General features: G+C 42.1%; 34 protein-coding genes, 2 tRNA genes and 2 pseudogenes. 14 read left to right on the top strand and 24 right to left on the bottom strand.

Annotated features, from left to right (window positions below):
- Positions 1 to 226 (top strand): annotated as a pseudogene (locus F8R90_RS07340) (IS630 family transposase); the annotation flags it as partial.
- On the opposite strand, the gene F8R90_RS07345 reads toward F8R90_RS07340, so the two are convergent.
- Positions 189 to 1,457 (bottom strand): ammonium transporter, encoded by a 1,269-nt coding sequence (locus F8R90_RS07345; protein WP_230966183.1) that lies wholly within the window; start codon positions 1,455 to 1,457, stop codon positions 189 to 191. The pseudogene F8R90_RS07340 and the gene F8R90_RS07345 sit on opposite strands and share 38 nt — an antisense overlap.
- Before the next feature lie 503 nt (positions 1,458 to 1,960).
- Positions 1,961 to 2,285, bottom strand: a pseudogene (locus F8R90_RS07350) (YnfA family protein).
- Positions 2,286 to 2,494: 209 nt separating this feature from the next.
- Here F8R90_RS07350 and F8R90_RS07355 point away from each other — a divergent pair.
- Entirely contained in the window at positions 2,495 to 7,138 is a 4,644-nt protein-coding gene (locus F8R90_RS07355; RefSeq protein WP_196510208.1) for a GAF domain-containing protein, read from the top strand.
- Positions 7,139 to 7,200: 62 nt separating this feature from the next.
- On the opposite strand, the gene F8R90_RS07360 is transcribed toward F8R90_RS07355, so the two are convergent.
- Positions 7,201 to 7,638 (bottom strand): hypothetical protein, encoded by a 438-nt coding sequence (locus F8R90_RS07360; protein ID WP_196510209.1) that lies wholly within the window; start codon positions 7,636 to 7,638, stop codon positions 7,201 to 7,203.
- A gap of 387 nt (positions 7,639 to 8,025) precedes the next feature.
- Here F8R90_RS07360 and F8R90_RS07365 point away from each other — a divergent pair, with 387 nt between their 5' ends.
- Positions 8,026 to 9,717 carry a M3 family oligoendopeptidase gene (locus F8R90_RS07365; protein ID WP_196510210.1) on the top strand — a complete coding sequence of 564 codons (1,692 nt, stop codon included), beginning with the start codon at positions 8,026 to 8,028 and terminating at the stop codon, positions 9,715 to 9,717.
- 31 nt (positions 9,718 to 9,748) lie between these two features.
- Here the strand turns inward: F8R90_RS07365 and F8R90_RS07370 are convergent, their stop codons facing one another.
- The 13 genes from F8R90_RS07370 to F8R90_RS07430 form a co-directional block, all read right to left on the bottom strand.
- Positions 9,749 to 10,051, bottom strand: a complete 303-nt coding sequence (locus F8R90_RS07370) for a sigma factor-like helix-turn-helix DNA-binding protein (RefSeq protein ID WP_269141736.1) — start codon at positions 10,049 to 10,051, stop codon at positions 9,749 to 9,751.
- A 102-nt stretch (positions 10,052 to 10,153) separates the two neighbouring features.
- Positions 10,154 to 10,792 carry a HesA/MoeB/ThiF family protein gene (locus F8R90_RS07375; protein WP_196510211.1) on the bottom strand — a complete coding sequence of 213 codons (639 nt, stop codon included), beginning with the start codon at positions 10,790 to 10,792 and terminating at the stop codon, positions 10,154 to 10,156.
- A 19-nt stretch (positions 10,793 to 10,811) separates the two neighbouring features.
- Positions 10,812 to 11,645 (bottom strand): hypothetical protein, encoded by an 834-nt coding sequence (locus F8R90_RS07380; protein WP_196510212.1) that lies wholly within the window; start codon positions 11,643 to 11,645, stop codon positions 10,812 to 10,814.
- 47 nt (positions 11,646 to 11,692) lie between these two features.
- Positions 11,693 to 12,436 (bottom strand): hypothetical protein, encoded by a 744-nt coding sequence (locus F8R90_RS07385; protein WP_196510213.1) that lies wholly within the window; start codon positions 12,434 to 12,436, stop codon positions 11,693 to 11,695.
- Between the two features lie 86 nt (positions 12,437 to 12,522).
- The gene (locus F8R90_RS07390; protein WP_196510214.1) at positions 12,523 to 13,956 is read right to left on the bottom strand and encodes a vWA domain-containing protein; all 1,434 of its coding nucleotides are present in this window, start codon (positions 13,954 to 13,956) and stop codon (positions 12,523 to 12,525) included.
- A 256-nt stretch (positions 13,957 to 14,212) separates the two neighbouring features.
- The gene (locus F8R90_RS07395) at positions 14,213 to 14,392 is read right to left on the bottom strand and encodes a hypothetical protein (RefSeq protein ID WP_196510215.1); all 180 of its coding nucleotides are present in this window, start codon (positions 14,390 to 14,392) and stop codon (positions 14,213 to 14,215) included.
- A 113-nt stretch (positions 14,393 to 14,505) separates the two neighbouring features.
- Positions 14,506 to 14,574: transfer RNA gene (locus tag F8R90_RS07400), tRNA-Phe, on the bottom strand.
- A gap of 32 nt (positions 14,575 to 14,606) precedes the next feature.
- Positions 14,607 to 15,332, bottom strand: coding sequence for a hypothetical protein (locus F8R90_RS07405; RefSeq protein ID WP_196510216.1), 726 nt, complete (start codon positions 15,330 to 15,332; stop codon positions 14,607 to 14,609).
- 442 nt (positions 15,333 to 15,774) lie between these two features.
- Complete coding sequence (locus F8R90_RS07410; protein WP_012407952.1) at positions 15,775 to 15,975, bottom strand: hypothetical protein; 201 nt, start codon at positions 15,973 to 15,975, stop codon at positions 15,775 to 15,777.
- Positions 15,976 to 16,287: 312 nt separating this feature from the next.
- A tRNA-OTHER gene (locus F8R90_RS07415) sits at positions 16,288 to 16,368 on the bottom strand.
- A 255-nt stretch (positions 16,369 to 16,623) separates the two neighbouring features.
- A complete protein-coding gene (locus F8R90_RS07420; protein WP_196510217.1) occupies positions 16,624 to 18,120 on the bottom strand; it encodes an aldehyde dehydrogenase family protein in 1,497 nt (498 codons plus the stop codon).
- A 113-nt stretch (positions 18,121 to 18,233) separates the two neighbouring features.
- Positions 18,234 to 18,956 carry a cyclase family protein gene (locus F8R90_RS07425; RefSeq protein ID WP_196510218.1) on the bottom strand — a complete coding sequence of 241 codons (723 nt, stop codon included), beginning with the start codon at positions 18,954 to 18,956 and terminating at the stop codon, positions 18,234 to 18,236.
- A gap of 312 nt (positions 18,957 to 19,268) precedes the next feature.
- On the bottom strand, positions 19,269 to 22,532 hold the full coding sequence (locus F8R90_RS07430; RefSeq protein WP_196510232.1) for a PAS domain S-box protein: 3,264 nt from the start codon (positions 22,530 to 22,532) through the stop codon (positions 19,269 to 19,271).
- Positions 22,533 to 23,471: 939 nt separating this feature from the next.
- On the opposite strand from F8R90_RS07430, the gene F8R90_RS07435 reads away from it, so the two are divergent.
- The 4 genes from F8R90_RS07435 to F8R90_RS07450 all read left to right on the top strand — a co-directional run bounded on the left by F8R90_RS07435 (position 23,472) and on the right by F8R90_RS07450 (position 31,332).
- Positions 23,472 to 26,015, top strand: a complete 2,544-nt coding sequence (locus F8R90_RS07435; protein WP_196510219.1) for a proteasome protein — start codon at positions 23,472 to 23,474, stop codon at positions 26,013 to 26,015.
- A gap of 53 nt (positions 26,016 to 26,068) precedes the next feature.
- Positions 26,069 to 26,878 (top strand): Rpn family recombination-promoting nuclease/putative transposase, encoded by an 810-nt coding sequence (locus tag F8R90_RS07440; RefSeq protein ID WP_196510220.1) that lies wholly within the window; start codon positions 26,069 to 26,071, stop codon positions 26,876 to 26,878.
- A 239-nt stretch (positions 26,879 to 27,117) separates the two neighbouring features.
- Positions 27,118 to 30,093 (top strand): molecular chaperone, encoded by a 2,976-nt coding sequence (locus tag F8R90_RS07445; protein WP_230966181.1) that lies wholly within the window; start codon positions 27,118 to 27,120, stop codon positions 30,091 to 30,093.
- Positions 30,094 to 30,240: 147 nt separating this feature from the next.
- Positions 30,241 to 31,332 carry a hypothetical protein gene (locus tag F8R90_RS07450; RefSeq protein ID WP_196510221.1) on the top strand — a complete coding sequence of 364 codons (1,092 nt, stop codon included), beginning with the start codon at positions 30,241 to 30,243 and terminating at the stop codon, positions 31,330 to 31,332.
- A gap of 99 nt (positions 31,333 to 31,431) precedes the next feature.
- Here F8R90_RS07450 and F8R90_RS07455 read toward each other — a convergent pair whose 3' ends face one another.
- Positions 31,432 to 31,611, bottom strand: a complete 180-nt coding sequence (locus F8R90_RS07455) for a high light inducible protein (protein ID WP_190893926.1) — start codon at positions 31,609 to 31,611, stop codon at positions 31,432 to 31,434.
- A gap of 272 nt (positions 31,612 to 31,883) precedes the next feature.
- Between F8R90_RS07455 and F8R90_RS07460 the strand changes: the two genes are divergently transcribed.
- Both F8R90_RS07460 and F8R90_RS07465 read left to right on the top strand, forming a co-directional pair.
- Entirely contained in the window at positions 31,884 to 32,807 is a 924-nt protein-coding gene (locus F8R90_RS07460; RefSeq protein WP_196510222.1) for a DMT family transporter, read from the top strand.
- 455 nt (positions 32,808 to 33,262) lie between these two features.
- Positions 33,263 to 34,969, top strand: a complete 1,707-nt coding sequence (locus tag F8R90_RS07465) for an alpha/beta hydrolase (RefSeq protein ID WP_196510223.1) — start codon at positions 33,263 to 33,265, stop codon at positions 34,967 to 34,969.
- 242 nt (positions 34,970 to 35,211) lie between these two features.
- Here the strand turns inward: F8R90_RS07465 and F8R90_RS07470 are convergent, their stop codons facing one another.
- Positions 35,212 to 35,463 (bottom strand): DUF7219 family protein, encoded by a 252-nt coding sequence (locus F8R90_RS07470; RefSeq protein ID WP_196510224.1) that lies wholly within the window; start codon positions 35,461 to 35,463, stop codon positions 35,212 to 35,214.
- 461 nt (positions 35,464 to 35,924) lie between these two features.
- A complete protein-coding gene (locus tag F8R90_RS07475) occupies positions 35,925 to 36,521 on the bottom strand; it encodes a response regulator (protein WP_196510225.1) in 597 nt (198 codons plus the stop codon).
- Between the two features lie 509 nt (positions 36,522 to 37,030).
- On the opposite strand from F8R90_RS07475, the gene F8R90_RS07480 reads away from it, so the two are divergent.
- The 3 genes from F8R90_RS07480 to F8R90_RS07490 all read left to right on the top strand — a co-directional run bounded on the left by F8R90_RS07480 (position 37,031) and on the right by F8R90_RS07490 (position 41,969).
- Positions 37,031 to 39,433 (top strand): ATP-binding protein, encoded by a 2,403-nt coding sequence (locus tag F8R90_RS07480; RefSeq protein WP_196510226.1) that lies wholly within the window; start codon positions 37,031 to 37,033, stop codon positions 39,431 to 39,433.
- Positions 39,434 to 39,485: 52 nt separating this feature from the next.
- Positions 39,486 to 39,941 (top strand): response regulator, encoded by a 456-nt coding sequence (locus tag F8R90_RS07485; protein WP_190893920.1) that lies wholly within the window; start codon positions 39,486 to 39,488, stop codon positions 39,939 to 39,941.
- A 273-nt stretch (positions 39,942 to 40,214) separates the two neighbouring features.
- A complete protein-coding gene (locus F8R90_RS07490; protein ID WP_196510227.1) occupies positions 40,215 to 41,969 on the top strand; it encodes a hybrid sensor histidine kinase/response regulator in 1,755 nt (584 codons plus the stop codon).
- A gap of 1 nt (position 41,970) precedes the next feature.
- On the opposite strand, the gene F8R90_RS07495 is transcribed toward F8R90_RS07490, so the two are convergent.
- Positions 41,971 to 42,480 (bottom strand): hypothetical protein, encoded by a 510-nt coding sequence (locus tag F8R90_RS07495; RefSeq protein WP_196510228.1) that lies wholly within the window; start codon positions 42,478 to 42,480, stop codon positions 41,971 to 41,973.
- Positions 42,481 to 42,929: 449 nt separating this feature from the next.
- Here F8R90_RS07495 and truB point away from each other — a divergent pair, with 449 nt between their 5' ends.
- Both truB and F8R90_RS07505 read left to right on the top strand, forming a co-directional pair.
- On the top strand, positions 42,930 to 43,814 hold the full coding sequence (gene truB / locus F8R90_RS07500) for a tRNA pseudouridine(55) synthase TruB (RefSeq protein WP_196510229.1): 885 nt from the start codon (positions 42,930 to 42,932) through the stop codon (positions 43,812 to 43,814).
- Positions 43,815 to 44,005: 191 nt separating this feature from the next.
- Entirely contained in the window at positions 44,006 to 44,854 is an 849-nt protein-coding gene (locus F8R90_RS07505; protein ID WP_196510230.1) for an alpha/beta fold hydrolase, read from the top strand.
- 170 nt (positions 44,855 to 45,024) lie between these two features.
- On the opposite strand, the gene F8R90_RS07510 is transcribed toward F8R90_RS07505, so the two are convergent.
- From F8R90_RS07510 to F8R90_RS07525, 4 genes are all read right to left on the bottom strand, one after another.
- Complete coding sequence (locus F8R90_RS07510) at positions 45,025 to 45,327, bottom strand: DUF1816 domain-containing protein (RefSeq protein WP_190893915.1); 303 nt, start codon at positions 45,325 to 45,327, stop codon at positions 45,025 to 45,027.
- Between the two features lie 86 nt (positions 45,328 to 45,413).
- Positions 45,414 to 46,475 (bottom strand): 23S rRNA (guanosine(2251)-2'-O)-methyltransferase RlmB, encoded by a 1,062-nt coding sequence (gene rlmB / locus F8R90_RS07515; protein WP_190893914.1) that lies wholly within the window; start codon positions 46,473 to 46,475, stop codon positions 45,414 to 45,416.
- Between the two features lie 92 nt (positions 46,476 to 46,567).
- The gene (locus F8R90_RS07520; protein ID WP_196510231.1) at positions 46,568 to 47,047 is read right to left on the bottom strand and encodes a Mini-ribonuclease 3; all 480 of its coding nucleotides are present in this window, start codon (positions 47,045 to 47,047) and stop codon (positions 46,568 to 46,570) included.
- Positions 47,048 to 47,622: 575 nt separating this feature from the next.
- On the bottom strand, positions 47,623 to 47,988 hold the full coding sequence (locus F8R90_RS07525; RefSeq protein ID WP_190893946.1) for an STAS domain-containing protein: 366 nt from the start codon (positions 47,986 to 47,988) through the stop codon (positions 47,623 to 47,625).
- Positions 47,989 to 48,159 lie beyond the last annotated feature (171 nt).

The following is a 48,159-nucleotide window of genomic DNA, read 5'->3' on the forward strand; positions in this document are numbered from 1 at the left end:
CTATACACCTAAACATGGGAGTTGGTTAAATATGGTTGAATCAGAGCTATCTGTACTTGTCCGTCAATGTCTCCAACGAAGAATTCCGAATATTGAAACTTTAGAAAAACAGGTCTCGGCTTGGGAGTGCGATCGCAATATTAATCAAGTTCGTGTAGATTGGCGTTTTCGTACAGAAGATGCCAGAGTTAAGCTGTCAAAGATTTATCCAACCCCGCAAAATTAATGGGACAGACCACTAGTTCAACTCCCAACTCACCAAAATTACCACGCAGTAATCCGTCTTTACCTCCTCCGTTGACTTGAGTTGTGGCAAACACTGCCGTTAAAATGGCCCCGACTGTACCACCAACGCCATGCACGGGATAGGTATCTAAAGCATCGTCAATTTGCGTCTTATGCTTGAAACTCACAGCATAGAAGCAAACAAAGGCAGTGATAAAACCAATTAAAATCGCTGATAGCGGTGTGACAAATCCGGCGGCGGGAGTGATACCTACCAAACCAGCAACTGCTCCGGTAGCGGCTCCTACGGCGGTTGGTTTACCTCGTAATACCCCTTCTAAAATTAGCCACATTAATGCACCCGCCGCCGCCGCTGTATTGGTGGCGACAAAGGCTGTTGTTGCCACATTTGTGACTAAGTTACCAGAAGTTCCACTAGCAACGGATAGGGCACTGCCAGCGTTGAAACCGAACCAGCCAAACCACAACAAGCCAGCACCCAGCAAAATAAACGGAACATTGTGTGGTGGGCTAAGGCGGTCAGGGTGGGTTCTTCGAGGCCCAAGGACGATCGCTGCTACCAGGGCTGAAACGCCAGAACTAATGTGAACTACTGTACCACCTGCAAAGTCGAGGGCACCCAATCCACCAGCCAAACCTAAAAATCCGCCTTTAGCCCATACCATGTGTGCCAGGGGGGCGTAGATAAAGGTCGACCACAATAGCACAAACAGACAATAAGCGCGGAAACTCATCCGTTCTGCGATCGCTCCAGAAATTAAGGCTGGGGTAATAATGGCAAACATGGCTTGGTAGATCATGAATGTCTGGTGGGGAATTGTCGCCGCATAAGACACAACTTCTACCGGATTTGACCCTCTAAGATAATCGGTTGTTTCTAGCCCGACACCATTCAAACCGAGCCATTGCAATCCACCGATGAATGGCAACCCTGGCGCAAAGGAAAGACTATAGCCCCAGAGAATCCAGCTAACTCCCACGATTGCCATTAACACAAAGCTCATCATCAATGTGTTTAGGATATTGCGCGATCGCACAAATCCACCATAGAAGAACGCCAATCCTGGTGTCATTAACAGCACAAGTGCTGCTGAAATCAGCATAAATGCCGTATCTCCTGTATCAGCAGCAGGCACAGCAGCTGGTGTTTGGGCAAAAGCATTGCCCATCAACGGCCCTCCCAAAAACAGTAGGGTGATAGCCCCAATCATCACAACTTTCTTCAACACTTGTTTGTTCTTCCTAAGCACCAATGATTTGTATACTTAACTACATTTGATTACTTTTAGTTACACATTTTTGTCTTGAAAGTTACTTAACCTAAAATTTCTGAAAATGTTAACAAAAATATAATCCTGATTGTAGTTGCCAAGTTTGGAATAAGGGTCTGCATATGCAATCATTGCATCTTTTCTTTGAAAAAAAGCATTTTATTCAAGCGCTACAAAATTCCAAATTTTTAGTTACTTACTGTTACAAATCAAGAGAATTGTGAAAATTGACAAGTATTGGAAATTATCGCCAGTATTCTCAGAGAATTTCTACAAATATGTCAGGAGTTATCTTGATATCTTCCGCCTAAACGCGTAAACATTCATATAATTGCTTCTCAGAGCTAGTTGCCAAAAAACTTTGTGATTTTCCGTGAGGTTATTATCTGTTTAAAAGGGAATAATATAAAAGTTATTGGTCGAAAATAGTATAGAAATTTTACTCAAGTCCTGGGTGCAAACATGATAATTAAAACACTCACTAAAGCTAAACAAGCTCCGATTAAGTCGTAGCGATCTGGAGTTACCCTGTTTACCTTTCCAACCCCAAAGCATTGCCATTACGATAAACACGCCGCCGTAAGCCGCATACACTCTGCCAAAATTTGCCGATTGGAGAGTTGCAATAATCCCATAGAACGCTAAAGCGATTCCTCCCAATATTCCCCACAAAAACGGCTTACCTTCGCGCAAGCACAACCAGACTAAGTAGCCGCCCCCGATTTCAAATAAACCAGCCCACAAAAAATACAGTAGGGACTTAATCATTTGACAGATTTTTTAATAAGGTCGAACTCAGTGAAATTACGCTAACGCTTTTAACTAAACTATTGTCATTAATTAAAGTAAGTTTGTTGAACTGGGCATTGGGCATTAGGCATTAGGCATTGGGCATTGGGCATTGGTTATTTATTTTTGCTCTTTTGCCCCTCTCTCTGCTTCTTCCCCAATCCCCAAAATGTAGATAAGGCTTAAGGATGAAAGCACCATTACCTGATAACGAAGCACAGAGAATCGAGAGGCTTTTGGAGTATAAAATTCTCGATACGCCATCTGAAGCCGCCTTTGACGACCTCACCCGTTTAGCCTCGTATATTTGTCAGACTCCTATTGCCTTAATTAGCTTAATTGATACAAATCGCCAGTGGTTCAAGTCAAAAGTCGGTTTGGATGCCCTAGAAACACATCGAGATTTTGCATTCTGCGCCCATGCTATTCTCCAGCCTGATGTTCTTGTTGTGCCTGATGCAACAGATGACGAAAGGTTCGCCACAAACCCACTGGTAACATCTGACCCAAATATTCGGTTTTATGCTGGTGTACCTCTGACTAATCCTGAGGGATATGCGCTAGGAACCCTATGTGTAATTGACTACGTACCACGAGAACTTACTCCAGATCAGATAGAGGCATTACGAACCTTAGGCCGTCATGTCATCAAGCAACTAGAATTGCGCCGGAATTTAGCAAGTTTGGTACTTGTGACTAAGAAAGGCAAACAGGCGCAGAGGATACGCAAGCAATTTTTCACAAAGATTGCAGTAGGTTTTGGTTTAGCCTCGGCAATTTTAGTTTTGATTGGTGTGGTTTCTTATCAAAATACTAGAGTAACTACTAATAATCGCAGCATAGTCAAAAATACTTATAAAAAAATCACCAGTCTAGAAAAACTACTGTCTCACCTCAAAGATGCTGAGATAAAACAAAATGGTTACATCCTCACTGGAAAACAAATTTATCTCAAACCTTATCAAGCAGCGCTTGTTAACGTCGATCAAGAAATTGCCAAGCTGAAGATTTTAGCAGCAGATCGACCTAACCAACGACAGCAGATAACAACCCTTGAATCTCTGATAACGGCTAAATTTACTGAACTCAAACAGATTATCGACTTGCGCCAGAACAAGGGATTAGAGACGGCGTTGCAAGTACTACTGAGAAATGATAAACAAAATCTCATGGATGATATCCGTAAGGTGATCAATGAGATAGAAAACGAGGAAAGGGGACAACTCCAGCAGCAGTCACAAGCAAAAAAAGCCATGAGTCGCAAAACAATTTTGACACTTGCGATCGCCATCTGCCTAAGTTTTATCGTTCTTGCTGTAGTCTACTACTTCATCTATCGTGAGGTGATTGAGCGCAAGAGGACAGAAGAAACCTTAAATCAGGAACGCAACTTTATCTCAGCAGTCCTGGATACAGCCAGCGCTTTAGTAATAGTTGCTGACTCCCAAGGGCAAATTGTTCGCTTCAATCAAGCTTGTGAGCAAACAACAGGTTACTCCTTCGATGAGGTCAGGGGTAGATATTTCTGGAACTTGTTCTTACTTCCTGAAGAGGTGGAGTCAGTCAAAGCAGTTTTTGAGCAATTGCTAACTGGTAGAGGCTTTTTAGAACACGAAAACTATTGGGTAATGAAGGATGGCAGCCGCCGACTAATTGCTTGGTCGAATACCTTCTTAAAAGACTATGAGGGATCAGTAGAATACATTGTTGGTACTGGCATTGATATCACCGATCGCAAACGCGCCCAAAAGCATCTGACTGTACAATATGCTACAACCCGCGTTTTAGCGGAGTCCGCCACGACTGGCGAAGCTACTCGCAAAATGCTGCAAGGGATCTGCGAGAGTTTGGAATGGGATTTGGGTGAAATTTGGATAGTAGATCAGCAAGCAAATGTGCTGCGTTTTCTCGATATGTGGCATAAAGCATCCCTTGAGGTGGAAGAGTTTGAAGCACTGAAGCGGCAAACCACTTTTGCACCAGGAATTGGACTACCTGGTCGGGTTTGGGCTACTTCTGAACCTGTTTGGCTCGCTGATATCCTTAAAGATATTAATTTGCCTAACTTCAAAATTGCTGCTGAAGTAGGACTACACGCAGCTTTTGGTTTTCCGATCCGCAGCGGACAAAAAATCCTTGGTGTGATTACCTGCTTTAACCGTCAAATCCAACCGCCTGACCAAGATTTGATCAAAACGATGAATTCGATTGGTGAGCAAGTGGGGCAATTTATCCAGCGTAAACAGGCTGAAGAACAAATACAACGCCAAAATTTGCGATCGCAACTATTTACCGAAATCACCCTCAAGATTCGCCAGTCTTTGCAAATCGAAGAAATTCTCCAAATCACTGTCGAGGAGGTACAAAAGATTCTCCAAACTGACCGAGTTTTGATCTATCAGGTTTTGCCAGATGAATCTGCAACCACCGTGATTGAAGCAGTAGTTTCTGGCTTACCAGCAATCAAAGAGCAAAGCATCACTCCCCCCTACTTCCAAGCGGAATATCTACAACAATACTATCTACAGCAGTACCGTCAAGGACAGATTTTCGGGCTGGCTAATTTGGATTTGCGAGAAGTCGAACAAAGCAATCTGGAATTAATGCAACAGTTTGGGGTCAAAGTGAATTTGGTTGTGCCCATTCTTGTCAAAGAAGAACTTCGTGGTTTGCTCATAGTTCATCAGTGTGACGATTCCCGCCACTGGTCTAGCTTTGAAACTCATCTTTTACGGCAAATAGCCGACCAAGTAGGTATTGCCTTAGCCCAAGCCCAACTATTAGAAGCAGAAACTCGTCAGCGACAAGAACTTGAAATTGCCCGTCGCCAAGCTGAATTAGCTTCTCAGACTAAAAGTGCCTTTTTGGCAAATATAAGTCATGAAATTCGCACTCCTATGAACGCTGTATTAGGGATGACCAGTTTAGTATTAGATACTCCTTTAGACCCAGAACAGCGAGAATTTATTGAAATAATTCGTAGTAGTGGAGACGCTCTTTTAAGTTTAATCAACGAGATTTTGGATCTTTCTAAACTTGAGGCTGGAGAGATGGCTCTCGAAACTCTAGATTTTGATTTATCCACTTGTGTGGAAGAAGTGGTGGAATTATTAGCTCCCTCAGCCCATAACAAGGGATTAGAAATTGCCACACTGATTGAGCACAACGTTCCCACCTACGTCAAAGGAGATGCCGGTAGGCTGCGGCAAATTCTCATGAACTTAATCAGCAATGCTATCAAGTTCACTAGCGCTGGCGAAGTATTAGTGCAAGCCGAATTACGTTCGCTTTCTTCTACTACAGCCACTATCCATTTTGCCATCACAGATACAGGTCTTGGCATTAGCCCTGAAGACCAACGCAAACTCTTTATGCCATTTACCCAAGTAGATGCCTCGACCACTCGTAAGTATGGTGGTACCGGTTTGGGATTAGCCATCTGTAAACAACTAGTAACCTTGATGGGAGGAGTAATTGGGGTAGAAAGTCAGATGGGGAAAGGATCTAAGTTTTGGTTTGAGGTGCTTTTTACAAAGCAAGTTGAGCCTGTTTTGCCAAAATACGAACGCGGACTTTTGAACAATCGTCGCTTGTTATTGGTGGATAACAACGCTACTAATTACAAAATTATCTCCCATCAAGCTACTCATTGGGGAATGCAGGTAGATCAAGCTGACAGTGTTGCTACTGCCTTCAAAGTTATTCAGAAAGCTTATGAGCAGGGGAAATCCTATGATGTCGCCTTGATTGATATAAAAAATGGCATGACAATAGGAGAACAAATTAAAGCCAATTCTACAATTGCTGACATACCTTTGATTATGCTCACCTCTACTAATCAACGGGATGAAGTACAGCAGGCGCTCAAAATCGGATTTGCTGCTTATTTGGTCAAACCCATTAAGCCATCACGACTCCTAGATGCCATTATGACTATTTTAGAAACTCAGTCTGAATCAAAACCAGGGGCTAAAGGCCAGAAGCTAGAGGCTACTGAAGAAATCCAGAGTATAGAAGCTTCAGACATTCTTACTTCTTCCCCTAACCCCGCGAATAAATCTAAGTTAAGAATTCTGCTAGCTGAAGATAATTTGGTGAATCAGAAAGTAGCTCTGAAGCAACTCCAGAGTTTGGGCTACAAAGCCGATGTCGTTGCTAATGGAAAGGAAGTTTTGCAGCTATTAGAAAAAATTCCTTACGATTTGATTCTAATGGATTGCCAAATGCCAATTCTCGACGGTTTGGAAACTACAAAAGAAATTCATCGTTGGCAAGAGGACACTTTTGCTCTGCGTCGTCGTCCTGTGGTGATTGCGATGACGGCTAACGCGATGAAAGAAGACGAAGAAATGTGTCTCAATGCTGGAATGGACGACTATCTGAGTAAGCCAGTATTTAAAGAAAAATTGGCTGCGACTCTAGAGCATTGGACAGGCGTGATCCTCTCACAAGAAGAGGCAGTTGTGTATGAACAGACATTTTCCACCACAAAAAACGGTACAGTTGAACTTGCAATTGATTGGGAACACTTGCATCGGATATCGGGAAATGACAGAGAATTTGAATTAAATCTATTGCAAGTATGCGTTGAAGATATTAAACCCCGTTTAGAAATAATTAAAGCAGCGATCGCGGCTAATGACTTTGGGCAAATTGTGCGAGAAGCTCATCACCTTAAAGGCGCTAGTGCCAATATTGGAGCCACAGCTATGTACTTAGCATCTGACAAATTAGAACAATTAGCTTACCATCAAGAGCTTAGAGATGCTAGTAAGTTAATTTTAGAGTTAAAAGAATTTGTCAACTGCATTCAAGGCTTTTTAGCTTTGTAGTCTCGCCAATAACTACCTTCAGTAAGCTTTCTCCGTAGTTTTACTTTTCCCCATAAGCTAAGTTAGCTTCTCATCTTCTTAGCTACTTCGTTTAACCCACCTTCTTTAACACAAGTTGCACCGAGACTTTCAGTGTAAGCACCGTAATCTTTGTAATGTTGTATCTTGATTAACATTACGTTGTTGTCACTCCATTTACCTTTAATTTCGCTAATCTTTAATGTTTTAGGATTAAGAAAATGGTTCAAGTTGCCGCTTAGTTTTCCCCACCAGTAATAGACCCCAATCATTCGGGTATTAGTAAACTTAACGCCAGACATTTTAACGACTGAATTAGTCTTGGTGTTGAAAGAACATGCAGTATTAGTCTTGTTATCAAGTGCGATAATCAAATTTTTATTGCCCTCGAAGAATGACAAATCGTCATCTGGGCTGCTAGCTACAGCAGTTAAGGGCAATAAAAATACCAAAATATTAAAAGTTGCAAATAGTTTTTTCATTAGTTTTGTTTTGATGTTTTGAATAGTTTACGATCTCAGTTGGCAATAAATCCTCGGTATATTTATTTACTTAAACTCCAGTATCTGGGCTTGAATATTTCTAGCTCCAGTCAGGCAAGCTTGTACTAACACTCCTGAACTTGATGTTTGTGGCTTTGTATTAGTGCCGCTAATTTATCAAGCGTCATACCTAAAAAAGTTATAAAATAAGGTGAGCGAATAGTTTGAGTAACACTATTAAAGAAAGTCTGTTGATTAAGGCACTTAGATTTCATTGTTGATGTCTTAATAGATTTTTGAAAAAATGAAAGTTGACGATTTCCCCAAATAAAAACTTTCTAGAAGTCGCCTGATCACTGAATGTCTTATCACTGAGGGTAATAATTGATGCAAGCTCCAGTAGATTTTGCCGACATCATAGCAGAAACTCCAACGCTCTTAAGCGTGACCGCCGAATACCAAGTCATTCAGACGCAGTTTAACCAAGCTCAAACCTCTGAACAACGAAAGGTCGTCATAGAGCAGTGGGATGCCTTGCGACGTAGACTCAGTACTTGGAGGGAACTTACACAACTGCACTTTCACCAAGATACGCAAAACCCAGAGTACAAAACTGCCTTGGACTATTGCAGTGAACTTTCTCCATCTCTGATTGCCCTTGAAGTAGACCTAAAACGGCAACTGATCCATAGCCCCGATCGCGCCGAGTTAGAACAAAGTTTTGGACGACAAGCCTTTTTGCTGTGGGAAGCAGACATCACGACTTTTGAAAAAGCGATCGCGGCAAATTTAGTCGAAGAATCTAAACTCACCAATGAATACACCGAACTGATCGCCTCGGCAAAACTAGAGTTCCAGGGTGAGGAGGTGAATTTATCGGGTTTGCAACCCTATCTGCAAAGTAAAGATCGAGACATTCGCCACCAAGCAGAACAGTGTCGCTGGCAGTTTTTTGAGCAGAATCAAGACCGCTTTGATCAACTGTTTGATCGGTTGGTGAAACTGCGCGATCGCATGGCAAAAAAATTGGGCTATGAGAATTACATTGCACTAGGATATCGCCGAATGCGACGAGTGGATTATGATCAAACCGATGTCGAGCGCTATCGAGATCAAGTGGTTCAAGAGGTCGTTCCCTTAGCGATCGAGCTAATTCAGCAACAGGCTCAACGGCTCAACCTAGATACCGTTTATTTCTGGGATGAGTCCGTCTTTGATGCAAAAGGCAGTCCGGCTCCAATTGGCGATCATGACTGGATGCTGGAACGGGCACAAGAAATGTTTGATGCCATGAATCCATCACTGGGTGGTTTTTTCAGCATGATGGTTGAGCAGCATTTACTGGATTTGCAAAACCGTCCAGGAAAAGCAGGAGGCGGATTCTGTACAAGCTTTGCAACCTATGACATGCCCTACGTGTTCGCAAATTTCAATGGGACAAAAAACGATGTGCAGGTGTTCGTTCACGAGATCGGTCACGCCTTCCAAATGTGGCAAAGTCGCCATTTGCCAGTTTTCGATTACCTGTGGCCCACCCTAGAATCGTGTGAAATTCACTCCATGAGCTTAGAGTTTCTCACCAGATCGCAGATGGAAAAGTTTTTCGGCGATCAAGCCGAGCGATTTCGTCGGCAGCATCTAGCTTGGTCGATTCTGTTTTTACCTTATGGCGTGGCAGTAGATCATTTTCAGCATTTGGTCTATGCCAACCCAGAAGCAACCCCTCAAGAACGACATCAAATGTGGCAACAGATGGAAGCTCGTTATCTGCCTTGGCGGCAATATGGAGATTTGAACTACCTCAACAAAGGGGGACTCTGGCAAGACAAACAGCATATCTACTGTTCGCCGTTTTACTACATAGATTACACCTTGGCGGGGTGTTGCGCGTTGCAGTTTTGGATCAAAGCAGAAGAAGATTATTCGCAGGCGCTAGCGGACTATATTGCGTTATGCGATCGCGGTGGTTCTGCGTCCTTTCGAGAATTAGTGCGATCGGCAAATCTCATTTCTCCGTTTGAACCTGGCGCACTTACTAAAGTCGTTGAAAAAGTGCGTCAAACTTTGAAGGTTGGCTGATTGAGCAAAGCTGATGAAAGCTACCAAAAACTTAGGGTTGAACTTCGCGCCGCCGCCGCTCCAGAAAGCGGCGTTCGCTGTCATTAAAAATTAGATAGATCACTGTCAGCACTGCGTCTACCCGCACAGACAGATCGGTTGTGTCCGGCACTTTATAGGGAATACCTGCATCCCGAATCTTGCGCTTGGCACGCACCAAGCGTTGCGCCATCGTTGCCGTGGGTACGAGAAACGCCCGCGCAATTTCATCCGTCTCAAGTTCGCCTAGCATCCGCAGCGTCAAAGCAACCTGTGCCTCGATCGCCAGTGCTGGGTGGCAGCAAGTAAAGATCAGCCGGAGCCGAACGTCTTGTTATTTGCTCTTTACTTCAACCCGCAGAGTGGTAAATCCTGATAGGCGATATCTGCGACAAGCTGCTAAGAGCGTCTACGCAATCTACAAAAACAGAGATTGAACAGTCAGATCCTTCTGGGTAATGGTGAAGTTACGCTGTTCTAATGTGGCAATGAATGAAATGATCGCTTCACACGCCACAGCTACGGTTAATATTACTAAGTTTCGTGCCAGGGGATAATCACAGACATCATCATTAACCTCGGAAGGAACGCGATAAAGGTCATTCCAAATCACTTCTGCATAATCAGCCGATAGCCCAGCATGAAGACAAGGAATGCTTAATTTTTCAGCATAATCTTTCACTGCTTGACGTGCCACGCTATTGTCAAAGACATCGATAATTAGCTGGCTGTCTTTGAGTAGTTGAGTTGTATTTGCTGGTGTCAACTCTTTTGTTTTGGCATCAACTTTAGTACCAATTGCTCGATATAAATTGTTCGCCAAAATCTTCGCCTTGAACGCTCCTACATCGGAACGGTAATAAGGCTGAGTCGAAAGATTACGCTCCTCAATGCGATCGCGATCTATCACTGTAAGTTTATCAAAACCAGACCGAGCTAAGTTCTCCGCTATGTTAGCTCCTAATGCTCCAGTGCCACAAATTGTTACAGGATAATTTTTTAGCTTTGCCATCACAGCATTGCTGCGGTAAAGCTGTTCGTGAAAAAAGATACTCATAATAATTCGTAATTCGTAATTAATACTCTTGGTGTTCGATTACACCTACTAAGGATTGCAAATCAAAATCGCGATCGCGTCCACTCAGACAAATGCCAGAACTGACAACAGTCAAATCAGTTTTAGCGATCGCACTACTATGGCGAACACCATCAGCAGTTGTCCAATCGACTGTCCAGTAATCGCTGCGATCGTGGAATTGATTTAATTCACCACCACCCATTTGCAAAGCCTTTCTCAGTCGCTTTTCATCCTGTTGGGGTTGAGTAAATCCCTCAATGCGCCGAGTTGCTAATTCATATACTGTGCGGATTTCTGGAGTAATGCCTTTAAACTGTAATTCCTCAGCAGGAATGAGTTGCTTAACAGCAGATTGCAGAGTTTCAGAAATTGCCGGATCGGTACGGCGATCTACTTCCTCGAACCAGCATGACTGTCCATTCCATCGGGCAATGATTTGCTCAAAGGTAACGCCCTCGGTAACTAAGTGGACTGCGATCGGCTTAACTACCTTCAACCGTTGACACATATCTACTTCATTAACCGGGTATGCTAACCAAGTTTGTTTTTGCAGTTGGTGTGCTAACCGCAGTCGTATTAGGGGAAAGTGTTGCAGGTATTCCGCAATTTGGGGTAAGTCTGCTTCTTCTACAACCGTTGCTGTTTTCTCATCCACAGCCTGAAAGATGCCCCAACCTTCAAATTTACTAGGCTTTGGTGTGAAAGTGTAGATCATCCCGGCTACCCGTGTGCGAACTCGTCCACCTTTGACACAGGGCGCAAGGAATTGGGTGGTATGTAACTGTGCTTCTGCGATCGCAATTTGGTTAATTAGCTTAAATATATTAGTCATAACTAATACTCATTTTCAACAGAATGCTATGGATACAATTCCAGAAACTACTTCACATTCGGTAGTTGCACGAAAATTTCTGTAAACATCTTTGCCCATTCGTTATAGTGTAAAATTATCAAATTACTAAAATCTTTAAAAATTCTGAGTTCTACTTGAATATTTCCTTTTACAAAAGGATAATCAATCTGCATATAGACATGATCTTCGGCATATCTCATACCACTACCTGAATAAAATGCTAGCGAAGCTGACTGTAAGTCTTCCAAGTCACCTTGAGGAGCAGCAAATGAAGTATGTGCAAATACTTTATTCCTTAGCAACGTGTAATATTTTATTTCTTCTTTACGCTTATCCAGACTTTGTTTTTGTTGTTCTTGATTGGGAACTAGGCTGTTGTATCGAGTATTTTTAAGAGCTTGCAAAAACTCTTTATAAGTCTTTTCAAGCATTCTATCTAAACCGCATATAGTGATTGTATAAGTACTAAATCTTGATAGAAAGTTTGACCTAAATTGATTAATCCATCTTAAGGCATCAGGTACTAACATTAAATTTTTATCACTGAGAACACCTTCAGAAGAAATACCAAATTCTTTGACTGCTTCTGCATATTGGAAATCTTTATAGCTTCTATATTCCTCCTCGTGTAAGTGATAAAGAATATCTACTGATGTTTGGATAGCATCTTTAAGCTCAAGAAAAGTTAGGGGTTGTTGTATTGGTAGCAATGGAATGTTGTATATCTGAACTTGATATACCAAATCGTCTACAGTTCTAGAGATGCTCATATAGAAAATCACCTCAATTAGTTTGAATATTTTGCATTAGGTTATTGGGCGCGTCAGGTATAAATATAACGCACCCATTTTAGATTCTACTTATCCTCTCGCACAGGCAACGGCATATCCAAAATCTCCATTAGCAAATCCAGACGAGAGGGGCGTGTTAGCAGTGGGACGATGTTCGGCAAACTGTAGTAGTCACCCGCGAAAGTGAACGTATCTACAGGTGCTTGCTGCTGCTTTAGTTGAGTCTCCACCCAGTTGTAATGAGTACCTACACGGACAATCACCACATTGGGCATTATCGCTAATTCCCGACAGTAGTTCTTGTAGACTTCACCGAAGTAAGGAGCCGCATTTTCGCCCTCATCCGTCACCAAAATTATCTGGTCAACTACCTGCTTTTTCTTCCGCATTGCTTCCAATGCACAACCAATGCTAGTACCACCGCCTGCATTGATGTGCTGGAAAGCACGTTCCCAGTCAGTCAACTCCTTACCCTTTGCTGTAACAGTGTAAGGAATGGTATCAAAAGCGTAGACAAACAGTTCTGCCTTTGTGATACCAGAGATTAGGGCAGCGAGTTGCTTACCGATCGCGATCGCATTTTCCATTGAACCAGACTTATCTACCAGTAAAGCAGTTGGACGAGCGATCGCACCACGCCGCTTCACCTGCTCATTTGTCACTTTTTCCAGTCGAGCAACGGTGTCTGCGTCAAAATCTCCTGCGTCTGCCGCAATCTGTGCTTTGAATGCTGAGACACGCCCACTCTTAGACGCTGATTCCAGCTTGGAATCAATCAGCTTCTTAACTTGTGGGTGATCCATTGCACCTCTAGTCTGGAGAGACTTGAGGTTGTTTATCGTTTCTTGAGGAGTCATGCTGTTGATTAACGCCACCAACACAACTGGTGTGAGTTGCTTGATAGCACCAATTGCGATCGTGTAGGGAATGTTGAACTCCACAATTAGCCGTGCCTGTTCTGCGGCATTTTCTGCCTTAGCAAGCTGCTTCAGCACATTTGCTAGGGAACCCTCTGGAGGAGTATCGCGGAATAGAATCGCATTTGCCCGTTCATTTGGCTTGATGTGCAGTGAAGCATATAAGTGCTTCATTGCCTTACGACCTCGCAGAGCAGCGCGATCGAAAAGAGCCGGATTGCTTTCCCGTACCTTTAGATAACGCCGTACCGCAGTGCGGGCGGAACGAGGTAGCTTGTTTTGCTGCTGCTTCATGAAGTCCACCACACGAGCTACCTGATAGGGTGGAAACTCTTGCAGCATCATAAATCCAGCATCTCGGTGTTCAGTCAAATTGCTAGTTAACAAATGAGCAATAAACACCTCCTTGTGGTCGCGGACATCACCATGACGCTGATACCAAACTGCCAGGTGTCCGTAGAAGATGGGATCGAGTTCAACAATTAACTGATGAATTTCTGCGACTTGCTCAAGCTTGCGGTGAGGAGTTGTGAGCAAACTGTTGAGCATTTCCAAACGCAGGTCACGTTCTGCGGTATTCATTATGAACCTCCTCTAGTTGTGATGGATGAGGAGGCAGATGTTGCACGCGAGGTGATATCACCGCGCAAGTTGTAGAAGCATTGTATATAACTTGTGCAGAGTTATGTAAGCTTCTGCGATCGGGGCGCGGCAACAACTGCCAAGTAAAAGGGGCTGGGGATTAGGGATTGGGGACTGGGTAATCAGCGGGAAAATTATCGAATTTGCTCTTACTCCCTAAAAGTAGTAGTTGCGTAAGCTGCCATCATATCTGCCGCTATTGCGACAGCACTTTTTGAAAGCAGCGACCAGAACCACAAAGACAAAGGTCATTGTTACCAAGCCTTTCTTCTAGTTCCTTGTCGCCATGAACAAGGCGATCGCCACGTTTAACAGCTTTTTCAGATGGGTAGCCACGACGACGTTTGCTCGATGGTTCAAAAGCAGAAATCGTCAAATTCGTCGAAATCTTCAGGCTCGATGTTGAAAGAATTAATCTTCTTCATCGTTCTCACCTCCATATTGAAATGAAATAAGATCACCTCGTGCAAGTCGAAAAAGCTGTTGATTCACACACGGGATTTGAACCCGTAGTTGCTTGAGCTTCAGTCAAGTGCCTTACCATTCGGCTAGTATGTAAGCTTATCCAGTTAGGGCACGAAGTGAAAATTTTATGTTTTAGAAAGTTGGTTTAAAATAAATCGAATTTCTTTCTTGTTACACTGCTGTTTCCTAACAGCGTAAATTATTCGACCTCTATACATTGCCGCAGAACGATGAATTATACCTTTGATAATATCCGTCACATAATGGGTTGGTGGCGGTGGAAAATCTTCAAAGGTAATTAAATACCAAATCTCGTTTAGCTTCTGGTATTGATGATAATTATCAATGATGACAATATCAGTTTGTTTCTGCTTTTGCTTCTGCTTTCGAGGTATTTTCTCGGCTGCACAAAGAATTCCAGTTTCAGGATGGATATAGAAGCGATCGCGATGGCTTGCATCTAGCTGAGTTCGATACCCTTGATAAGGCTTGCTGTAAAAACCACCATCAATTATTTCTACATACCGTTCAACATAGTCCCAGACATGATCGATAACATGCCGTCCTGCCATTGTGCTGGGATCTAATCGTTGACACAGTTGGCTGTAAACGTCATTCCAAGGTTGTCCGACTTGCGATCGCAAAAACCGACGCAGAGGGCCGAGATGGTCTGAAAGATACTTAGATTTTTTTATTGGTTTAATCAGGTAGGGATTCAACAATCCATCCTGAATTGCATCCTGGGTGATTTTGTATAATTGCTTCTTAAAGCCAGTCACCTTTTTGAGGTTAATTCTCCTTCCACCGCGAGGACGCTCAATCACAATCTCGCTCAAACGATGTTCGCTCATATCTCACGTTGTTTAAATGCAGTTGTACTAATTGAGTTGTTATTAAACATGAGTTAGCTAACATCATTGAACTCACCTCTGTATTGAGTAAAGGTTATAGATAAATACGATTTAAATAATTGAAATTCCGCACAAGTTAGCAAAGCAGTTTTCACAATTGCCTATACCAATTTGGCTACGATCCCATCAAAGGGAGCGACAGGATTTGAACCTGCATTCCGTTGCCGGAGTGTGTGTAGACTTTACAAGTTAGGGTGCGGAATGAAACTAAAATTATGCAGTCAGAAATGAAGCAAAGGTTTATGTTTTAAACTTTCTTACTTTCTGCTTTGAAAGTGCTAAGTTATAAATTCAGAGTGAATAATTAAAAGTGATGGGTCAAAGAAACTAATTTATTCAAAACTCCTAACTCCTAACTCCTAACTTCTGTCTTCTGGGCACTTTAACCATAGACAGCTTCAGGGCGGACGATCAGATCGCCACTAGGACGGCGATCGATTACATAAGCAGAAAGGCGATCGCTATTCACATCTAAATGCCGAGCGACGCGCTCCTTCACCGCTACATCATTCATCCCTGCTGCAATTCCCAATTGTGTTTTTGGGACATCAACAGAACGTCCTTCAAATCGAATATGAACCATTGCAATCACCTCTTGTTTTAATCACGAATTCGTATTAGTGGATCTGATCGGGATTGAACCGATACCCTCCCTGTGAGAGTTACACTCACACCTCGTGCGAGTCGAAAAAGCTGTGGTGACACACGCAAGAATCGCACCTGCAACTTATCGTTTTAGAGACGATAGCTCTACTATTGAGCTAGTATGTAAGCTTTTTCTGTCAGGGCACAAGTGACATCCGGGATCTCTACCGTTAGAGCTACAGACCCAAGTTTGCATGATTGCGATGCTCTAATTGAGGTTATTGCAACCTTCAATAGAAGTCAAAGCAAATGGAGCCGTCGGGAATCGAACCCGAATCCTGCAACCGTCCGTTTGTTGGCTTTGGAGCAGTCGAACACCAATCGCGGCCCCAAACAGTGCCATCTATGCAATTGTCAAGCTTCTGAGAGGTTTTAGTTTTGCCTTTGAGGAGGCTTTTATCTTTATACTACAAATGTAATACATGATTTACATAATGTCAAGGGGATACTACAAATTTTGTAGTCCAATGCGTGTTATTTAGATTCTCTTTTCTAAAAGGCTTACTCCCCTTCCTTTGTAGGGAAGGGGCTGGGGGTTAGGTCTTTTTTAATAGTCTACTCAACTGAAAATCGCTGTATTGCGAAATTAACTACGGTTATCTATCTGAGCGCGTTGCAAACTTCCAGAGAAGTCAACATAAACACTTTTCCATTCTGTGAAAACATCCAAAGCAGTAGTTCCAGCTTCGCGGTGTCCGTTACCTGTTTGTTTTACACCACCAAATGGCAAGTGTACCTCTGCGCCGATAGTGGGGCCGTTAATATAGGTGATACCTGCTTCGATATCGCGCATGGCAGTAAAAGCCCGGTTGATATCGCGGGTGTAAACTGAAGAAGAAAGACCGTAATTGCTATCGTTGAGAATTGCGATCGCTTCCTCAAAGGAGCTAACCTCAATTAATGCTACTACTGGCCCAAATATCTCTTCACGGGCAACTCGCATATCAGGAGTTACATCATCCAAAATAGTTGGTTGAAAGAAGTAACCGTTTTTCAGTGAGCCTTCATTGGCAATTTCTCCACCAATTAAAACCTTTGCTCCTTCCTCACGGGCGATATCCAAATACTTGCTCACCTGTTGGAGTTGTTTTTCATTGACAATCGGGCCAATATCTGTATCAGAGTCAGTGCCAGCACCCAGGCGTAATTTGCTGGTACGCTCATAAAGCATGGTGGTAAATTTTTCTTTGATATCACGATGTAAAATCAAACGACTAGTAGCCGTACACCGTTGACCGGTTGTCCCAAATGCTCCCCACACTGCACCATCGAGAGCAAGTTCTAAATCCGCATCTTCCATCACCACTTGAGCATTTTTACCACCCATTTCCAAACAGACACGCTTGTGAGTGCGTCCGCAAGTAGCGCCAACAAAGGCACCTGTTTCTGAAGAACCAGTAAACGATACCAAATCTATATTAGGATGCTCAACTAAAGCTTTCCCCGCCTCCTCTCCCACACCATGCACCAAGTTAATTACTCCTGGTGGTAAACCTGCTTGTTGAAAAATTTCAATCAATTTAGTCGCACAGGCGGAGGTATCTTCGGCAGGTTTGAGAATAACTGTATTACCACATACCAAAGCTGGCATAGCTTTCCAGCAAGGAATTGCCACTGGGAAATTCCAGGGAGTAATTAAGGCACAGACTCCTATGGGCATTCGCACAGTCATGGCGAATTTATTGGACATTTCCGACGGTGTGGTTTGCCCGAATAGTCGCCGCCCTTCGCCAGCAGTGTAAAAGGCGCAATCAATACCTTCTTGGACATCTCCCCTAGCTTCTGTCAGGGGTTTACCCATTTCCTGACTGATTAACTGGGCAAGTTCTTCTTTATGCTGGAGTAATATTTCCCCGACGCGAAAGATGTATTCTGCCCTAGCTGGGGCCGGGACTGTGCGCCAACTGTGGTAGGCTTTGCGGGCGGCGGCTACTGCTGTATCTACATCATTAACCTGGGAACGGGGGAATGTGGCTACGACTTCGGTTTTGTCAGCAGGGTTGCGGCTTTCTAAAGTTGCTTCCCCTATAGCACTCAACCATTGACCGTCTATGTAATTGCGGCAAGATAGCGGAGTTGTCATCTTGAAAATCTCCGGCTGATGATCCACTGGAACTTGTGTATTAAGTTTGCTTGCTTTCTAGGTTATCCTCAAGTTTAGGAAATTGGTGTGAGAAGCAAATATCGATATAAAAATTAAGGCACTAAAGCCAATACACCCACAGGAGAACCAGAACCACCACGCAATCTCAGAACTGCGATCACTAGAGTAGTACCTTTAGGTGGCAACTGATCCAAATTGGTGAGATTTTCCAAAACAATACGCGGTTTTTCCAATACCAAGCGATTAGTAGCAAAACTGTTATCCTGTCCGGGGTCTACACCGTGAGTATCAATTCCTACCCCAGCAATTTGCCGTTCATTCAGTAAAAACTGAGTTGCATCGCTGCCAAACCCTGGAAAGTGGGCAATTCCTTGAGAATCATGATTTAGGAACGCACTTTTATCAAACCACTTTTTTTGCCAACCAGTATTCAGTATAACTACGCAACCAGGAGAAATCTCACCGTATTGGTCTTCCCAAGCTACAACATCAGCGATCGTCAGGGCATAATCAGAATTAACAGCTGTGGCTTGGCGAATATCTATGACTACCGCAGGTACAACCAGAGATTGGGCGGGGTATTGGTCAATTCCCATACTATAGCTATGAAAGCTGTTAGGGGCGTTGATATGGGTAGCGCTATGTTCCCCCAAGGAGAAACGCCGCAGGTAATAGCCATCATTATTTAGTTCAGCCACAGTTTCAAATTCTACTGGAGGGTCGCCAGACCATTGGGGAATATCTATGTCAATTACATGACTTAGGTGGATAACGCGTGTATAGGTGATACTATTTTGACTTTGGGGTTGTATCATCCCAGCCTTCTATTTGATTATTTGTACTCAGAGATTTTTTTCAAGGGTGCCGCAGCTACACTCGTGGTAGACATCGCCTAGGTTGGGCTACGCCTACGCAAGGATAGTAATACCATTACAACGTTTTTCAATCAATTGAACTGCAACATTCCTCCTCCTAATTCCCTATGATAGGAGAAATAATCCCCCCAATTCCCTTAAATTTCAGGTTGTTGGGGGGAATTCAAATGTTGCAGCAAAAAGTGAATTAATCTTTAGTTAACAACCAATAGATTAACCTTTGGTTAAGCTTAGATTAAGGTTGTGTGATGTCTACGTTGAAGGTTGCTCGTGTAGTGGAATCATAATCACAAACTCGGCACCTTCTCCTGGTGCTGAAATACATTGGATTTGCCCGCCGTGTTTTTTGACAACAATTTGGTAGCTAATTGATAAACCCATACCCGTACCTTTACCAACGGGTTTCGTAGTAAAGAAGGGGTCAAATAGGCGTTTGCGTACTTCCTCTGTCATGCCTGGGCCATTGTCGGCAATGCTAATTATTACACTGTCTTCTTGGATAAGGGTGCGAATGCGAATCTGGGGAGAATTCATTTGTTCTTGGTCGTTTGTCCTTTGTTTAAAGTTGTTTACTAAAGGCAAATAACTAATGACAAATGACTCTTCAATTGCATCGATCGCATTTGTCAACAGATTCATAAACACCTGATTCATCTGTCCAGCGTGACACACTACTGCTGGTAGGTTGCCGTAGTCTCGGATTACTTGGATTTCGGAATGTCCTGATTTGGCTTTCAGGCGATTTTGCAACAGCAGTAAGGTGCTATCAATACCTTCATGAATATCTACTGCCTTTGTGCCGTCTTCATCAAGGCGAGAGAAATTGCGTAAAGATAAAACAATCTGCCGAATACGTTCGGCTCCCATGTTCATAGAATCCAGGATTTTGGGCAAATCTTGCTTAAGAAAGTCTAAATCAATGGTGTAGATTTGTTGGTGAATCTCTGGTGTTGGTGGACAGTAGCTTTGTTGATAAAGGTCTACCAAGTGCAGCAAATCCTTGGTATATTCACGGGCGTGGCTAATATTGCCGTAAATAAAATTGACGGGATTATTGATTTCATGGGCAATACCTGCAACCAATTGTCCCAAACTGGACATTTTTTCAGTTTGAATCAGTTGTGCTTGAGTTTGTTGAAGTTCTAGCAATGCTGCTTCTAGCTGTTGGGCTTTGTCTTGGGCAGTTTGGGCGGCGATACGGCTTTGGGTGTAAAGTTTGGCTTGGTCAATGGCGATCGCTAGTTGAACTGTAACTGCTTGTAGTAATTCTATTTCGTTGTCCAACCAAGGACGGAAGCCACTACAAGAACCACAGCTAAATGTGCCTATTTCGCCAGATTGGGTGTGTACGGGTAGAGACATAAAGGCAGTGAAACCGAAATCCTGCAAAAACAACTGTCCTATGGAATCGCCCACAGTCCCTACATCATTAATGCGGATGATTTCTCTATTCAATGTTTTGGCTGCGATTAGTTCGATTTCTGCTTTAGTTGCTTCTTGGTGGTTAAGCAGACAGGGTAAAAAGGAACTTTTCGCCTCATATACTTTATCCCAGTAGGGTACATCAGCGTCTTGTCGATACCAGAAAAAGGCACAGCGATCGATTTGGAATAAGTTACGGATCTCCTCTACTGCGGTTTCCACAATGTAATTGAGATCCAAAGAAGCTCGAATCTGGTTAGAAAGACGATTGAGTAGAGCTTCCCGTTGGGCGCTTTCTCTGAGTGCAACTTCTGTTTGTTTGCGCTTGATGCCTATGGCAATTTCCTGGGCGGCAAATTCCAGTGCTGTGAAAGTTGATTCTGTCACTGTTTGGCGGGTAAACATGGCTATCACCCCTACAGTTTCATTTTCAACAATCAGAGGATAACCAGCGAAGGCGACCATACCCTCTTGCTGTGCCCACTCTTTGTTACCCACGCGGGGATCTGTCTGCACAGAGTTAGTTAAGTGGGGTTTGCCCTCTTCGGCAATTAAACCAATTTTGAATTGACCAACTGGCACACGTTTATGGGGCCCATTAATGTGGGTGTACATCCCAGAACTGACTTGCAACTCCAATACGTTGTCTTTTTTGTTCAGCGTCCAGATGCGAGCAAAAGCTGCATCAAGATGTTCAACTAAAGCGTCAGTGCAGCGGCGCATCATGTTTTCTAAGCTGTCACTCTGGGTAAGGGCCGCGTCTACATCGGCACGAAAATGTGCTAAACGCGCTCGTTCTGCTAAAGCTTCCTCTGCTTGTTTGCGGTCAGTGGTGTCATAGCAAATACCAACGAAGTTTAAAACATTACCATTGCCGTCTCTAATAGCAGATGAGTTGCTTGTATGCCATCGCCAACTACCATTTTTATGTTTGACTCGATATTCAATTGCGTCTTGTTTCTCACTTGTCGTCAAAATTCTTTGAAAATAATCTGCACAGATATGCACATCGTCGGGATGTACAAAGGGAATAAAGGATTTGCCTTCAACCTCCGCAATCTCATGCCCAAAAATTTCAGTCCAGTTAGGAGAAACGTAAGAAAATATCCCCTCAAGTGTCAGGGCAAAAATAACGTTATTGGCGTTTTCGACAATGCTGCGAAACTTGGCATCGCTTTCTATGAATGCTGCTTGTCCTTTGTCGCTGGTGTCACTGACAAGAACTATAATTTGCTGTTCTGGTAATGGTAATAACCTAGCTTCAAAATTATTCTTCCCTTCTGGGAGCGGTAAGGTATATTCAAAACTGACTAAAGATTGAGTTTCAAGTACTTGAGTTATTGCTTGCTGGAAGCGATCGCTTATAGCAGTCGGTAGGCATTCTCGCAAACTCTTGCCCTGACAATCTCCTGGTAGAATATACGGGTTATCCATCTTTCCTGGCTTGTAATCCAGAATATTCCCATCAATATTAATACGTAAGTATAAATCAGGTAGCAGTTGCAAAATGGCTGCAAATTCTAATGTTTTGTGGCGTAACTGTGCTTCAACTGCTTGGCGTTTTGTAGTTTCAGCTTGTAGTTGCTTTAGTGCTTTTGCTAATTCTGCCGCCTGTTTTTGTTCTGTAATTTCATGCAGACAACAAGAGGAATTTGTCGATGTTAAGCAGCTTTCTCTCAGGGGAGGTCGAACTTCTGTTATATCCACACAATAACCGATGTAACCGACAAAGTTACCATCTGCCGAGAATCTTGGCGCTGCTGTATCTAAAATCCAGCGATATTTTCCATCAGCCCGACGCAGACGATATTGCCTCTGGAACGAATCATGCACAGCAAATGCTCTCAGGTATATATCTTCACATCGCTGTCTATCTTCTGGATGGACGCTGCAAGTCCAGATATTGCCTATCTCCTCTCCTCGCGCAGATGCAGACACGCCTGTTGTTAGATATATCCCAGTAAATTCCAACCAATTTGAATTTAAGTAGCAGTAAAGTGCATTGCATCCAGCCATCCAAATCATCAGAGGAGCAGTATCCGCCTGCTGACAAAATACTTTTTCATCCTGTTGTATTTCTTCCTCTTCGACCATGATTTGGTTAATGTAGCTCTGCACCTTTTTAGAAAACACTTTTGCCTGCCTGCTCTGCCTAATTTATTAAGGGAATAGTCTGAAAATAAAATTTGTTAATAAATGTATATAATTTTTATGTCAACTTGCTATTGATCTTAATACTTTATTTATTTTTATATGTATAAAACTTCCGGTTTTATTGTAAATAAATTGAAAAAATGCTGAAGTTATCATTAAGATTAACTTCAGCATTTTTGGTGCAATTTAAACTCTCCATATCTCTGGGAAGTTGTTTGACTTTGTTTCTTCTTAAATTCGCTTAGAAATTCATCTTAGCTATGTAATTGCATTGCTCAAAAACCTGATTTAGCTTTACGGAAACTATATGATTCCCTGTAAAGCACTTACATCTTTATAATAAATTCACAATAATCAAGAATTTCATATCAAATAAATATTGATTTTTTATCAAGAAGAATTCAGCATGAATTAGAGTCCTGGCAACTATAAGTCAATTTTTTAACGAACCGCATTCGCGCAGCGTCTCGTTAGAGAAGGACGCATAGACAGACTTTGCTTGTATAGTAGCGAATTATATTCACCTAATACTTTTCGGACATCCTCTTAAAATAATGGGTACAAAATGGTTTAATACCAACATTTGTACTAAGCAGTCTCCAGAGCATCTGTGGTATAAAACTCTACTATATTGATTCTTACTCCTGTTAGCGGTAGCGGGGCGTTTAGCCCATTCTGACTTCTGAATTCTTCTTCAATTTTCCCCGCCAAACCAGATTTTTCAAAATTGTCTTAACCGTTCAAAATGCCTCATACCAAAATCGCAAATTAAATGAGAGAAATGCTAAATGTAATATCAACAAGTTGCAACAATGGCTGGCGATCGCGTTTTATATGTTATAAAGCTCACAGAAATTAATGTTAGGCGGAAACTACTTTATGGAACCAGATAAACTGGGCCGTTTTAAGGAGTACGGCGAATTCATCCTCCGAAAGATAGATTCTGTGCCCCAGCACCCTTCAAAACAAGAAGATTGGGTTCCAGCTAGTCTTGACGACTGTCTCTTGCGTCTGCGGTCAGCTGCCCAGAAAACTGTAGACCTTGCAACTTCACCTGTGAAAATTGGGGTGATGGGGGAATTCAGTAGTGGGAAAACTTTACTTTTAGGCAGTCTAATTGGATATGCAGATGCTTTGCCAGTCAGTGAGAATCCCACTACAGGTAATGTTACCGCCATACATATCATACCGCAAGACGAATTTGCAACTACACAGTTAAGTAATTTTACTGTAGATTATCTTTCTCATGAAGGAGTCCATGAGTGTCTACGCTTCATGCTAGGGGAAGCCAATAAACGGACAGCAGCAGCCGGACTTCCTCCGATACCAGTATCGAAACTCAACTCTGGCAAAGATATTATTGGCTGGTGTGAAGAAGCATGGAATAGCAGTAACAATTTAGAGCTACGTTATTTACTCCGAGAGTTGGTATTATTCCTGCGGGCTTATCAAGCCTATGGGGAAGTTATGTGTGGTGGGCGCTACCAGATTGATGCTATCACCGCCCGCGAAGGGCTACAGCTAGTCGAACAGCCAATGGCAATCCAAACTCTGAAATTTGAGGATCTACCGCCAGCGCATATCCGATTACCGAGTCCACCCCAGAGGCTACCAACAAAGTTGTTGCAAAACAGTTTCCCACTCATCCGCCGCGTAGATATTGATGTGAAAATATCACGGGAAATTTGGGATTTTGCAGGCGCAGCCAAATTTATTCTCATCGACTTTCCGGGATTGGGGGCTGCTAATTCGGGGGCTAGGGATACCTTTTTGTCGCTGCGAGAATTGGCAGAAGTACAGACAATTTTGGTACTGCTAAATGGTAAATCTCCAGGGAGCGATCGCGCCAATAAAATCTTTACGATGATGCAGCAGCAGCGACCGGGACAAGACCTGAAAGATTTAATTCTCGTAGGTGTGGGTCGCTTTGATCAACTACCCCTAGACAGTGAAGGTGGCGAAAGAGAACTTGACCAACTAATTGAAGATAGCCCACATTTACAAGAGGAAACGGTTTTCCAAAAACTCAAAGTTCTGCAAACTACCATTGACGGTGCAGAAGCGTTTACCACCCAAAAAGACCGCATCGTTTTACTGTCGCCACTGTTGGGACTAGCTGAATTGGCAAAACGTTCTAGTACAGTCAAAGCAGGCTCAACAGAGTTTTTGGCTAACTTAGACTATCCTGATTACCTAGATCGGTCTAAACGGCTACAAGATAAATGGGGGCGCTTAAGTGAACGGCTACTAGACGCTGATCCCCGCAGTTCTTTGGGCAAACAGGTAGGTTACTTTAGTCAAGATGGGGGCCTTAGTAAGCTGCGGGAATTGATTCAAAACCACGTAGCTACTCATGGTCTGAAGCAACTGTATGAAGATACTCGCAGAGCTGCTGATGTGGTGAGTCAGCAACAAGATCATTTAAAAGACATCATAGATGAAATTCACGAGCAAGGCATCCCCACAGGCGACAGTCCCGCCTTTATCGAATTGCGCTTTGTGGTCGAAAGCTTGGATAAAATCTATCGGAATTTTCAAAAAGATTTAGGGACAGAACCACTCAAAGATCGGCGCGGTGTTGTTGTCAGCGATGTAGTGAAAGACGAACTCACCTTTAGAATCCTCAATTGGAACCAGTGGACTTTACTCTTCAACAAAGCCAACAATGGAGCGATCGCTCTGGCAGAATCTAAAGGTGCAGCCGGGAAATTATTTGATCGGGGAAATCGTGTAAATACTTCCCTTCCAACTAAAAGCGATGATTTTTATCCAGTATTTGAGAAAACCGTTAAAGAAGTAGAAGATTTTGCCCGCGATCGCATCCATCAAGCGGTGATAGATTTGTTGAATCAATTGTCAAATTATGTGGCTCTAGAACGCGAACAATTGCAGGCATTTTTCCATCCAGAAATGGAGCAAGAAATCGAAGAAAAATTTGGTTTTGAAGATGCTGATCTCTTTTACAAGTTATTACTAGGATGCGATCCGAATGAATGGAAGGAAGCAATCATCTCGGAAATCAGTAGTAAAGATAAAACCGTTGCGCCCGAAATCATCTTTCCCTTAGCGCGTCAAGATGAGAAACACAATGTTGGTCAAATCTTTGACTGGGCACCAGAAAAAAGCCAAGGTTTACCTAGATCGAGCAACCACCAACTTTTAGTACTGCGGCTACGAGATGAAATCACCGCTAGCGCTAGCCTTCATCTTGTGCAATATGTTAGCGAAGTGAATCAGCAAATTAATTCGGAAATAGAAGGCATTTTAGATCAAATTATTCCTAGTTTGCAAAACCTCTCAAAAAAAGAAACTTTGCTGAGATATTTGGCAGCTGGTGACTTGCCATCTGAGACAGAAATTCCTACTTGGTTGCAGATTATTTCAGAACTTGCTGCTGTTTCTTACTTAGATGATTTGAGATAAGCTAACTCAGAAAATGACTGATTGCGATCGGCTACGGTTATGAGGATGTATTTGTGAGACGTGATGCGATTTTTTATACAATTTTCAAGCGTGTCCCAGGATTGTTTTTCGAGTTAGTAGAACAACCACCAGCCGAAGCTAGTAGCTATCGCTTTGAATCAGTTGAAGTTAAAGAACCAACATTTCGGATTGATGGGGTATTTTTACCTCCACTTGATGCAGCATCTCAGATGATCTTTTTTGCTGAGGTACAATTCCAAAAGGATGAGTTACTGTACCATCGGTTTTTCTCCGAATCTATGCTGTATATGTATCGTAACCCATCGCTTTACGATGACTGGTACGGGGTAATTATTTTACAGTCTCGCAGCTTGGAACCGGAAAACACTACTATTCACAGATCGTTACTGAACAGTTCCCAAGTACAACGGATTTATTTAGATGAGTTAGGTAGTCCTGATGAGCAAAAAGTAGGTATCAGTTTGATGCAGTTGACTATTGCCTCAGAGACTCAAATGGTGCAAGAAGCGAAACGTTTAATTGAGCGGGTGCAACAAAAGCAGATAACTGTCTTGGCTAAGAAGGAGATAATAGATGTAATCACAACAATTGCAGTTTATAAATTCGCAAACTTAAGTCGTGAAGAGGTAGAAGCAATGCTAGGAGTGAAGTTAGAAGAAACTAGAATTTATCAAGAAGCTAAAGAAGAGGGACGAGAAGAAGGACGAGAAGAACTAAAACTTGAACTTGTACCTCGGTTCTTAGCTCGTGGTATGTCGATGGAAGAGGTTGCCCAGTTACTTGATTTAACTATCGAACAAGTAAGACTTGCAACTGAGCAAGAATCTTCAACATCAACTTAATAACTGCCGTAATTTTCATAGCGATGCCTAGTTTGGGCTACGCCTACGCCCTTTCATATAAAAGCGTAGCCCAACGTAGATATCGCACCAAATAAAAAAGCTAGTGCTAAAGAGAATCAGTGGTACAAGACCAAAGATTAAAAGTCTTTACCAGAAGGATTCTCTAAATTTGTAATTTTATAATACAACATTACAGTTTTTAGCCAGCTATAAAACAAACAACAGAAAGTGATACTATAATGAACCCTTTTCAACTCAACAAATATAGCGATCAAGAACCAAGCGAGAAACAACAAAAAAGATTTCCAGGATGGTTTGCTTTAGATTTTGGCACATCGAATTCCACAGTTACACTTTTCGATCCAATTGAAGTACCGATCGCAGAAATTCTACCCAAAGAACAAGAAATGCGATTGCGCGATCGCTTATCACAATGGCTGAGTTCTCCCGCCTCAGTAGCTTTACCAGATGTCAGCGCTGATGATTGGGAAAAGTTTATTGTAGAAATTAGCAGAAACCTGGAGATAGAACCCAGCCGATTGAGTGAAGTCTTTGAAAGTGACAATAAAGAGCGATTTTTAGAAGCAATTCGCCAAATTGAACTTTCTTTAGGAAACAGCGAGAGATTCCGCCGTGCTGTCAGCAAAAAACTTTACCAAATTTATCATGAGGTGTTTCGCGTCCCTACCCTAGAGTCGCAAAATCTGATTCCAGTTGTGCTGGATATCGATCGCCGCGATACGGAAATTCCCAGCGAGGCGGAAATTTCGCACTTAGGAGACTTAAAACTGCGAATGGGTAGGGAAGCTAGAGATAACCGAAAAAAAGCGATCGCTCAAGGTACAAGCGGTTCTTTAAAGGAAATTATCAGCAGATTTCACCATTCACCCAAACGCTATTTTGGTCAAGATCGTTTGTTTCCAGTTATTTTGGATGGTGAAGAAGAATTAATTACCGCTAACCAACTGATCCAATCTGCTTGGGCGCATTTAATTGAGTTAACTGAAGATTACCGCCAACGCGCCCAACGCAGGTTTTCAGAAGGAGATTTTTTAACAGCAGTTGTCACCTACCCCACTGTCGCCCCACCAGTTGTTCGCAAGGAAGTTAAGGAACTGGTTGAGCAGTTGGGGATTGACGATGTGCAAACTGCTTATGATGAAGCCGTTTCTGTGGCGATATTCTTTTTATGGCGAGAATTTGGCGGTAATCTCAACATTGGGATTGAGTCATTCAAAACTCGTTGTCGCCAAGCAGGAAACAAATGGTCACAAAATGTTCTCGTCTTGGATATTGGCGGGGGAACCACAGATTTAGCTTTAATTGAACTGACTTTGGAAGATAAAACCCCTACCTTTGCTGATTATGAAGACCGAGGTTTAGGAGGACGTTACTATAAACTTACTCCCAAACTATTAGGTTCATCTGGTCATTTACAGTTAGGTGGTGAATTAATTACGCTGCGAATTTTTAGATTATTAAAAGTTGCGATCGCAGACTTTTTATTGACAGCAGTAACAACAGGTGATATTGAAAGCGAAAGGTTAGAAGATTTAATTAGCTCTGAGTTAAACGAACGCTTTCTAGAACAAGGCAAATTCAAAAGTGGCAGTATTTTAAAATGTCTAGATAAAGAGAATCCAGAAGGCGATATTGCTTACAAAGATGCCCTAGATACTGCCGAAAAAGTATTACCTACCCGTTGGCAACAAGCACCCCAACGCCTGCAATCATTTTATATTCTTTGGGATCATGCGGAAGCTGCTAAACTTAAACTTGGACAAAAAGCATCAGTAGATAATTCTCTATTAACTTTCACACTTACTGAACAACAAATTTCCGAACTGCTCACCCAAAGCGCCGTTAAATTGGAAGTCAAAGATCCAAATAGCATCTGCGTCACCCTAGATAACCAGCAATTTGAACGAGCCGCCGTTTCAGGAATTAAAGAAGCGATCGGTATTGCTAAAGGTTTGATGGAAAGTCGCTTGCGTCCCAATGATATCACCAAAGATTCCTGGAATTCCCAAAAAGTTGATTGGTTAATTTTGTCTGGAAAAACTTGTAATTTAGACATAGTGCAGCGACAAATCTACCAAGAATTTAGTAAGTCTCCATATTTTGTCTGGAATCCAGAACGAATTACCTTTGTGTTGGAATTTACAAAATTAGCCACCTCTGCCGGTGCTTGCTATGCCGAAAAACTACGAAGATTAAGATTCGATCCAGAAGAGTCAAAAAGCTTGCTGCGTAAGGGAGCAAACCAGCTAGAAATTGATGTCAAAAATCTATTTTATTATTTGCCCTGCAACTTCAAACGCAAAACCCAAAGTAACGATTTACTAACTATATTCAAGGCTGGACAAGAACTCTATCAACTCGCACCTTGGGAAACTGTCGCCAAGGTTCGTACCGCATGGCAAGGAATCCAATTAACTAATATTATTTACCGTCAAGACTATGAGGATGGAGATTTACGACTATGGGGTAGCTTTGACGGTAAAAACCTCATGAATAAATTGGGAATGCAAGAAGCAGAGTTTCTGAAAAAAATTAAAGTCCAGTTTGAGATTGACCAAACTCTTGAATTTAGTGTGTTGCTTTGTCAGGGAAATCCCCATTATTTAATTGACATTACTGGCATTGATTTGGAATCGGTAGTTTCAGAAACTTCAGCACTATTTGCTGATGGTAAATTGAACTGGAATATTGCTGTGGAACGTTTCAATAAAGACTTGAATGATGGTGATATTGCCGTCAATGTTATTGAGTCAGCAACTGTTGATCAACCAGATGCTTATCATCTTGTATTTGAAGTAGGAAATGATGGTAGTAAATTGTTCCAAAAATTTCATTATCTGCGCGATGGCGTGACAGAACCAGGAATTGGGTTAATTAGTAATCCCTTACCTCCCTTCCCCCAAACTGGCCAACACACTTTCTATATTTATCAAACAGATGCCGAAACCAACACCAAAAAATGGATAAGAATTGGCGCACTCAGCAAACCTGATGTAACAACAGATTACCCTTGCCAATATCGTGTAACTCTCGACGATCAAGGTATTCTGAGGATGCACGCCGGTGAAGTCCCTTACTGGACATCAAACAGTCAGGAATGCCTAAAACAAGAGGGATGCGTTTATCTTGCCGAATTAGAATTGCAACCCAATGAAGTTGATAAAGAACGCGATCCCTTTTGCGGAATACATTAAACCTTTGCGTTCCTCTGCGCTAACCTCTGCGTTCCTCTGCGTTGAAAAAATTAAGATTTTTAAACGTAAAGGGGCGCAAAGTAAACGCTAAGGGGCGCAGAGGTTTGCAAGTTTAATTCGCTATAAAAATATTTGGAGGTGAGATTCATGCAGCACTTGCGTCAATTATTAGAGTTAGAAAACTCAGAGTTAGCCCGGTTACTGCGGTTTAGTTTGTATGGACTAGAGGCTACTTTAAATCAGGCTCGCACAAAATTTCCACTAGATCCAGGAGCTAAAATATGCGACCAGGTGCTGCAAGAACTTCATAACCTGTTGGAACCTGCACCTCCACAGCAAAATATTGGTTGGGAAGATGCGCCAGCTGATTTAAAACTCAGTCACCTGCGGGAAGCTTTCGATTCTGACTCAGAACTTAATTATTATCTGGGTAATTCCCAACTACAAAGCACAACGGACTCAGATTTGTGGAATGAGATTCAACGCAAGCTACTGCGATTACCAGAGGATTTGGCTGCAACTTGGCGATCGCGCACCTTGGATTTAGCCCAAGAAATTGGTGCGATCGCAGATAATTCTAACCTCTATCAACTTCCCTTTATCCGCGATGAAATTATCTACCCCGGTCTTAGTGGCACTGTTCAAACTCAGGGATTGAGCTTATATCAACAAGCACTTTCAAATTCTCAAAATTCACAAGGTAATGTATCCGATTTGCCGGCTGCATTCCTATTTTTATATATGAATTTTATCGAAATAGACCCAGATTTACATCATGCTTTAAAGAGCGTTTTTAGCTTCGATGTCATTTCTTTACACTCCAAACCAGAACAGCGCGATCAATATATTGATGCTTTAAGCGATCGCTTCCAACGCACCCAAAAAGCTGAGAAAAACACTGACCCCCTGTCAATTCTGCGTACCTGGATTGACATTGACGAAGCAATACATTCCTTAGTATTCGTACCGCCGGCTGAACGTTATTCTTGGTGGGGAAAGCTACAACACGAATCACGACGCATCCTGAAGAAAGTCACTGATGAGGCAATTAATGCAGGTAATGAAGTGCGAATTCGCCAATTATCGGGACTTTATGCAGATATCTGTGCTTTATCTAAGGATGACTTACAACTAGACTGTGGTGGTATTCCTGGCGAAGTCTTAACTTGTCTTCGAGTATATGCACGAATTAATCAGGAAGAATCTCCAGGTCGTGTAATATTTCGCTCATCACGCTAGTTGCTGGCGAGTTTTGTAATTCTTGAGATGATGAGGCAAGGCGGACATTCGCATAGTCTGCCTTGCCTCATCATCTAATGAAGGTAAAAACGTTTAAATTTATAAAATGCCCCAGAAGTGTAAAATCCCTTGACCAGAAAACACTTCAAGTGCAACAGCAGATATAAAACCAATCATTGCAAAACGACCGTTCCAGTTTTCGCTCTGAGGAGTGAAGCCCCAGCGCAAAGCATTAGGATCTTCTGAAACTGAAGGCGTAGTCTTCTTAACGTCTGCCATAAATAATACTCCGAGCTTTTATGTTGTAACAGTTATCACTGCCTGTAAAGTAATGTAACAGGTTTTTACGAAAATGCAACATAAACTCAATATAAAATTCAGTAGTATATATTACGGGTGCGTAATTTTAGCGCCGACAGCAAATTACCTATGACTTACTACCGGGCAAAAATAGAGGTAATGGTTTCTCAACAAGAGCTTGATAAAATTTAGATATGCAAATTAGATATGTTTCAATTTATCATCAGCCCTACTTTGAGTAGGATATTTAAATGTCACTACATCAAAGTTCTGGTCGGTGGCGCTTAGGGCTAGCGTTATCGCTATTGACGGTCTTATTGTGGGGAATTTTACCTATTGCTCTGGCGGTAACTCTGCAAGTACTCGATGTCTATACCGTCATTTGGTTTCGCTTTTTGGTATCATTTTTACTCCTTGCCGTGTATTTAGGAATACGCAGCAATTTACCAAAGTTAGAACAACTGCATTCTGCTTCTTGGAAATTACTAGCGATCGCTACACTCTTTTTAGGGATTAATTACTTTCTGTTCATGCAAGGTTTAGCACTAACATCACCTGCTAACGCTGAAGTTCTCATTCAATTATCTACCCTTTTATTAGGTTTCGGAGGGTTAGTGATTTTTAAAGAACGTTATCGGCTGTATCAATGGATTGGTGTCAGTGTAATGACTTGTGGTTATCTATTATTCTTTCGGGAACAACTAACAAATTTAATTACAGCACATGGCACATACATACTAGGTAGTGTTTTGATTGTGCTAGGAGCAATGGCATGGGCTATTTATGCTTTGGCACAAAAGCAGTTATTACAGTCTTTATCTTCCTCCAGTATTATGCTGATTATTTATGGAGGTTGTGCTTTATTATTCACTCCTCTAGCTAAGATAAAATCACTTTTTATACTTGATGGGTTCCATTTAGGAATGTTAGTTTTTTGTGCTTTTAATACTTTAATTGCTTACGGTGCCTTTGCCGAATCATTAGAACATTGGGAAGCATCACGAGTCAGTGCAGTAATAGCTTTAGCTCCCATTGTGACATTAATATCAGTCGCAGTTGTATCAGTTATTGCACCTTCTTTGATACCATCAGAACACTTCAGTTTTATAGCAATATTAGGAGCGGGTTTAGTAGTCACAGGATCAGTAGCGATCGCACTGGGAAAAGCTGATTAACAGGAAGTATTTTCAGAATTTTTACTGGTTTTTTCATCTAGTGAATTCGTGACATATTCAAAGCTACAACATAAATACTGAGGCAGAGGATTTTTTATTTGTTATGATTTGATAGTGAAGGCAAGCTACGGGAGCCAGTTTCTTATATGATGGATAGTTTACCCATCTGTATGGCTCTGTAGTATCTGATTTTTGACTTTATAGCCAAGAAAAAAATTCTTGAAGAAGAATTGAGAAATCAGAATGGGCTAAACGCCCCGCTAACGTTAACAGGAGTCAGATAAAGCTTTCTACATTCGCAAGTCATACACAATTCATACTGAATTCTAACGACTGACTCCTAAATTCTGTTTTGAAAAAATTGAGGCTAAAAACTTTAAGTAAACCAAGCAGGGTGCCCGAATAACTACCAAAGCCAACACCTGATAAAACCAGACCACCGAAACAGTTGAGCGATGAATAGTTTGTTTGGTAATTGGGCCAGTACCCTGAGAAATAATTTCTTATTGCTGGTTCTTTCAACACTGCTGCCAACATTTGGAATTAGTAATTCTGTCTTGGCAGCAGAGCGGATTTATGCATCTTATTCAGCTTTAGAGCTTTCCATTTCAGTCACCACTTTAGAAAACTATGCCAAAACAGGTGTAATTAACGAAGATTTGGCAGCGTATCAGCAATATCTGCCTCTACAACAGCTTCAAGAATTGCGGCGGATTTTACTCAATCGTGTGAAAGTTAATCCAGCAATAGTTTCGCAACTTCTCTACACACCGCAAGGAGAATTTTTGCTACATCGGTTGGCGCAAGTCATTAAAACCAGTCAGCCAGAACCAGGATTTGGTACTTTACGTTCGGCGTTAATTTTAGCCTCTGCTGAATCGGGAGGCTTGACACTTTTGAATGTGTTGCGTAAATATCCCACAAGCAGCATTCGCCTTGATGTTGCAGAGACTTTGGATATAGCTACGGAATTGGAGAAACTTGTTAACCAAACCCATCGGGCGATCGCAGCAGTTTCCCAAGAGTCAAAAATAGAAGCTGCTACCATCAAACAACCAAATTTCTCGCAATTGCCAGATTTACAAGTTCCGGGAAAGTTGAAGTCGCAAAAATACACCTTAAAGTTTTTCGACTCAACGCGCAATCGGCTTTTATTAACTGATGTCTACATTCCCAATGTCAAGAATGCTGCACCCGTAATTGTAATTTCTCATGGCTTGGGTTTAGACAGCAGCAATTTTCAATATTTAGCTACTCACCTAGCTTCTTACGGATTCGCCGTCGTTGTTCCCAATCATCCTGGTAGTGATGCTAAACAATTACGTTCTCTGTTGAATGGACGCGCCAATGAAATAGCAGAACCAAGTGAATTTAAAGACCGACCTTTGGATGTCACATATATCCTGAATCAACTGGAAAAAGATAAGCAATCTGATTCACGATTTAAAGGTCGGTTAAATCTGCAACAAGTCGGAGTATTTGGCCAATCTTTGGGAGGCTACACAGCCTTAGCCCTAGCAGGCGCTAAAATCAACTTTGAGCAGCTAAAACAAGACTGTCAACCAGCAGCACTGCAAAATACCTGGAACATGTCTTTACTGCTTCAGTGTCGCGCTTTGGAATTGAGCATCAGCGAGTCTGGCAAGGATTATAACCTGCGGGATGAGAGAGTGAAAGCTGCGATCGCAGTTAATCCCATTACTAGTTCTATTTTCGGCAAAGCTGGCTTAAGTCAAATAAAAACTCCAGTGATGATTGTCAGCAGTAGTGATGATACAGTTGCACCAGCTTTATCCGAACAAATTCTACCTTTCTCCTGGTTTGCAAATTCACAAAAATATCTCGTTATGCTTGTAGGTGGCACCCACTTTTCCACCATTGGTAATGGCAACCCCGCAAATCAACAAGTAGCATTACCTGCCGATATGATTGGCGATGCTTCTCAAGCGCGTCGTTACATGAATGTTTTAAGTTTACCTTTCTTCCAAACCTATGTTGCAGGAAGATTGCAATACACCCCCTACCTTAACGCCGCCTACACCCAAAGCATTTCTAGTAAGTCTCTTGGTTTGAGTCTCGTCAAGTCATTGAATACAACCGAATTAACACAATTGCTGGATGTAAAAGGAGCTAAACCTGCAAAAAAGTCCCCAACACCATAGTCAGCTTCGGATTTTGGATGCTGGATATTGGTGTTGCATTGCTGAATGTGATGATTTTTATTTGACTTGTACAGACTTAATTAATTATGCCTGTGCAGTTTATTTGCACTTTCATGCAAACATAAAAGCTATTCGACCTAGAAAAAACTATTTTCATCTGCTGAATCAGCAGATGAAAATCTCACGCATTCGCCGTCAGGCGTTCCCGCTTTTTTAAACGCAAAGCTAGAAAGAAAAGTTCATCAGTCTTGTTCATTAGCAATTCCCAGTTCCTTTTTGCTGTGCTTCAACTCTTTCCAAAGTCCTTTAATCTGCTTGTAAGCTTCTTCAGGAGCAAGCTTTCCTGATGTTTCTAAAATCGAGATGAAGCTAACTTTTTGAGCAAATTCTTGGAGATTGGCGTTAAATACTAGACACTCTGGCCGAATTTGACCGTAGTAACGACTGCGTGGGTAAAAAAATCTGTTTTTATCTGGCTGATTGGGTTGTACCATTAGCTACGCTCCTATCTATAATTTTTATTCATAATAGTCAACTAATTCAAAAACTGGTGTGACAGTCGTTACAACATATTTCCCTTTAGGCTTCTAATCTGATCTGTAGCGAAAGATTCGAGAAACACTCTTGTGTTTCCGATTGAAGTAGCCTTTCTACATCTCCAACCTATTGACTAGAGACTATCGCTTCTATAAACACTAGAAGCAAGAGAGGCTGCTGAGGTTGCTTTTTCTTTCATACACAAGCTGCTATTGACAGCTTAGTAAGATTATAGTTACTTTTTATAAACTCGAAAAGCTTTCTTAAGATAGATTTAAAACCATTTTTAGTAGGTGTGGCAAAACTATACCTTTTACATAAAAGCATTCGTCTAGCCGTGACCGATAATACTTGCTAGAGCTTCGAGTTATTTGTGCTGTAATCTCAGTATAGAGAGAGCAGAGCTACTACAAAGCCCCTAAAGGGCTGAGGTTACCTTACGAGTAGGGAAAAAATCTTCATTTATCGCCTTTTGAAAGGTAGGCATTTCCCCTAAACAGGAATAGTCGCCAAACAACGAAAAACTTTTTTTACTGGAACATCTAAGTAGCTTTGCTACTTCTATTATCAACTGTGTAGGATTTGATGGCTTTTTCATATAAGTTTGAAACCCAGATGCAAGAGCTTTTGTGTGAACTTTATCTTCAGCACTGCCACTAAAAGCGATCGCTGGAATTTCTCTAATCTGTGCTGACTTAAGTGTTCGGACTTTCTGTATTAACGAATACCCAGACTCACCTGGCATATCAATATCGCTAATTAGAAGATCCAGTTTACATCGCTTAATTATCTCAAATGCTTCCAAAGCTGATGATGCCGTCATCACCTGAATTCCATACTTTTTAAGAACACGGCTAATCAAGACAAGAATATCTTGATTATCATCTACGATTAGAATTGTCATTCCTTTAAAAATATCTACATTTTTTATATCTTTAAGAGGATGCAAATCTTCAAAAGCTATCTGGCTTCTATCTTCAAGAGGATGTGCATCCTCAAAACGGTCTGACACCATATATTCGCCTCCTGAGTTGGCTAATCAATTAGGGAGGAAGTCCTACAGGTAGCTAGCTGTCAACTAGCTGCCTATTGGGCATTTTACAATGTTATTAGCTTGATCTAATCAAGTTTTATGATCGCTACTTTTATTTACTTAGATATATAAAATTGGCTTTTTTTCTGAAAATTGGTGTTTATTTTTACACAAAACGATATTCTTAGGATTTAAGCTAAGTATTTTTGTAGTACGCCGCCACATCAGCCACAAGAGACGAAAGTTTGCTTCTCCTATCTCACTACCAGCCTCAACTATGTCATAAAGAGAGCAGTGGCTCTCAAATATCCTTATGTTGCTTCCCATAGTCAAGAGAGTGACATGAGGATACTGGTACTGAGATTAATATTGTAAAAACCATGACAATAGCAATTGATATGCGATCGCATTCATACTTATCAACATATACTTTAAAGAAATGTGACATTTAATTGCGCTATTGTAAAAATCAGCTTTACATAAGTTGATTTATGAGCCAGCCTGAAAATACTACTACCCAAGCTACCGCTCTGACTAACCACGATCACCAACCTATTCACATACCTGGCTCTATTCAACCTCACGGAGTTTTACTGGCACTCAGTACTCAGCTAGAGATACTGCAAGTTAGCAACAATACCCAAGCTTATTTGGGCAAAGAGCCAGAAGATTTGCTCGGTAAACCGTTGAGCTATTTGCTAGCAGATCAACAAATAGAAACTGTAAAGCAGTGCGTGGTAAAAGAAATTGGCAGACCTAATGCATTTAAAGTATCAATAAATACTTTACATAGAGAACGATACTTTGACGCGATTGCTCATCGTACAGAAGAGGCTGTGATTCTGGAGTTAGAGCCGACAGATTCAAAATCTGAGGTGAGTTTCTTAGGCTTTCATGCTTTGGCGAGTGAAGCGATCGCAAAAATGCAAAGAACATCAAACCTGATAGAATTTTTGCATGTAGTCGCTGAAGAAGTCCAAAAAATCATCGGTTTTGATCGGGTAATGGTCTATCAATTTGACCAGTCGGAAGCGGGTTCTGTTGTTTCAGAAGTCAAACGGGAAGATTTATCACCTTATTTAGGACTCCACTATCCCGCTACAGATATTCCAGCGCAGGCTAGGGAGTTATACACGCGCTGCTTTCTCCGATTTCTCCCCGATTTAACAGCCGAACCTGTTGAGCTAGTTCCACCGGAAAATCCGACAACACATCAGCATCTTGACTTAAGCTACTCTGTACTACGAAGTTTTGATTGGTGTTGTGCTGAATATCATCAAAATATGGGAGTAAAGGCTCTTTTGGTGATTTCGCTCATTCAAGAGCAAAAGCTTTGGGGATTAATATCTTGCCATCATCAAACACCAAAGTATATTTCTTACGAAGTGCAGAAGATGTGCGAATTTTTGGGACAGATTGTGTGTTCTGAATTAGTGCACAAAATTAGTTATTCGGAATGGGACTATAAGGTAAAACTCAAATCGCTACAGTCTGATTTCCTTGAGTCCATTTCCCAAGCAGATAATTTTATCGATGCCCTAATTAAACCTGAAATCCGCTTGCTCGATCTTGTCAGTGCTTCTGGAGCGGCGGTTTGTCTGAATAATGAAATTACCCTTGTAGGAGCAACACCAAATATTCATGAAGTTCAGGCGTTAATTGAATGGGCAGATACCCAAGTTAGTGATAATCTGTTTTTCACCGATTCTCTGCCGAAGCTTTACCCAGAGGCGCTCATCTTTAAAGATACTGCCAGTGGCTTGCTGCTACTGCGGATTTCTAAAGTCCGGCGTTATTATATTCTTTGGTTCCGCCCTGAAGTTATCCAAACAGTAAACTGGGCAGGTAATCCTAACGAATCCATTCAAGCTCAGACAGATGGTAGCCTTACCCTATCTCCACGAAAATCCTTTGAACAATGGCAAGAAACGGTTAGATTAACTTCTCTACCTTGGGAAACTTGTGAACTTGAGAGTGCGATCGCTCTGAATAATGCGATCGTTGGGATTGTACTATCTAAGGCGGATGAGTTAGCTAAAATCAACCTAGAGTTAGAGCGCAGCAACCGGGAATTAGCCTCCTTTGCCTACGCGGCTTCCCATGACCTCAAAGAGCCTTTGCGGGGAATTTATAACTTCTCGACGGTGCTGCTAGAAGACTATGCCCAAGTCTTAGATGATGAGGGAATTGAGTGCTTGCAAACAGTAGTTTCCTTGTCTGTACGCATGGAAACTCTCATTAATGCTCTGCTACGACTCTCACAGTTAGGACAAGCACAACTGCGAGAGCAAGCAACCGACCTCAACGAATTGGTTACCCAAGTGATTGAAGTCTTTCGTGCTAGTCGCCAAGACTCTGGGCTTGTGAATATTCGTATTCCTCGGCCTTTACCAACAGTTCAGTGTGACCGAGTTCTCGTTAATGAAGTCTTCAGCAATCTGCTAGGCAATGCGTTCAAATACAACGATAAGGCAGAGCAATGGGTTGAGATTGGCTACCTTTCTCAAGAAGAAGCAGGGGGAGCAGGGAGCAGGGAGCAGGGGGCAGGGAGCAGGGAGCAGGAAGCAGGGAGCAGGGAGCAGGGAGCAGGGAGCAGGGAGCAGGGAGCAAGGGAGAAGAATTTTCCCCTCTTCCCCCCGCACCCTGCCCCTCTGCCTCTTCTCCATGCCCAATCCCCAATCTTCTATATCCGAGATAACGGTATTGGAATTCCACAGCATCACCTAGAAACCATCTTTCGACTATTTAAGCGACTCCACTCCCAGGAAAAGTACGGTGGAGGAGCAGGTGCAGGACTAGCTATTGTTAAGAAGATTGTTGAGCTTCATAACGGTCAAATTTGGGTTGAATCTACCGTCGGTGTTGGCTCAATTTTTTATTTTACGCTGGAATAGTTTAATATAATAACCAAATATGTATTTTTGTTAAGTTCTTTTAAGACCACGAATGACAAAAAAACTTCATGAACCTCTGCTCGTTGTTGAGGACAGCAATGAAGATTTTCGGATGCTACAACGTCTGATGCGGCGCATGTCCGTCCAGAACCCCATACATCGTTGTACTAATGGGGATGAGGTTTTAGACTTCCTCTATCAACAAGGAAGCGAAGCCTTACGCAACTCTCAAGTAGCACTAAGACCCTCTGTTATCTTGCTCGATCTGAATTTGCCAGGTATTGATGGCCGTGACATTTTAGATCGGCTCAAGCAAGACAAGAGTTTCAAGGAAATCCCCATCGTTGTTTTTACCACATCATCTAACCCCAAGGATATTGAATTGTGCTACCGAAAGGGCGCAAATGGATATTTGGTAAAGCCGATGGATGCTCAGGAACTAAAAAAGACGATTCAAGCATTTGTAGACTATTGGCTTGAAGCCAATATGCCGCCAGTCTTGGATTAATTTGTTTATTCTCTGTTGATGAGACAGTAGGGAAAAAAGGATAACAAAAGAGACGGCTCAGAGGGCACAGAGACATTTTCCTCTTTGAGTCACTGTGTCTGCTTGTCTCTTTTAGATGAGTTTTTCCCATTTTCTTTGTTTATATTCCTTTAGAATTGCTAAAGAATTTAGATTTTATTTACACTTATTTTATATTATTTTTAGAATTATGCAAATAAAAACATAATCTGAATAAAAGGGATCTACATCGCTCCCTAATCCTCATACTTATATATGTTGGACACATGGACGCTACTCATCATCGATGATTGTGCAGCAGATCGGAAAATCTATCGTCGATATCTGTTGAAAGATCCGCACCAGTCCTACCAGATTTTGGAGGCAGACTGTGCAGAAGAAGCACTTGCTTTGTGCCAAAAAATGCGCTTTGATGTCATTCTGCTGGATTTTTGCCTGCCTGATATGAGTGGGTTAGAACTCTTTGATCAGATGCAGCAGGAGATATTTGAGACTTCTGTCCCTGTGATTATGTTGACAGGGCGTGGTGATGAAGAGATAGCTGTGCAAGCAATGAAACGGGGTGCGTTAGATTATTTGGTCAAGCAAAATCTGACACAGGATGTACTGCAACTAACAGTCCGCAACGCCATCAAGCAATCGTGCTTGCAAGCCCAACTCAGCAAAACTCAAGAGCGCCAACGCCTAATTGCCACGACTGCTCTCCGAATTCGCCAGTCTCTTAACCTAGAGCAAATTTTGAATACAGCTGTAGCTGAGGTACAGCAACTTCTGAAGTGCGATCGCGTGATAGTGTATCAGTTCGCCCCAGATACTGACGGTAAAATTGTTGCCTCCTCAGTTGAGTCATACCGCACTGTAGCATTGTGCGATCGCGTCGGGACACGAGAAGAAGCAGGGGAGCAGGGAGCAGGGAGCAGGGAGCAGAGGAAGGAGAGAGTTAAATTAATTACTCATTCTCCCCCTTGCACCCTGCACCCTGCCCCTCTGCCTTTTCTGCCCAATACCCAATCCCCCATCCCTTATATCTATGAGCTTGGCTTGTGTAATTGTGTCGGACTGAAAGAGCAATTTAATACTAAGGCAAATCTGGTGGTTCCCATTAATCTGAGTAACAATGGGAACCCAACCCCCAAGCTTTGGGGTTTGTTGATTGCTCACCATAATTCCGGGGAACGACAGTGGCAAACTGATGATGCCCAAATGCTCAACGAAGTTTCGGTGCAACTAGCGATCGCCATCCAACAAGCTGAATTGCTAGCCCAAACTCAAGCAGCGCTTGCCAAAGAAAAGCAACTCAATACATTTAAATCTCAAATCATTGCAACGGTTTCCCATGAGTATCGAACGCCGCTAACTTCAATTCTTGCTGCTGCATCAACTTTGGTAAAACATAGCCAGCAACTGGATGAATCTAAACAACAAAGGTTTTTGGGAATAATTGAACAGAAAGCAAGGTATATGTCCAAACTTGTGGATAACATGCTTCTGGTTAACCAATTTGAACTGGAAAAACCCAAATTTAAGCCAATCCTACTCGATTTACTGCAATTTTTTTCTGAACTGATAGAACAAGAGCGAGAAACAGCAGGCGATCGCCACAAATTGATTTTTCAAATTAGTGGGAATAATCAAGGCTTTTGGGGCGATCGCGGACTTTTGCAGCAAATTTTTATTAACTTAATATCCAATGCAATTAAGTACTCTCCAGATGGAGGTACTGTAGAATTCCACCTCATCGGTAAAGAATCACAAGTAATCTTTTCTATCAAAGATCAGGGAATTGGTATCCCAATGGCAGATCAAGAAAATTTGTTTCAATCGTTCAGTCGTGGAAGTAACGTTGACACAATCCCCGGTACAGGCTTAGGGCTTGCGATCGCTAAAGCTTGCGTTGAGTTACATGGTGGCTATATCACCTTGTCTAGTGAAGTGGGACAAGGAACTAAAGTTACAGTCAGCTTACCGAAGATATGTCCAATAGGTCAACTATCCCCATCATCAACTTGACCTACTCTCGAATTTCTAGTTTGGTAATCAACCATTCTTTGATTGTTTTCCCGCAAGGCTCAGAACTTTGGCAATCATTGACGTTTTCTAGCCCATAAGACATCTGTACTTTTTTCTTGACGTATTTCTCTGGTTCGCAAATATCAAATGTCGCACCGACATCATATAATTTACCCTTTTCATCGACAACAGTAACGTAGCATTTTAAGTCTCCATTCTGCATATCTTTGATAGTACCCAATATCGGCTTATCTTTAGGAACTTCATTAACTTTTTTATTTTTAATCGATGTATTTTCATTTAATGTTGAACTACTAGTGTTTTTGCTAACTTCAATATCATCTAACTTTGCTTTATTTGCAGAGGGAGATTCAGAATTAATTGGAGTAGTTGTTGCAGTATTTGCTTGATTAACTTTATTTTGTTGAGAAGCACTCTTGTCAGAGTCACCACAACTCACAATCAACATAGAACAAAGAATTAATGTAGTAGTGAAGATTGTTTTTTTCATTTGATTTATGTTCATAAAACCCTATTGATGATTGTTTTGGTAAAAGTATTAGACCAATTGTCAACCCACCAATTATTCTGGTGGTTAAAGTAAAACAGGTAGTGTCTCTATCAAACGTTCAAAAAAATCCTTGTTTCCTTGAGTAGCGCATAGAAGCACAATTGGTCAACGTAAAGATATAAGAAAAATTTTATTAATTTTTCTATAATATTTGTTTATTTCTTACAATTTTATGTTCTGTCACTTATAAGTGACATCCTGATATTTACTGTACATGCTCGGCGTTATCTGCATTTTTTGTGTATTATTCGGTAAAGTGTTTAGAGAATGTCTTTAGAACGATTTCTGCGTATAAAATGATGCCCAATTAAACCTTGATTACCAAATATTAATGCTTTGAGCATTAAATAAGTATTTAATAGAGTTTAGAAGCTGTAAGTATTGATTTTGTGTTATTTCAAGGTTTTCTCAACTTAAACAAACCATTTGACTGGACTTCCCACGACTGCGTAGCGCGGGTGCGAAAATTGTTGCGCCTCAAGCGTGTAGGACATGCGGGAACCTTAGATCCAGCTGCTACAGGGGTTTTACCAATCGCTCTTGGTAAAGCCACAAGATTATTGCAGTATCTGCCAGGAAACAAAGCTTACAAAGCCACTATTCGATTGGGTGTGCGTACTACAACTGATGATTTACAAGGTGAAATCATCACTTCTCAACCTTGTGCTGGATTGAGTTTGGCACAAGTGAAAAGTGCATTACCACAATTTGAAGGCAAGATTGAGCAAATACCACCTAGTTACAGTGCAATTCAAGTAGATGGTAAACGCCTCTACGACTTAGCACGCCAAGGTAAAATGGTGGAAGTTCCAGTGCGAACAGTGGAAGTTTTTCAGATAGATATTTTGGACTGGAGAGAAGGAGATTTTCCCGAATTGGATGTGGCGATCGCTTGTGGTTCTGGTACATATATTAGAGCGATCGCTCGTGACTTAGGTGCAATTTTAGAGACTGGTGGCACTCTTGCCGCTTTGATTCGCACCCAAAGCAGTGGTTTCGATTTAACAGATAGTCTCACTTTGACCGACTTAGAAACTAAACTGCAAGCCGATACATTTCAACCGATTTGCCCAGATGCAGCTTTACAACATTTGTCATCTCTTACTTTACCAGCAGCATCTGCTCAAAAATGGTGTCAAGGTCAGCGAATTTCTCTAACTTTCGATGTTTCTAAAATAGTACGAGTTTATGATGAAGAGACTCGCTTTTTAGGGATTGGGCAATTACAAGACGAAGTGTTGATTCCCCAAATGGTTTATGAACCGATTTCTTAAAACTTTAAGCTCATCCCACCCCTAAAAGGGGATGAGATAATACGTGCATACTGATGACGGTTGACGATTGACGGTTAACAGTCAACGGCGGCGGGGCGGCTATCCCGGACAGCCCAAAAAGCAAGTGGGCTTCCCACCGCTTTGGTGATAAATTGAAGGTTTTAATTTGAACACAGAGTTTGGCTTGCTAGATGAGCGATCGCTATACTACACCTGCTGCACGTCTCAATGTTTACATCCAAGGTCAAGGATTCCCCATTCTTGGCCTACACGGTCATCCTGGTACTGGTCGTAGTCTTTCTGTCTTTACCAATCATTTATCAAAACGTTATAAAACTTTTGCCCCTGATTTACGTGGATACGGCAAAAGTCGCTGGAATGGCAATTTTGATATGAATGACCATTTGACTGATTTAGAAGCGCTGTTAGACCGCCTTGAGATTGAAAAGTGCCTTGTATTGGGATGGTCACTTGGGGGCATTCTGGCAATGGAACTCGCATTACGTTTGCCAGAGCGCATTACAGGGCTGATTTTGGTGGCGACAGCCGCAAAACCCCGTGGCAGTCATCCTCCTATCACTTGGCAGGATAATTTATATACTGGCGTTGCTGCTCTAATAAACTATATAAAGCCGAGTTGGCAATGGAATATTGAAACTTTTGGCAAGCGATCGCTTTTCCGCTACCTAATCCAACAACATACATCAACTACTTATAACTACATTGCTACTGAAGCGGTACCAGCTTATTTGCAGACCTCTCCTGCTGCTACTCGCGCCCTTTATAGTGCAATTCAATCGGGATACAACCGACTTCTAGATTTGCCACAAATACAATGTCCTAGTTTAGTACTTGCTGGTGACCAAGACCGCCACATCACATCTGATTCCAGCTTACAAACTGCTCAACACCTCAACAATTCTAAGTGGCAGTGCTATCCCAACACCGCCCATCTTTTTCCGTGGGAAGTCCCCCAGCAGATGCTAAATGACATTGACCATTGGCTGGAAGAACATCCGCAGGTAATTGGTAGTCAATAGCCCAATATTTAAAAAATTTTGACTATTGACGAACAAGAAATGGAGAGTGAAGATGTGGTGACGCGGTGAGTGAAAAAGACGCAATAACGCGGTAAAAGAATTCTCTGTATTTCCCTTGTCTTTGCGTCCCCGCATCAGAGCGTCCTGTTCATTCTCTGGCCTAACTGAACTTAAATTTGACCGCCAAAGGCAGGCTGTACTTTGCGGTCAAATCTTTCCCCCAAGTCTTCGGCGATTGTTAAGGTATTAGGTTTACAGCGCTTGACATTCACAGAAATTCCCTGCGCTCCTTCGATCTCCAAATCCTCTATATATCCAATGCTTGACAATCTTGCATCAGAAGAACTTAGAAATGGCCCGAAATAGTACGTGCAACGGGGATTCTGTGTCACAATCTCTACCCACCAAGCCAAGCCGATGGAGTCGAATGTGTTAATTAACACTTCCTTAAGGTTATGCCAAATGGTTTTCATGGTTTTCGCCAATTTATAAACGTCTACAGGGTGTTAAACGATATGTTGCTTTATTATCTTTTACATTTCTTTATACTCTGTTACTGTTATTTTTTCAAAGAGATTTTTTGTAATTTATCTAGGTGAAGGGTATTTAGCGATCGCTGGCGATAAATTTCATAAAGTGTCATACCCGCTGCTACAGAAGCATTGAGGCTGGGAGTCTTACCTTGTAGAGGAATCGATACTAAGAAATCACAGGAGCGTTGAGTTAACATACTCAGACCTTCACCTTCTGAGCCGATTACCAAAACGATTGGCCCAGTGAAATTCACTGTATGCACAGGTTCGCTTCCACTTGCAGCAGTGCCGTAAATCCAAAAGCCAGCTTCTTTTAATTCTTCTAAGGCGCGGCTGAGGTTGACAACTCTAGCTACAGCAAAATTTTCTAAAGCGCCTGCTGCCACTTTCATGACAGTGGAAGTGATCCCAGATGCCCTTCTTTGAGGAATCACCAATCCTTGAGCGCCTATTGCTTCTGCGGTGCGAATAATTGCTCCCAAGTTGTGGGGATCAGTAATTCCGTCAGCCACTACAATTACCGGATCGGTTACAGCTTTTGCTTGCTCAATGAGATCGGGCAATTCGATGTAGGCGTAGGGAGCAATTTGTGCAGCCACACCTTGATGATTGGCCCCGTTGGTGAGATAGTCTAAACGCTTGGGTTCAACCTCATCAATAACTGTGCCATTTTCCTTCGCTTGCAGCAGAAAATGGTGAAAGCTGGGATCGTAGCGCAGACGGGTGGTAATCCAAAGACGGTTGAGATTGCGCTGATTTTGCAACGCACTTAATACTGGATGACGACCGTAGATGAGATCGTTATCTTCTTCTATCGGTTGTGTAGATACAGACGGCTGGGAGAAGTTGCTATTTCGTTGGCGGGAGTTGCCAGAAATGGGGTTGCTATCTATTTTCCTGGGATTGCGAGTAGGGTTGCTATCTATTTTCCTAGGATTGCGAGTGGGATTAGCAACAGAGACGGGATTGCTATCTATTTTTCTAGGATTGCGAGTGGGATTAGTAATAATACGCTTACCCTGAATTTTTACGGGTTGCCCACGATTGGGTTCGTTAGAAGTTTTGACTTTTCTTGGTTTATTCTGCATTTGAGTTATAGATATAGCGAATGGTTGATAATCCCGATTACCTCAATTTCTTGAACCTAATCTACTGCTGTGGCTACTGTGAAATTGAGTTCTCACTCTTTTTCTACATGAAGCATTTGCAACAGTTCGTTTAGACGCTGGTAATCGGTGAGATATAAGTAGCCAATTAAGGTTTCTAGACTAGTTGCCTGTTGATAAATTTCGGGATTAAGTCGCTTAGGGCGTCCTGTAGCGGCGTTTCTACCCCGTCGGACAATTTCTAATTCGGTGTCCTTTAGAAAAGGAATCAGCGATCGCAAATGTAGCGCTTGTGTTTCCGCTTTTACCTGCTCCACTACCAGACGATGGTAAATTCCTGACCGCTGCAATGGCAGCAGATAGAACATCCTAACATACAACTCATAAATTGCATCCCCCAAATATGCTAAAGCAGTAGGAGAAATTTTTTGCACTTGTGAGAGGGAAATCTGTTGGAATGGCGCTGTGGTTGCCAAGAGTGCTTGAGTCCAAGATAAACTCTGTTTGGGAGTTACATCTTGTCCATCTAATAGCTCTTCCTCCTGTGACTTCACAAATAAATCATTCCTTGACGGGCTACATTTGGCAGGCATTCTTTGCAAAGACTGATTTTTCTGAAGTAAGCCATAATACTATACTTAGCATAATCAATACTATCAGAAACACTTACTAATTCTATCTTTTTGATTGAAACTTGGCATTTTAGATCACCCTGATGTCAACGCCCATAAACCAAATTTCGCCTACTTGTGGTCTGTAGCTAAGATAGGGTAAAATTCTGACATCAAACTCACCCTGTTACTTGATTGCATTTTCATGCTTACTTAGCAAGCGACAATTTTTAACTATACAGTATCAAGTCAAGTTTACATATAGACAAATCTGCTAGCTTTGTATTTCGTACAACTTTTTCAGACTTGATTGTTTATCCGATAATAACCCAACAATTACATACCCAATAACTGGGTGTCTATATCTTTAGTTATTGCTTAACTTTAAACATAATAGCTCAACTGGCTTTGTGCCTCTCCCACAAGGAGAGAGGTTTTCTGCCAGAAGTTTTAAAAATTAAGCTATCCGATGTTGAATCTGGATAGCCAAATTGATCTCTCAGGTCGAGCAATCAAGACTACTTGACGTTTTCTAGAGCTTCTTCAACTGATTTTTGCAGGGAGAGAAACTTCTCTAGGCGAACAAGCTTGACCGTTTGAGTTACGCGGGCATTCGTGACAATTTGCAAAGTGCCCTCGGCAGTTTGAGCCTGCTTGGCTAGCTGTACCAGAGCACCCAAGCCAGAGCTATCAACAAAGTCGATTTGTGAGAGATCCAAAATAATGTGCTTAGGGCCCTCGTCAATCTTGCTGCCAAGCACCTTGCGAAATGTCGGTTCAGAAAAGGCATCTAACAAACCTGTGAGGCGGAATAGCTGACAGTTATCCCGGACTTCACGAGTGCCCCTCAGGCTAACGGTTAGATTCAGTGGCTCAGCAATAATTCCCTCCTCATGAGTTAAAGTGAACGCTCAAGTATAGATGGTTTTTGAGCAAGTTGTCTACAATCTGCTGGGATAGGGCATTGGGCATTGGGCATGGAAAAGAGGCAGAGGGGCGGGGTGCGGGGGGCAGAGGGGAAAATTCTTCTCCCTTGCTCCCTGCTCCCTGCTCCC

The sequence above is a fragment of the Nostoc sp. NZL genome, assembly GCF_015714705.1.
Classification (GTDB): domain Bacteria; phylum Cyanobacteriota; class Cyanobacteriia; order Cyanobacteriales; family Nostocaceae; genus Nostoc; species Nostoc foliaceum_A.

What these genes read in the sequence shown, in the direction of transcription:
- F8R90_RS07345 (WP_230966183.1), bottom strand. Translation starts at nt 1,457, where the DNA reads ATGATTGGGGCTATCACCCTACTGTTTTTGGGAGGGCCGTTGATGGGC.
- F8R90_RS07355 (WP_196510208.1), top strand. Translation starts at nt 2,495, where the DNA reads ATGAAAGCACCATTACCTGATAACGAAGCACAGAGAATCGAGAGGCTT.
- F8R90_RS07360 (WP_196510209.1), bottom strand. Translation starts at nt 7,638, where the DNA reads ATGAAAAAACTATTTGCAACTTTTAATATTTTGGTATTTTTATTGCCC.
- F8R90_RS07365 (WP_196510210.1), top strand. Translation starts at nt 8,026, where the DNA reads ATGCAAGCTCCAGTAGATTTTGCCGACATCATAGCAGAAACTCCAACG.
- F8R90_RS07375 (WP_196510211.1), bottom strand. Translation starts at nt 10,792, where the DNA reads ATGAGTATCTTTTTTCACGAACAGCTTTACCGCAGCAATGCTGTGATG.
- F8R90_RS07380 (WP_196510212.1), bottom strand. Translation starts at nt 11,645, where the DNA reads ATGACTAATATATTTAAGCTAATTAACCAAATTGCGATCGCAGAAGCA.
- F8R90_RS07385 (WP_196510213.1), bottom strand. Translation starts at nt 12,436, where the DNA reads ATGAGCATCTCTAGAACTGTAGACGATTTGGTATATCAAGTTCAGATA.
- F8R90_RS07390 (WP_196510214.1), bottom strand. Translation starts at nt 13,956, where the DNA reads ATGAATACCGCAGAACGTGACCTGCGTTTGGAAATGCTCAACAGTTTG.
- F8R90_RS07405 (WP_196510216.1), bottom strand. Translation starts at nt 15,332, where the DNA reads ATGAGCGAACATCGTTTGAGCGAGATTGTGATTGAGCGTCCTCGCGGT.
- F8R90_RS07410 (WP_012407952.1), bottom strand. Translation starts at nt 15,975, where the DNA reads ATGGTTCATATTCGATTTGAAGGACGTTCTGTTGATGTCCCAAAAACA.
- F8R90_RS07420 (WP_196510217.1), bottom strand. Translation starts at nt 18,120, where the DNA reads ATGACAACTCCGCTATCTTGCCGCAATTACATAGACGGTCAATGGTTG.
- F8R90_RS07425 (WP_196510218.1), bottom strand. Translation starts at nt 18,956, where the DNA reads ATGATACAACCCCAAAGTCAAAATAGTATCACCTATACACGCGTTATC.
- F8R90_RS07430 (WP_196510232.1), bottom strand. Translation starts at nt 22,532, where the DNA reads ATGGTCGAAGAGGAAGAAATACAACAGGATGAAAAAGTATTTTGTCAG.
- F8R90_RS07435 (WP_196510219.1), top strand. Translation starts at nt 23,472, where the DNA reads ATGGAACCAGATAAACTGGGCCGTTTTAAGGAGTACGGCGAATTCATC.
- F8R90_RS07445 (WP_230966181.1), top strand. Translation starts at nt 27,118, where the DNA reads ATGAACCCTTTTCAACTCAACAAATATAGCGATCAAGAACCAAGCGAG.
- F8R90_RS07450 (WP_196510221.1), top strand. Translation starts at nt 30,241, where the DNA reads ATGCAGCACTTGCGTCAATTATTAGAGTTAGAAAACTCAGAGTTAGCC.
- F8R90_RS07455 (WP_190893926.1), bottom strand. Translation starts at nt 31,611, where the DNA reads ATGGCAGACGTTAAGAAGACTACGCCTTCAGTTTCAGAAGATCCTAAT.
- F8R90_RS07460 (WP_196510222.1), top strand. Translation starts at nt 31,884, where the DNA reads ATGTCACTACATCAAAGTTCTGGTCGGTGGCGCTTAGGGCTAGCGTTA.
- F8R90_RS07465 (WP_196510223.1), top strand. Translation starts at nt 33,263, where the DNA reads ATGAATAGTTTGTTTGGTAATTGGGCCAGTACCCTGAGAAATAATTTC.
- F8R90_RS07470 (WP_196510224.1), bottom strand. Translation starts at nt 35,463, where the DNA reads ATGGTACAACCCAATCAGCCAGATAAAAACAGATTTTTTTACCCACGC.
- F8R90_RS07475 (WP_196510225.1), bottom strand. Translation starts at nt 36,521, where the DNA reads ATGGTGTCAGACCGTTTTGAGGATGCACATCCTCTTGAAGATAGAAGC.
- F8R90_RS07480 (WP_196510226.1), top strand. Translation starts at nt 37,031, where the DNA reads ATGAGCCAGCCTGAAAATACTACTACCCAAGCTACCGCTCTGACTAAC.
- F8R90_RS07485 (WP_190893920.1), top strand. Translation starts at nt 39,486, where the DNA reads ATGACAAAAAAACTTCATGAACCTCTGCTCGTTGTTGAGGACAGCAAT.
- F8R90_RS07490 (WP_196510227.1), top strand. Translation starts at nt 40,215, where the DNA reads ATGTTGGACACATGGACGCTACTCATCATCGATGATTGTGCAGCAGAT.
- F8R90_RS07495 (WP_196510228.1), bottom strand. Translation starts at nt 42,480, where the DNA reads ATGAAAAAAACAATCTTCACTACTACATTAATTCTTTGTTCTATGTTG.
- F8R90_RS07505 (WP_196510230.1), top strand. Translation starts at nt 44,006, where the DNA reads ATGAGCGATCGCTATACTACACCTGCTGCACGTCTCAATGTTTACATC.
- F8R90_RS07510 (WP_190893915.1), bottom strand. Translation starts at nt 45,327, where the DNA reads ATGAAAACCATTTGGCATAACCTTAAGGAAGTGTTAATTAACACATTC.
- rlmB (WP_190893914.1), bottom strand. Translation starts at nt 46,475, where the DNA reads ATGCAGAATAAACCAAGAAAAGTCAAAACTTCTAACGAACCCAATCGT.